Origin of the sequence: Pseudomonas sp. 10C3, assembly GCF_036346185.1 — a bacterium.
Taxonomy (GTDB): domain Bacteria; phylum Pseudomonadota; class Gammaproteobacteria; order Pseudomonadales; family Pseudomonadaceae; genus Aquipseudomonas.
In genome coordinates, this window is the sequence record NZ_JASJVE010000014.1 from 56,989 (window position 1) to 114,659 (window position 57,671).

Sequence of the window (57,671 nt, forward strand, 5' to 3'; positions counted from 1 at the left end):
ATGCGCGCTTGGCGCTCAGCTTGGCGAAAAACTGGATCGTCATATCTTGGCAAACAACCTCTGCCTGATCTGTGGGCACCGCTTCAACCTGTCGGCTTTAACCAACTCGTCCCCTATCTCATCCGCCCGGACAGTGCCACGCGAGGCGTAGCGCTTATGCCGGCTCGCACCCTAAGGATTCGTAATTATGGCTCATCAACTCGAACAAATGGCTTACGTCGGCACTACTCCGTGGCACGGTCTGGGTAGTCGTCTTACGCCCAAGGTATTACCCAAGGATATTTTCCAAATACGCCGACCGCTGATGTCAATCGGAGCCTGCGCCTGCTGCGTAACCTTGGCGGCAGCAGCCTCACAGAGGCCGAACCATAACGAATGGCCTGCAGGCAAAAAAAGCTGCTGCGGATGGATAATCCAAAAACTGACGAGATCAGGTATTTATTTTCAGACTCAAAACAGTCCGGTTCTGCTCCCAGCGCAACCTGGAAGTCTTTTTCAGATGGTATGGACGCCTCCCCCCGGCAGCGGGCCGACCGCCGCACTGTGCACGACAAGCGGATCTCGCGGCCCCGATATACAAGTGTCAAAGTAACGCGTGTGAACAGCAAGAACACCTTGAACAGGAGGATCCACCATGAAACAGAGTGTGATTGGTATGGACATCGCCAAGAAGGTTTTCCAACTGCATACCGTCGATCAGCGCTCCGGAAAAATCGAACGTTTCAAGCTGCGGCGTGAAGAGGTTTTGGCGTTTTTCGCCGAGCGTCAGCCCTACTTGGTAGCGATGGAGGCTTGTGGCAGTGCTCACTGGTGGGCGCGCCAGCTTCAGCAGTTGGGGCATGAGGTGCGCTTACTGGCTCCTCGCTCGGTACGCCCATTCGTACTCAGGAACAAGACCGATGCGGCTGACGCCCAAGCGATATGGACAGCAGTGCAGCAGCCCGACGCCCACCAAGTCGCAATCAAACAAGCTGATCAGCAGGCCATCCTCTCGCTGCACCGCATCCGCGCTCAACTGCTGAAATTTCGCATTATGCAAAGCAATGCATTGCGCGGCTTGTTCTATGAGTTCGGGATTGTGTTGCCGGAAGGCTACACCTCGCTGACCAAGGCGGTACCTAACGCCTTCGTCGATGCGGAAAACCAAGTACCCCATGTGCTGTTGGAAAGTCTGCGCGAGCAGTGGGCACGGGTAATCCGGCTGGACGAAGAAATCCAAGCGATTGAACTCCGTTTGAAACACTGCATGCGTGAGCGTCTCGATTGTCAAAAAATTGCAAAAATCCCCGGAGTAGGCTTGTTGACGGCCACAGCCGCAGTTGCCTCGCTGGGCGATGCCAAAACCTTTCGCTCCGGTCGGCAGTTTGCCGCTTGGGTGGGACTGGTTCCTCGACAGACAGGCACAGGTGGTCGAGTTCGGCAACTGGAGCTGAGCAAGCGCGGTGACACCTATCTGCGAACACTGTTTATGCATGGTGCCCCCTCAATCATTGCCAGGGGGCAGAAGTCTGAGTGGGTTGAGCGCTTGCTTGCCAGGCGACCGTATAACGTGGTGGTGGCCGCAGTTGCCAATAAACTCGCGAGAACCGTTTGGGCTGTGCTGGTCAAAGGCTCCCGATATCGCGCAGAACTCTTTACGGCATGCCCTGTAGGGCATTGAAAAAAGCTTATAGACAGAAGGCTTCACAAGGAGCGCACGTGGTAGATACGTGATGGCGAAATAGGTCAGACCGTGACGAGGTAAACTTGGTAGGGAATATGAGCTATGGGCACACCATCGGCTCGATTTTCAGATGAGGGCCTCGTCAGCGGATTCCATCAGGGCCAGTAGGCTTGTCGGCCTGCACAAACAGGCCGGATATAAGACTGCTCCTACCTATACGTCAGCATGACTACCCCATTGAGCTTCGGGAGGCGTCCATATAAGCGTTTCCCTAGAGCGCTATTCAGATGTTTTGTGGGGATCCGAACAGACTGATCAATGCCTGATCGCGAGCACTTTCTGCGCAAGCCCCGGAAACGCAAACTGCAATAAATTCAAAAGCCTAGCCCTGGTTGATAGCAAAACATCGCGCTTCTTGCGCCGTGTGGCGTCAAGAATCTTGCCTGCACACTGTTCGGCAGACATGACTTTCTCGTCGCCGTACGGAATCGGATCGGGATTGCCGCAAGCGTCCTGCATATTGGCACGCACAGCCGTGCGGACGGTGTCAGGGCTGACCAAAGTCAGGGTCACGCCCTCGGCCGTGACTTCCCTGCGCAGGGACTCGATGAATCCTCGCACCGCATGTTTCGAGGCGCAGTACGCGGAAAATTCCGGGAGCCCCACGTGACTGACGATGCCGCCGGTCACGGTGATGTGGCCTTGGGTGTGGATCAAGTACGGCAGTGTGTAAAACGCAAGATACACCACCGAGTCGTAATTGGTGCGCATGATGCCGGTGGACGGCAGTGGGCTGTTGGCACTAAGGAAGGCGCCTTTCATGGCGCGTCCGGCATTGCAGAACACCAGATCGATACGACCAAAGCAGCTCAGGCAACTCTCAACCAGTTGTCGGCAGGCCGCCTCATCCTGCACATCGAACTGGCCGGTGGCCAACTGGGTCACCGGCGCGTTTGTCAGCCCATACAAACTGTTCAGCCGCTCTGCATCTCGACCCACCGCAAAGACCTGGGCCCCTTCGGCAATCAATTGCACCACCAGTGCCTGGCCAATCCCGCTGCTGGCGCCGGTGACAATGGCGACTTTGTCGGCGTAATGGCTACTGCTTTCCCTGGATGTCGAACTCATTTTATTAACCTTCTCTATGCAGTGATTGTGTGTGCCGGTGACGTCAGGAGATGACGCAAGATTTTGCCCATGCCATTGCGTGGAATGGCATCGACGCGGTTGAGTGTGACCCTTCCCCCAAGGCCGAAGTGGGCATCGACTTGGGCCACAATCCCGTCGGTCGGTGCCGGTGCCCCAAGTGGCGGCACAAGATGAATCACCACGGAACCCAGGCCCCCGGCGTTATTGGCGTGGACTTTGACCGCGACATCGATCGGCAAAAAGGTCGAGGCAATGAACGACTCGATTTGCGAGGGAAAGATATACTCCCCGTCAGCCAGTACCGCGTCTTTCGCACGGTCACACACCACCAAATAACCATCTGGATCCAGATATCCAAGGTCGCCGGGGACAATGAAGCGGAGAGCCTCGTCGTCCGATGCGGGTGGCGCCCAAGACTCCATCGGCGCATGGGAGGCATAGCGCGACATCATGAACTCGCTGCGCCCGACTATTTTTCCAACGACATTGGCGGCGACTTCCCGCCCCACCTCGTCAATGATTCGCACGTCATAAATGGGCAAGGGTTTGCCCACGGTGTGCAGTTTTTGCGGGTCGGCCGAGCAATCCAGAAACGTGCCCACGCCGCCTTCAGTCACGCCGTAGATTTCGACGAAGCGCCCAGGCAGGGTTTGCACCACCGCCTGCTTCTCCCAGGCGTACAGCCTGGAGCTGGAACAGATATGCAAACGCAGACTGGCAAACTGCACCTGGTAGTCGACCTGCGCGCCCAGCAATTGGCGGTAATGGGGCGGACTCATCACTAAATGGGTTGCCTGGTGTCGAAGGGCCGCCTCGCCCAATGCCACGGGATCGAACGTGGCCAGCAGCACATTACAGGCGCCGTTCCAGAGTGCCGACAGCCAAGTGACCATCGACAGGTTGTTGTGCATCGCCAGCGACACAAGGTTGACCGCCTGGCGGTTCAACCCCAGCCCGGCGACCGCCTCGGCCACGACTTTGCGGGCGTTCGCACTGTGCACGATACCCTTCGGCAGGCCGGTCGTACCCGAGCTGAACACAATGCTCAGGTCGGCGGCGCCGCAGGGACTTAAATCCGGTATGACAACTGGCTTGCCATGCCCCAAGCCCTTGACTTGGGTACGGCAAAACCCGATGAACTTGATATCAAGGTCGCTCAACGCCTGGCTGCGCACCCTGTTTGCGTGATCCACCCCGACATGAGTCACCCCGCTTCTCTTGAGCAAAACAGCGAGCACCTCATCGGTGACATCGACGGGAAAGGTCTGCAACACCCTTCCCGTCGCGATCACCGCGCACGCCATGATCATGTGTTCGGCGTTATTGCCGGCGACAATCCCGACCGTCGCATGACGGTCCGTTGGCAACAACTCAATCGCCGCAAGCACGCAACGGCTGAAGTCGGCCCAGGTCAGTTGGACCGGACCATCAATGCAGGCGGTTACCTGGGGCGTCAACCTTGCCCATTGATTGATCGCAGAAACAAGGCTGTAATGGATCACGTTATGGATACCTGAACAGGGTTCATCGGCTTATGGGTTGAGCATCACGCTGGCAGCGCGTCCGTACGACGGGCTTTCTGCGCCTGGGCTTCAAGCAAACCAAACTGATAGTCGGCGTAGCGCTCCAGCCGCGCCAGCAACTCGACCGCCAACTGCCCGATCGCCGCATGGTCTGCAAGCGTCAGGGCCTGGCGCACGATGTACCAACTATCTTCAGAGTGGTCATCGTCGATCAAGTGGCCGTCATGGTCGGCGGTATGGATCGCGTGATAGCCCTGGCTGGTGTCCATGCCGGTGGCAATCGCTGTGCCGCGTGCCCAGCATTCAGTCCACGGGTTCAACGACGACTCCATGACAGCCAACAACGTCGCCAGGTACAGATGATCGTGCCGGTGCTGCTCAATCAGTTGCGCCACCGACTCGGACGCCGGGGAGGCAACATAGGCGGCCTGCTCAACCTCACTGATACCGATATCAGCCATCACCTTGAATAGCTGGTTCAAGTGGCCATTCTCTGGGGTTCCGCAGAAATGGCCGTCGAGATCACCCGGGACGAACCCGAGTTCATCCAGCGCATTGATTTGCAGCAGGAACCTCGACGCACTGGCGGCCTCCACACCGAGCAGGGGTTGAAGGGCCGCGCAGTTGAGCATCGCCTGGACCAGGTAATCAGTGAAGCGCCCGGAAATCGCGTGCACGGTGTCGGAGTAGAACGGCTTGAGCCAATCAAGCCTGATATCCCGGGTACTCATCGCCTCGATCAGCGGATGGGTGCAGAAACGATGCCCTTGGACCTGAGCACAGAGTGCCTTGGTAAACGCCTCGTTTTGTTCCCAAAGTTCGGTTGGCAACATTTGCCGAATGGCCTGACGAGCCTGTGTACGAGCATCTAAGAGTGGTTGAGTCATAGGATTACCCCTGTACCGAGCGTTGTTGTGTAGTGGTGGCCCCAATCCCTAACAGGGCGGCCAGGCGGAGAACAAAAATAGCCAGTAATATCGCCACGAAAATACCGAATACCGGAGACCACTCAATCGTACGGCGACCGTAGTCGAGCAAGTAAGCAATCCAAATCACCATCATTCCGTACTTCTGTAGTTTCCCCCAGGCATGAACACTTAGTGCCTGGCGAACGGTCTTGTTGGACGTCAACAACATCAGGAAGATCCACCCCAGTACGATCAGACCCAAGACCCGTTCAACCGGCGAGGAAATAGCTTCGATAATGTAAAAATAGTTAAACCAGATAAACCCGACACAGACCGCCGCCATTAACTGGCACACCGCAAACGTCGCGCCGGTGGTGGCCCGGTGACGCATCAGGAAGGCTGTCACCCGACTGCTGGACACCCGATATAGGGGCGCCGCGATATACGACATGGCGAAAAACATAAAGGCGAACTTGACGATGACCCTGATCGAATAAACAAAGGCTTTATCCGTGAAACCGACAATCGCCAACGCACTCAATATAACGGCCACGCAACTGACAAATGCGATGCCAGCAACCGTCCAGGCAATTGGATTAGGTTCGGTAATTCGTTTCATAACACAGGCTCCAGGTTCAAACGTTCAACGTGTGGATGAGTGAGTGACTCAAGGGCCGTTGCCGTGTCGGCCTGAACAACGTCAAGTAAGGTTTTTATATCAGCGGGTTCAATGAGCGTGCGATCAAAGTCCACCGCGAAGGTGATGAGGTCTGCGCCGCCGTAAATATTGATTTCCAGTGCGAACTCCGTGCAGCGACGCAGGCCATAGATCAGGCGCGGCGCCGTTTCGTTATTGTCCGGCAGTTCAACAGGCTCCCAATTGATACTGGCGAACACCGGGACTTGCAGTTGCGCAAGAGCCGGGTAAGCGGCATGAGCGGACAGACTGGTCAGCTGCGTGCTGACGTGCAGCGCTTCGCTGGCCAGGGTGCCCTCCTCGATCGGCAACAACGGCAACAAATTGGTCAACTGACAGAGGGTGGTTCGGGTATGTTGACTGCGGTTACCAAACGGCACCGCCAGCACCCCATAACCCGCCATCGGCGACTGGCACAAGGCACGGGCGAAGCCGGCCAGTACCCAGGCGAAAGGAGTCACTTTCTGCTGGCGCGCCAGCGTACTGACGGCCTGACGCGACAGGGTTGCCTCGTAACGCCCGCTCGCCTGCTGCCAATCACGCTCGAAAGGCCGGTAGGTCTGGCACTGCAACGTCGCGAGACGCGGCGTCCAGAATGCTTGATCGCTGGCAAATTGCGTGGAGGCGCGGTAGTCGCTCTCCAGTGTTTGTAACAACGGCAATTGACTGCTCAGGCGTTCGGCACGCTCGCCTTTGTGCAAGCGCATAACTTGCTCGCTGAGGACGGCCAGGGCGGCGCCGTCACAGGCCGCATGGTTGGCGGTCAAGCACAGCAGTAGGCCGTGGGATTTGATCGCGAAGACCGTCGCCCGCAGTTGCCGGTCGCCCTCAAGCGCGAATGCCATTTGCTGCTCGCTGGCCACCAGTTCATCCAGGTACGCCTGTGTCATCGTGTCGCCGTGAAAGGTCAGCTCAACCACTGGCACGCTGATTTCACCTTGCACCGGCCACCACAGTTGGTCATTGGCGTCCAGGCGCGCCAGCAGTGCAGCGGCCCCCTGCGTGGCCTTGCCCAACGCTTCGACCAACGCACGGCTGTCCGTCGCGCCGGGGAAAAAAATCCCTCCTCCTATGTTCACGCTCAATGCACGCTGGGGCGTCTGCCACAGTTTGATAAAGCGTTGCTCCCACACTGTCGGCACGCGCCCGACGGCGGTTTGCGTAACCGTTGACGGCAAGAACCCGTGTTGGACCAGCGGCTTGAGAGCCTCTTCCGTGGCCAGCAGGATGGCGTCGACATCGGCATCCGTATGGGCAGTGCTCAGGAAGCAGTTGCGCCCTTCCCAGACGAACACACCATTGAATAGCAAGTGGCTGAAAAACAGGTCCAGGTTGCGCTTCGAGACATAGCGAAACAGTGAGCCAAAGTGCTCCACCCGCATCTCGACGTCATAGCGCACAAACAAGGCATTGCTTCTGTCGACCAGGTTCTGGGTCAGGCGATTGAGGTCCCTGTACAGCGTCGAAGCATGCTGCTTGATGTGCTCCAGGGTTTGCACGGCCGCCGCCATGGCCAACGGGTGCTTGGAGAAGGTTCCGGCGAAAAAGATTGGCTCGGTTTGCGGCGCACTCTGGTCGCCGTACTGCCAGGTCCCGCCGTCGATACCGTCGAGGATCGCCGCGTCACCCGCCACCAGGCCAATAGGCATGCCTCCCCCGACGATTTTTCCATAGGCGGCGAGGTCAGCACGAATCCCGAAGTGCTCTTGGGCGCCACCAGCGGCGATGCGAAAACCGGTAATGACTTCGTCCCAGAGAAATACCACGCCCGTGTCACGGGTGATCTCCCGCAACTGCGCGAGGAACTCCTGGGGCTGCAACGCCGGATGACGGCTTTGCACCGGCTCGACAATCACCACTGCAATCTCGCTCGCACGCTCGCGAATGATCTGCAGTGACTTCGGATCGCCATACTCCAGCACCAAGGTGTCGTCGACGGACGATTGTTCAATCCCGCGCCCCACCGAGATCCCGCTGGCATCGTCACCCCTGGCCGAAGACGCCCGGGCCAGGAAGCCGTCGAATGTGCCGTGGTACGACTCGCTGAACAGGACAATTTTCGGCCGGCCAGTGTGTGCCCTGGCGAGCCGCACGGCGGTCATCGTCGCTTCCGTGCCGGAGTTGCAGAACACTACCCGTTGATGACCGGTCAACTCGCTGATCAGCGCTGCCACCCGGCCCGCGAGGGGCGATTGTGGCCCGATGGGTATCCCGGTCTGAACTTGCTCAAGCAGCTTTGACTTCACACACTCTGGCCCATGCCCCAGCAGGTGCACGCCAAAGCCCATGGTGATGTCGATGAAACGGTTTCCGTCGATGTCCCACAGTTGCGCGCCGTCAGTGCGGTCAGCGAGCAGGGGAAACAGGATCTCCTTGGTGCCCGCACGAAAACCGGCCGAGGCCCGGTTATCTGCCAGCACCGGGCGGTATTGGTCGGTCCCGGCCTTGGATGACGAGTGCTTTTGAGAGTAGGCCTCCATGTAGCGAGCCAGGTACTGCTGTTGCTGCGGGTCAGCGATCTTCTGCGTTTGCTTGCGCGCATTGAAGACGTTGAAGCGGTCTTCGCGCTCCACCGCCGGGGCTGCATCAGGCTGCTGAAGCGGCGCTCGCGCTGTAGGTCGAGGGTCCGGGTAATGGAGCGAGGCAATGACCGGAACAGCGGCCGGGACAGAAGCGCCGGCGCCCAACAGTTGCAAGTGCTTGCCCATCAACTCGATTTGCGACTGGACAATGGTGTGAATCAGCACCTCACGCCCGCCCGCCACAAGCGGCTCTGCGGGCCGGGTCAAAACGGCTGGCGCCACACGGGCGACACTCGGGGCGGCGGCACTCACAGGGGCTGGCGGCGCAATGCGCTCGCTGGGCAGTTGCCGTGCAATGGTGTCGATGATTTCGCCCACCGAACCGATCTCTTCATAGAGCTGCGCAGCCGTTAGCGAAACGCCATATCGATCATTAATAAAGTCGACACACTTAATCAAAATCAGCGAATCAGCGCCCATGTCGAGCAAGGAGTCTTCCAGTAAAAGTGTCTCGCCTTCCACAAGGCCTATTATCTTGGAGAGGCGCGGCACTACCTCAGAAGCAATCTGATCGAAGTTCATATAACTGACGTTCCGTGTGAAGGGTTTATTTGGAGAGTGACAACATCAAGTCAACGTGCTCATGCAACTCACTGAGTTGTTGATTCAGTAATCGATACACTTCATCCGTCGCCTTATAATCGGCAACATTGAAGTCAGGGTTATGCGCGGGGGTGAAACTCCCCGCGCGCTGCACCGAGCCGATGTGCACCGGCCAGTGGGTCTGCCGGTCGAAGGCGTAGCGCAAGTACCTTGTCGTTGGGCGCGCCCGGGCCAGGAGCTTGTCCAGCTTCAGGTTGAAACCACACAGAAACAGCGCCGCGACGGCGGCCATAGGTTGCAGGGCATCAATGACCGCCTCGCCCACCAGCAACACACCGCCCTGCTCCCGGTCAAGTCCGCTGTCGGACACGCTGGCGGTCACCCCCAGGGTTTTCCAGAACATTAACAACGCCGCATTAATTGCCTCCTGTATTAATGGCGTGATTGTTTCTTGCCCGTTCGCAAACAGGGCCGGTACATCGAGGCCCACTGTCGCGCCGTACACATCCAAGTGCTCTTTAAACAGTGCGTACGCGTTATATAACCCGGCGACTTTATCCAGGCTCTCAACAGTCACGTGCAACGGCAATAGAACCGCTGTCGGCCCGCTCGGTACTTTGACTGCGATGGCGCAGGACGCCGCGTGTCTGATCGCCGCCTGCAGCGCCAGTGAGTCATCCGCGCAAATCGCTTGCCGGTAGCGTGCCGGATCCTTCAGTAACAGGCTCTCTTCACAGGCGGCATAGAGCGCCTGTTCCGGCAGTTGCAGCGCTGCGTCGAACTGGTGCTTGAGTCCGTTGACCGAGTTCGCCGACAGCAGCAACAAGGCTTTGCGCCAAGGCTGGCAGGCTTGATCGACCGCCGGCGGGTTAATCCCTTCGGCAATCAGCATGTGGACGTTGGTACCACTAAACCCAAAGGAACTCAGGGCCGCGACGCGCTGGCGGTTAGCCTGTTGTGCCCAGCGAAGATTTTGCGTCGGCACCTCAATCGTCGAGCGCAAGCCATGGCAGCTTGGGTTGAGGGCGGTGTAGTGCCGGTTTGGCGGAATCGAGTCATGGGCCAGCGCTGCAATGATTTTGATCAACCCGACCACCCCCGATGCCGCTTCCAGGTGACCGACCGAGGATTTGACCGCGCCCACGATCAACGTCTTGCCGACACCGCCATACACGGCATCCAGCGCTTGCAGCTCAATGGGATCGCCCAGGCCGGTGCCGGTGCCATGGGTCTCGATCCAGTCGACTTCCTCCGGGCGCAGTTTGGCACTGGCCAGCGCCGCGCGGATGACCTCCTGTTGCGAAGCACCGTTGGGCGCTGTCAGGCTGGCGCTTCTACCGTCCTGGTTGATGGCCGAGCCTTGAATCACCCCTTGGACCTTATCATCGGCTATCAGTGCTTCATCCAAGCGCCTGAGCAGCAGCATACCGCCGCCCTCCGAGCGCACATAACCATCGGCGCTGGCGTCGAAGGTGGCACAACGCGAATGGGGCGAAAGCATCCTCGCCCGGGTCAGGGAGATGAACGTCTGCGCGCTCAGCAAGGTATTGACGCCACCCGCCAGAGCGAGGTCGCAATCGCCGCTGCGCAGCGCCTGCGCGGCCTGGTGAATCGCCACCAGCGACGACGAACATGCGGTGTCCACGGTGATCGCCGGGCCCTTCAAGCCAAACTGATAGGCGACCCTTCCGGCGATCACGTTCAGCGCATTGCCGGTCGCGAGATAGGGATAGCTGTCCGGGTCTTCCAGGCACAGCGCACGGTATTCATTTGCCCCGGCGCCGATATACACCCCGACCTTCTTCCCGGCCAGTTCGGACGGCTTATAGCCCGCCGACTCGAAACAGCGCCACGCCAGTTCCAGCGCCATCCGCTGCTGGGGGTCCATGTAGCAGGCTTCAGTGGCGGTGATGCCAAATAGCTGATGATCGAAGCCTTCAATGTCGCTCAAAAGACCCGCCTGCAAGGCCAACACATCTTCAGGCAATGTGTCGATATCCACGCCAAACATGCTGCGCTGCCAGCGTTTTATGAGCGGCGTCATGACATCCTGTTTCGCCGACAGTTGCTGCCAAAACGCTTCACTCGACTCCACATCGCCCGGCAGCCGGCAACCTACTCCGATAATTGCGATGCGGCCGTCATCGGCCAGCAAATCGGTTCCCTGCGGGGTGGCGTCCTCCTCAACGGCGGGCACAATCTGGCCACTGACGAACGCGGTAATCGCTGCGATGTTGGGGTAATCGAAAATCAACGTCGCCGGCAAAGCCAGGCCAAACTGTTTCTCCAACTGGTTTCTCAGTTGCACCGCCGCCAGGGAGTCCAGGCCTCGCTCGTGCAAGGAGTCACTGGCGTTGATGTCACCCGGGTCGACGCTGAGCAAAGTGGCGACCGCGTGCGCCGTGAATGCGCCAATCGAAGCCAAATCCCAGGTTTGGTTGGGGATCGATGTGGGCTGGGGCCGAGCAGCCGGCGCAGCCAGCAACTTCTCGAAAATGCGACCTGCCGAGCGCGCGGCGTACTGCGCGGCCAATCGCTCCCAGTTGGCATTACACACGACGTACTGGCCCGAGACACCGACATCGAGCAGGCCGAACAGGGCATCAAGCGCGGCATTGGGCAGCAGGCCCTGGATGCCGTTGCGCTCGAACGCGATCAACGATTCGGCGGAGGCCATGCTATCGCCGCCCCAAGGACCCCAATTGATATTGAGTACCTGCGGGCCAGGCAGCCCGGGCCGTGAAGCAAAAGCATCCTGGTAACGATTGGCACTGGCGTAGTGTGCCAGTTGCGGTACGCCCCAGAGTGAAGAAATCGAAGAGAACGTGATGAACCGCCCCGCCCCTAGCGTCTGTGCAGCGTTGAACAGCGCTAGCGTGCCTTCGGTTTTGCTGGCCTGCACCCGGAAAACCTCGTCGACCGTTAGCTGCTCGAAGGCCACTTGCGTGCTCATGCCCGCGGCATGGAACACCGCATCGATAGGCAACGTGTCACGCAAGGCTGTGGCGATCTGCGCCTGATCGGTGACATCGACCTGGACCAGCCGCACATTGCCGGTTTCCAGCAGCCATGTGAGACGCTCACTGCGTGAGCCTGTGTCGGCTAGGCCCCGGCTGAGCAAAATGACCTGCCCGGCCCCCTTTTCCACCAAGCGTAGGGCCAGGGATACGCCAATACTGCCAGTGCCGCCGCTGATCACATAAGCGCGATCCGCCAACACCGACGGCTGCCCCGCAGGAATCGTCTTCGGCACCAGGTGCACGCCACTGACCCCTGTCGCATCGAGGCGGTATTCAGCGCTGCCGTTGGCACGGCTCACGTCGATGATTTCCGGCAAACGGGCCACACACTGCTGTGGCGCGACGAATATCGACTTCAGTTCGGCATTGCGCAGTTCCAGGTGCACCGACTTCAACGCCCCGGCAATGGCGGCGTAAGACAGGTCCTCCAATGACTCTCCTGTGGGCAGGACGAAACTCAGGTTGATGGCGGCCTCTTTCCCACTTGCCCTGCACACCGCGTCGACCGTCGCCAGTGCTGCCTGGGTTAGCCGTGCGGTAAAAGAAGCGCACGCGAACCGCGCAGCCTGACGCGCCAGAAACTGCGGCAACACCACGATTACCGTTGCCTGTGTGGCGCCCAAAACCTGTGCCGCGCCGTCTTCGTCCCATTGCGTCGAAGAAACAAAGCGCCAGCCCTCTTGCTCTGCTGCAACGCCATCGTGCAGTACAATCACTGGCGCATCGACCCAGGTTGCAGCGGGCTCAAGGTCGAGTGCCGCAGACCATTGCACGCCATGCACGGTGTGCGGCGCAGGCGCATCGGTCCAGCGCCCGGGGTTCAGGTGTTTAAGGATCGGCTCCCGCGCCAACGGATGCCCCGGCACCGACACCGGTCGCTCATTGGCGTATAGCGGGGCCAGATCAACCGGGCCACCAAGGCAATAAAGTTTGCCTAATGACACGAGGAAGGTCTCGTCGATTTTGTCCCGCAAAGACAACGATGGCAGGTACAACCGGTCGTGCTCCAGCACCCCTCGGGACAAGCCCAGCAACGTGGAGCCAGGACCGATTTCAATCAGCACCTTGGCATCGGCCAGGTCCGGGTGCTGCAAGCAACCGAGAAAGTTCACTGGGTGGGTGATTTGATGCGCCCAGTACTGCGCCGTCAGGCCTGCCGCGCCGACACGCTGCGCGTTGACGTTTTCCAGCATGGCAATACGTGGCGAGGAGAACCGCGCCTGTGCGGCGGTGGCCAAAAACGCCTGGGAAGCCGCGCTCATATGGGGGCTATGGAAAGGCCGATTGCCCTTGAGCGCAAAGGCTGTGATGCCTTGCGCCTGCAAAAGCCCGCTCAGCGCCTGAATGTCGGGCGCGAGCCCGGCGACCACCGTGTCGCCGACGGTATTGATGGCCGCGACATGTAATCCGTCCGACACGCCCTTACAGATTGCCGAGACCTGCGCCCGAGCGCCTTTGACCGCCAGCATGTTGCCGTCCGGCCCCAGGCGCTCCATGCACTGTCCACGGGCGATAACGAGTTCAAGCCCCTCCTCGAAAGTGAACAGGCCACTGGTGAAGGCCGCGGCAAACTCACCAATGCTGTGCCCGAGCACCACGTTTGGAACAATGCCGAAGCTTTCCCACAGTTTAGCGATGGCCACCTCAAGGACATATAACACCGGCTGCGTGTAGGCGGTCCGGTTGAGGTCGAGGCTGGCGTCTGCCCACAGAATCGCTTGTGCCGTCACCCCAAGCCTGGCTTCGATCAACGCCGAGCCTTGTTCGACCCAATGCCGAACCACCGGATAGCGCTCATACAGCGCCCGCCCCATGGAAAAATACTGCGTGCCCTGCCCGGAAAACAGGAAGGCAATTTTCAGCCCTTCCCGTGCCCGCCCCGTCGTCACTGGCGCCAAGGCACGCAGTTGCTTGAGGCACTCCGCGTGGCTGGAGGCCGTGATCGCCACGCGGTAATCGAACGATTCACGACCGTTGATCGTGGTCGCGCAGATGTCCCGCAGCGGTGTCGACGGCTCGGCCTCGAGCTGGTCGATATATGCAGTCAGCAACGCTGGCAGGGCCTTTTCGCTTTTGCCCGACATCAACAGCAACTGGGTCTGCTCGTTGTCGTCTCGGGCCTTGCAAGCCGGGGCCCCGTTACTGGCGACGATCAGGTGGCAGTTGGTGCCGCCAAAGCTGAAAGCACTGACCGCCGCGATCCGGGTTTCCTGCTGCCAGGCAAGGTTCTCCCGAGGGATGGCCAGGCGGCTCGAATCCAGCTGAATCAACGGATTGAGCTTGCCGGTGGTGGGCTGCTGAAGGATGGTTGATTTATGCAGCTGCAGCACGGTCTTGATGAAACCGGCGACACCCGCCGCTGGCTCCAAATGACCAATGTTGGCTTTCACCGCGCCGACGTAGCAAGGTTGATGCACCTGGGCGTCAGCCGCATAGGCACTTTTCAGGGCATTGATTTCGATGGGGTCGCCCAACCGCGTGCCGGTGCCATGGGCCTCAACGTAACCCACCGCGGCGGCTTCCACGCCTGCGCGCTCCAAAGCCTGGGCGATTACCTGCTCCTGGGAGCGTCGGTTCGGTGCGGTCATGCCGTTGGTCAAGCCGTCCTGATTGACCGAAGAGCCTTTGATCACCGCGTAAATGCGGTCGCCGTCCTCGCGAGCCTTGCGCAGGCCCTTGAGAATCACCACGCCACAGCCTTCACCCCGCACATATCCATCGGCGTTGTCATCGAAGGTCTTGCACAAGCCTTGCGGCGACATCATCCCGGCCTGGGACACGGCAATGGTGCTGCCCGGAATCAGCATCAGGTGCACGCCGCCCGCCACTGCGCTGTCGCACAGGCCAGCCTCGATGTTCAGGCACGCTTCATGGATCGCCACCAGCGACGAAGAGCAGGCCGTGTTGATCGTCATGCAAGGACCGCGGAGGTCCATGGCATAGGAAATCCGCGCAGAAATAATGCTCGCGTTGGTGCCTGTACCCGAGTGCGCGGTCAGCGTGTCCTGGTGAGTGGTCTGCATGGCTTCAAAATCACTCGACGAGGCGCCAATGAAGACGCCCGCACGCGTCCCTGCCAGGCTTGAGGGGCGGATGTTAGCGTCTTCCAGGGCTCGCCAAGTGGTCTCCAGGGCCAGCAATTGTTGTGGATCGGTGCTCTGCGCCTCGACGCTCGACAACCCCAGGAACCCATAGTCATAACGGTCGAAGTGGTCGATCAGCCCGGCCGCTTGCGTCGCCAGTTTCCCCGGGGTGCCGGGCTTGGCATCGTAGAGCGCGGGGTTATTCCAGCGTTCCCGGGCCAAAGGGCTGATGGCGCGCCGGCCTTGTTCAAGCAACGTCCAGAACTCATTGAGATCCGTTGCGCCGGGAAAATGGCAGGCCATTCCAACGACAGCAATGTCCTGACTCTGATATCGATCCATGACGTGTTCCTTGGTTACTCGAAGCAAACGACCCATCAGCGGTGTGGGGTAGCCGGTGATTGAATCAATGGTTTCAAACAGCGCTGCCGGAAGGCAATCGCAGCTTGGCGACCTGACGTGAAACCGCGACCAGATTGCCTTCGCAATCCCAAAGTTCGCCGTCGACTTCGAGCAAACCACTGACCATGTGATCGGTGACGAAGCGCCCGTAAATCGGTCCCGGGCACGGGTGTACCTTCAAGTGCACGGTGTATTCAATGGTCGGAATCGACCCCCAAAACTCTGGCGCCAGCTTGCAAAACAACGTCGGCGGGAACGCATCGGCAAACAGGATCAAGCTGTACAGGTCGGGCTCTATGCCTTGGGCAAACGTCATCCAGCCTTCCACTTCGGCCTTGTTTCCCGGGTTGGGCCTGGCCAGGAAGTCGGGCTTGACCCGCAGGTCGAACTGCGCACTAAAGGCCGGAGGCAGCGGCATGAACGGTAACTGGTTGAGCGGTACAAACGTGCCAATCGATGGCAGCACCCGCCCCTTGCTGCTGGTCAGCGTTTCACCTTTGGTCTGGGAGAAATCGGTAAAAGTTGCCAGGTACATCCCCGTGGCCTGATCGTTCTGATTCAGGGTCATCAGGGTTCGCGACATGCTCTTTTTGTAGTCAATCAGGCGTGCATCGAAGCTGGCCGGCCCGGCGGTCGGGTGGCCAAGAAAGTGAGCGCTGATGGTCAGCGGGTCCTTGTGGTCGGTGGCCTGGGCCATGACCGATGCCGCCAGGGCAGCGAGATAGCCACCGTTCGGGTAGCCGATGATGTCCCAGCGATCAGAGATCGTCAGCGTATTGTCTTGGGCGCCTTGCGGACCGCCGTGCGCCTTGAGCAACTCTTCGAGAAATGTCATGACTGCTTCCTTTTATCCAGTTTCTGCCCGTGGATTTCTTCCACATAGGTGCAAAACAACTCAACCGTCGGGTAGTCGAAGATCACCGTTGGCTCAATCTCGATCCCCAGCCATTGGCCGACATCCAGCATCAACGCCACGCCTGTTGCGGAGTCGATCCCCAACTCGCTGAACGTGGTTTTGAGGCGAACCTGGCCAGGATCAATCGAATGCTCGCGGCTCAGGTAATCGCTCAACCAGGCCTTCACGCAATAGCTCTCAGATACGTTGGACACTCGCCTACTCCTGCGCCACAGCCACATCGAAAACATCCAGCGAGCGTGACTCATAATCGCGTCTGCAACTGACACGGCAGATCTTTCCGCTGGTGGTTTTAGGAATGCTGTTGTTCTTCACATAAATGATTTCCCTGACCGTCAGCGAGTGCTCGCGATAAATCGCCGAGCGTGCGCTGCGAGTGACATCGGTCAGGAGCTGGGGGTCGATATCGTCGGCAATGGATTTATCCAGCTCCTGGACGATCACGATTTCCTCACCGTTATGGCTGCTGATGCCAAACGCCGCCGCCCGGGACCCAAGGGCCGTATGGGAGGTAGAGCAGGTTTCTTCGATGTCTTGGGGGTAGTAGTTGTTGCCGTTGACGATGATCAGCTCCTTGATCCGCCCGCTGATGTACAGCTTGCCGCCCGCCAGGAAGCCCAAGTCGCCGGTGCGCAGGTAATGGCCCCGGGTTTCGTCGGCCAGGCAGGCGCCGAAAGCTTCAGCGGTGGCGGCCGGGTTATTCCAGTAGCCCAAGGCAATATGAGGCCCCGCGACCCAGACTTCGCCAGTTTCGTACTCAGCGCACGGTTGCCGGGTGTTCGGGTTAACGATGCGCAGTTCCTGGCCCGGGACGCTAGCCCCGCAGGAAACGGCGAGTTTGATACCTGGCGTGGGCTGGTTCAGGTCATTGAAATCAGGCAAGGCCAGGCTGGTGACAACATCCACCGCCATGGTCGCGTACCCATGGCCGATCTGCCCACCCGACACCATCAACGTTGCTTCGGCCAGGCCGTAACATGGGCTGAACACATCGGCACGCAGGGCGCTGGTTTGGTAAGCCTTGAGAAACATCTGCGTAACGGCCACCGATACCGGCTCCGAGCCGCAATAGGCCAACTTAAGACCGCTCAGGTCCAGCCCTTGCAAAGACTCGCTGACCCGTGGCGTGCAAAGCAGTTTGTAGGCGAAGTTCGGCCCGCCCATGATCGTACCGCCATATCGCTCAACGGCTTGGAGCCAGCGAGCCGGACGCTGCACAAAGGCAGCCGGGGTCATCAAGACACACTGCGCGCCCGAATAGACGGTCAACAACACCGAGCCCATCAGCCCCATGTCATGGAACATTGGCAGCCAGGAGACGATCACGTCATCGCTGCCCGCCTCCCAGGTCCGTGACAACATCGACTCATTGGCCAGCAAGTTGTCGTGGGACACCATGACGCCCTTGGGGTAGCCCGTGGAGCCCGAGGTGTATTGCAAAAACGCCAACTGCGCACCCGACGAGGAGCGGCCTGCAGTCCTCGTCGCCTGTTCGGGTGTCACCGAGGCGATCAACTCCTCGCTCTGTAAGAACAGCAAGGAACGCTCAGGGATGTGTATCCCGGCCATGCCCTGCGCGAGAAAAATGCCCTGGGGCTGGCAATCTTCGGCAATCCGGATCAACTTGGCCCTGGCGTCATTATTCAACGCCGGTTTTACCGGAACCGGAATCAGCCCGGCATACAGCGAGCCCAAAAAAACGCGAATAAAATCAATACCATCTGGCAGTGCAATAATCACTCGATCACCGCAATCGAGCTTTCCGGCCAATGCACTACCCAAGGCATGTGACTGCTGTTGAAGTTGTGCAAACGAAATGCGTTGCGCCTCAACCTCGCCATCTTTTAGATAAATAAAGGCCGGTTTATCAGGCCATAGATTTGCCTGTAACTCCAAACAGGAAAGTATATTTCTCACGTGCACCCCTGCCCCTCCGTCGTGGAGAAACTTTTCATTAAAGATCATCCCAAGGCGCTATCGAGCGGACTCTTCCTTCACGCAAAGCCGCCTCGATATCGCCTTTTTAACTTTATCTAATTACTTGGCGGGCACCGCATCCAACTGGGTGTTCCCTGGTGCTGGCTGGGAAATAACAACAAACAACCAAGTAGAAAGTGGCGTCAGCGCCAGCAGAACCCCGGCCAATATCACCGGCGCCGAAGGCGTCTGATACACCGTGCGCAAGTACCCGGCCAATACCATCAGTAGCGCCAGCCCGCCATAGACCCAGGTATACAAAATGCCGAACCCGACATCCCGGTTGGCCGGCGCAAGTACGGTGGCTGGCAACGTCATCAGCAATGCCGCCGGCATCCCGATAAACAAGCCCATGGCGAGAAAGAGCACGTCATGGGTTTGCCCCAAGGCCTGGTAGAACAGCACCGCTGCACAGAAAAACAGGGCTGCGCCAACCGTCAGGAAGCGGCTCTTTTTCGAGGCCAGGATGCCCCCCGACGCCACCCCGACAATAGAGATCAGAATGTGCCCGTTAACCAGCGACCCTGCCGCTAACGACCCGGCGCCATAGGCAATGAACAACCCCGGCACGAAACTCAGGATCATCACCACCGCTGCGTTATAGAGCGTTAGCCCAATGGCCGCGAAGCTGACCCGTATCACTTCGCTGCGAGAAATACGCGAGTCCCCCTTGACGGTGCTTTGCCCCGCGACCTGAGGGTTGCGATAGAACACCAGCATCGCCAGCAATACCGTCCCGGCAAACACGGCGTTGCCCCAGAACACACCGCGCCAGGTCAGCGCATCGGCAATCAGATGATGAGTTAAAAGGCCTGCGCCAATACCCATTGGCCAACCATTGATGATTACCGACATCGCCAAGCTCAGCTGCTTGCCGACAAACCAGTCCGCAACCATTTTGGTCAGCAGCACGAAGAGCACGATGGCCCCGATCCCGCACTGCAGACGGCCGATGGAAAGCACCAGAAAACTCGACGAAAGTGCCATGCAGACAGAGCCGCTGAACATCAGCAGCAAACCGGCAGACACCGCCCGTTTGTTACCGAAGCGCTTGCCCATAACCCCGGCAAACAGGGAGAACACCAACCCCGGAAAGGTGAACAAGCCGACCAGCGTGCCAATCGCCGTGTAGTCAACTTTGAATACGTCCATGAGATCAGGTGCAATCGAAACCACCGATTGAAACTGAAACCCTAATGCCATACGGCCTAAAAAAAGTATAAACAATGCCGCCCAAGGATTTATTCGCACGCCACACCTCCTTATGTAATAGCTTTTTGTTATTCTAGAAAATCACCACCACAAACCGGCAATAACTTCTTTTCGTACAAGCTGACAAACGCGACCAACACTACGAGACAAAACCGATTTTTAAAAAAGCATTATAATCAATATGAATACAGACAATTCACCCCAACCATCAAAGCAACAATAAGCCACGCGAATAGCATCTAATTACCCATAGGCTTTAGTTATGACCTCCTATACGCCATTTGCCGATACGACCACCGACGCCAGCTCAAAGATAAAACTGTTCTGCTTCCCGAATGCAGGTGGAACAACCGCGCGTTACATCACCTGGAATAAACGTCTACCCGCCGCCATCGAAGTCATCCCGGTTGCCTACCCAGGACGCGGTCCGAAAAGCGCAGCCCCTCTGTGCCAGAGCCTGGAAGCACTTTTGCAGGCACTGCTCGTTGAGATCGAATCCCAACTGACACCACCGTTCTATTTCTTCGGCCACAGCATGGGCGCAACCGTCGCATTCGAACTCGGGCGCATTTTACAGAGGCGGGGATATCCCCTGCCCAACACCCTGTTCATTTCCGGGCGACGAGCACCCTGCGTACAACCGCCAGAGCTGCTGCATCTACTGCCTGATCCGGAACTTGTCCGCGCACTGCAAACCTTCAATGGTATCCCTGCCCCCCTGCTGGAACGTCCTGATGTGCTGAAACACTTTCTGCCCATCATCAGGGCGGACCTCCAGGCACTGGAAACCTGGCAGCCCCCCTCCAGCGAAAAACTGGGCTGCGATTTTTGCATCTCGGGCGGCACCCACGACCCCCTAGCGCCTTTTACAGACCTGAGCGCCTGGCGGAATCACTCCTCGGGTGCAGCGAACATAAATTTGTTCCCTGGTGGGCATTTTTATCTGGATGAACAGACGAACGAGGTCATCGCGATGATAACCAGTACGCTTGGGTTTAAGGGTTGATTCAAATGTCCATCCGACAGCCGACTAACTGACTACAGTTCCTCCCAAAAATGTCGGTTGCGATGGCAGCTCGGACACAGAGCCTGAGCATTTTCTATCGTGTTATCACCGCCGTGTGCCAACTGTACGATGTGATGCACCGAGGTAACACGTAGCTGAAGCTGAATATCTCCTTCTAACCGCCCCCCTAACCATAAACCCAGGGTGGAACCACCACTTTGTCAACAATCCAAAAACCAGTTGTAGAAACGATAACCCGCAAGAATCGATACACCGCAGGTTAAAAGAGTAATTAACGACCATTGCCCTTCAACGCCCAGCCACCAATGTACTTTGAACAAAAACGCTCCCAACAACACACAGGCCAGAACGCCCAAAACCAAGCCAACCAACGCGAACAGTCGGAGCCCTAATCCTGGCTCCCCTCCGTGCCAGTTCTCACTCAAGCAAAAGGGACAGTGGTTCGATGAAGGCGAACATCCCCAAAAACCGCGGCTGTATATCGCTCTCGGAACCATCGCTCTGCCACAGTTGTAGCAGGTAACCATTGAATGCCCCATGTCGCACCTCAGTTCGTCCTAGATAAACTGATTGTGCGCTACCGCTGAAATAACCCAACTTAACGACCTCGGCAGCGAACCAACCTCGCGCCTGACTTGGGGCTCAAGGAACAGAAATGGTCAGGTAAACTCCATTTGACGACCCGTCGAATGTTGGCAGGGCCTACGCCCGTTAATAGAGACCTCCACGATAGAAAATTGGTGGCAATGGTTATTAAGGACGCCAGTTCAACTCCCAAAAACGCCGTTCGTCGAAAATAAACGGCGGGGGCACTTTAGGGGGCATAACGGCGAATACAATTAGAAAACCTTTAAATAACAAATAGTTACTAGCTATATTAGCCCCACCCCGGCTCCACCACTTCAACATCTAAGGACGTCCACGGACGTCCACGGACGTCTTTTTTTGTGCCTGAAATCCAGAAAATACAAGGGTTTAGGGTCCACAAGCGTCCGAGAGCGTCCACAACCATCCGCACGCTTGTGTATTCCAGGTGGTATTCCAAGCCCTCACCTGCTATTTTTTGGAATACATAAACAGCATTGGAATACACCATGGGGGCCCAAGCCACGCGCCTTTCAGACGTAAAAGTCAAAGCCGCAAAGCCAAAGGAAAAGGACTACATACTCACCGACGGCAACGGACTACAAATGCGAGTGAGAATCAATGGCTCTAAGCTATGGAATTTCAACTACATCCAACCCGTGACGAAAAAGCGAATCAACATGGGATTGGGCACCTTCCCTGAGGTGAGTCTGGCGCAAGCCCGAAAGAGAACCGTTGAGGCAAGAGAGCTCGTCGCCCAAGGACTGGACCCTAAAGAGAGTCGTGATGCAGAGCGGCATGCAAAAAAAGCTGCTACTGAACACACCCTTAAAAACATAGCCACAGCGTGGTTTGAACTCAAAAAAGACTCGGTCACCCCAGCGTACGCCGAGGACATCTGGCGCTCCCTTACGCTGCATGTTTTTCCGGATCTAGCCACGACACCAATCTCAGCGGTCACTGCGCCGAATGTCATCAACCTACTTCGACCTCTCGAGACTAAGGGCAGCCTCGAAACCGTTAAACGTTTAACCCAACGACTCAATGAGATCATGACCTATGGCGTCAATTCGGGATTGATCCACGCGAATCCGCTAAGCGGAATCCGCTCCGTTTTCAAGAGGCCAAAAAAGAAGAATATGGCGACACTATCGCCCGATGAGCTGAAAGAGCTCATGGTAGCGATCGCTAATGCCAGCATCAAAAGAACGACTCGTTGCTTGATCGAATGGCAGCTCCACACCATGACGCGGCCAGCAGAAGCAGCAACCACCCGCTGGACAGATATTGATTTCGACAAGCGAATTTGGACAATCCCAGCAGAGCGAATGAAGAAACGTCGCATCCACATCATCCCGCTCACGGATCAAGCTCTAGCGCTTCTGGAGGCAATAAAACCCTATAGCGGACACCGTGAGTACGTGTTCCCTGCTGATCGGGACCCACGTACCCACTGCAACAGCCAGACCGCCAACATGGCGCTGAAACGCATGGGTTTTGAAGGCCGCTTGGTTAGCCACGGTATGCGCTCAATAGCAAGCACCATTCTCAATGAGCACGGATGGAATCCTGAGTTGATTGAGGTAGCGCTTGCTCATGTCGACAATAATGGGGTTCGAAACGCTTACAATCATGCCGACTACATCGACCGCAGACGCCCGATGATGGCTTGGTGGAGCGAGCATATTCAAGGGGCTGCGACTGGGAGCCTCTCAGTGTCAGCCATTAAGGACAATAGGGATAGAAAAGTCGTTCCGATACGCTAACCAGGATTTTGTAAGACGCAAACTTTTCTATCCAAGATATATTTGGCGGGTCGGATGCAACCAGATCCGACACCAGCCCATTTCTAAATTATTTCCCTCGAATTTTATCGTACAACTTCCGCGCAATAGCGCTTACACGCCCCTCATTTCCATCATTTAGGGCCTTCACCAACTTGAGCACTTCAGTATTAAGACTCTCACTATCAACTAAGAAACCAAGGTGATCTTGAATCAGCGTTGAGAATTTCTTTATAGGTTTGTCGCTAAGCAACTTAGCCAAAATTATTTCATCGCTTGCAACAACCTTGTCGAAATAATATCTCCAGCGATCCTCTGGAATCTTTAAAAGCTCGGCCTTAGCAATCGGAAAGGCCGCATGTGAGATACCGTATGAATTCCCCAGATAAACACAGAGGTACGCTTGCACACACTCAATAAAGGCGGGAGCGGGAATTGAACTACCCAATTTAGAAAGGCTCGCCACAAGCGGAGCTTCCGTATAAAAATTGTTTATCGAAAAGTGTGCATCTATGAGCGATTTGGCAGCTTTTCTAAAAGTTGAAGAGCGTAAGTTTTCAGGAACATAATCAAAGCCCTTAACTTTAAGCAAGGCATTTTTCAGACCCTTCGCCGCAGATATATCTCCAGCTGCGGTGGCATCCCTATAGGCATTACCAATCTGCCATTTATCTTTTTCAGGAATATGATTCCAAATTGAATGAATAAGAACACCAAGATTTCCGACTGCGTGCTCCTGCGCGGCGCCTTGCTCGTTTTTGATTCCAGAAAGCAATACAGAAACCACCGTCTTAATGTAAAACGGCGGCGAATCAAGTAGCTGCTGTATCTGGGGGTCAGCTAAACTCAGAGTTTCCGAAAACAACCGATTCCTTAATTCAGAAAACTCAATAGCTATAGATATATCGGTCTCACCAAGTACATACCGGACACATGAGCCGACTAATGAAGCGGCATCGATTTTTGATAGCTCTTCATTATTTTTTTCAGCTTCGTCCGACAGGAAGTGACTGATGACTTCTAGTGCATGCCGCAGCTTCAAGGCACCGGTGCTGTTAATTGCACCAAGCTGCTCCGCAAGATTGATGGCACTGTAGTCATTCAAGACAATATCGATATTGCTGTACTCATCAATATCATCATCATTAAGCATTTCACCAATAAACCCCATCCCTAGAGTTTTCAGAGTCGACTTAAGCCTCACCATGGCTCGACGCCAGGTATATTCAGCCCCCATATCATAAGCACCGTGCTCGAATGCACGGGCTATATCCCTTTTCTGTTTGTCGTTTAGTCCATTGGCGTATTGGACTATATCTTGTGGATCGGAACAGCTTGCCGGCAAGGTTGTGCCCGAAGGACCGGTCCAAACTAATTCTTTACTGGGCATCGTCTATACTCCAGATCTTTTCATTCCCATCTTGGGATTTATAAAAGCAACATTCAAAACAACTACTGCTCTTCATAATCTCAAATGCTCTAGTGCGGGCCCCTCCCACAATATCCGCTTCTTCACCACCGTGAGGTTTTACGAATATGTGGTAGCCAAGAACTTTTCCAGAGGTAGTTAACACCGTCATACCATCATGGTTTAGCATTGAGCCTAGCAGAGAGCTAAACAACCTATTTGAAGTGCAAGCCTCCCTAGTTTTCTCTTCTTCAGACGCGACTAAAAGCTCATGCATATCGATGGGCTTACTAAAATATATTCCATCTCCATGCCTCTGCTTGAGGGCGAGAATATTTTCATCTGAATCCTTGACTACCCCGATTAAACTCCCGTGCCCAACAATTAACGTCGCACCTATGAGCTTTTCAAAATAAGACTGCGATACATCTTTATATTTTGGACTTATATCCTGTGAGATTGAAGCGCACAACCTATTAAGCGACTGACCATGAGCCACCCCCTTGCTATTTAGCGTAAGACAAATCAGCGCACTCGCCTCAGACCCTTGAAGTAATACTGTTTTATTTCCTACATTTTGGAGGTAGGCTATACAGTACTCATCGCCATTCTGGCTTAACTCACCAACAGCCTGAGTCCTAAATGTTGGACTTAACTCCGATATCTCCGAAGAAACCACCCCATAACTAATATGGCCCGCCTCTACATTTATATAGATTACCCAGCCATTCCTGGACAGCGGCGCACACAACTTAAGCGCATTTGAAAATTCTTTTACGCTCGCTGACTTCCGATCAATCTGCACATTCTTGCAAAATGGGATAGTTTCTAAAACAGACTTGATCTTGTTCGTTATAAATATCTCAGGATATAATTCCTCGCCCTCTTCACGATACGACGATGTCGAATCAATTAAATTTAGCATACCCTCTATCAAATATGGATAGCTAGGAAATTTCTCTTTATACAGAAAACTCCCTATTAGGTCCAAAACATGAGATCTAAGAGACCGCTCTTCCATTTCAGCCTTGCCCCCAACCAACACTAAGTTCGAACATATTAAAAACCTTTACCTGAGACTAGAAGATTTGATTTCGACTCCAACCGCAAATGTAGCGATTAATCAATCGCTACATTATGACCCGCAATCTATGCCAGCTCTGCGGTAACCGCTTCATTTTGCAGGCCCGATCAGGCCACAGACTCTCTTTCTATCCATCCAATCACTGGCTGGACACCTATACATCAGATTTCATCGTTGCGTACATCTTCTCGAGCAATGGCTCGATGATGCATTCCGCCTCAGCCCAATGATCCTCAAGGAGCATTGAGTACGGCACGTCTAAGTGGATCTCTTTGTCGAAAGGAAAGTCAGTCTCGGTCTCTAGTCCAACGATTAGCTGCATGTCATCTGGTAACTCCTTAGCGATGAACTGAAGCACTGCCGGTAGGTTGACGTCGTCCTGAGCCTGTTGGTTCGGCGAGTCGATCACCACCGGTACGTCGAAAGTACCCGTTACACCTTGGCACGTTCGCCACAGTGCAGCGTAGTAAGCCAAAATTGACCGAGGACCTCCGCTTCCGGATAGATCCGGGCGACCGGTAAGTTTCATCTTCGATGCGTCTACGGGGTGAAGCTTTAGAGCAACGCGCCCCGACACGTAATAGGATCTGAAATCCTCCAATATCGCTCGAGTTCTTTTCGGGGCACGAAGCCGCTTCATTTTTTCATCTAGAGCATTAACCACACCTAGCGCCTTGTCGATTGCCTCTTGCAGTAGTTTCCGCTCGACTTCGAAAGCAGCAAACGCGCTTTCCGCACCCATACTTTCAACGACATCCTGAAACTTGAGTTCTCCTTTACGCGTATCCAACACACTAGAAATTCGCTGATAGTTCTCGTTTAGGGTGCTGAGCCTGGCCAACGCCTTGCCGCATCGATGTCGCACTTCGGTCGCGTCGTCCCTGAGACGCCCTGCGAGCTCTCGGAGCACGCGCGCATCTTCAGCGAAATGGAGCAAATCAAGAAACGACTTAGTGTGCTCGGCGTTGCAGGTTGGGCAAATTAGGGGCTCCGAATCTCCAGTCCGTAGGTACTTTGCATCATGTCCATATGCCGCGAGAGCGTCATCGGCTAGTCGAATCTGTTGCTCCAGGCTGGAAAGCAAATCTTGCTCCCGGACAGCAGCACTGCGCAGCAGCTCCTGCTGTTGATTAAGCTCGGTGACGCCTTGGGTCAGCAGAGCAATCTCATTGGCAAAGTTCTCAGGATTGAGTTTGGGGCCGGATAAGGGCAGCGTTCGGCTAAACCGCTCTATAGTACGCTCTAGGAGTTTGTACTCTCGCCGATGTTCCTCAAGTGCTTTGGATTCTTGAACCCTCTCGGCTCTGGCCCGGTAGTACTCTGGCGGACATACGCCTGTGAAGTACTCCAAGATAGCGCTCCAGGGAGAGTTAAATCTTTTAAGGCCACTAAATGTGTTCCATTCAGATTGCCAACTGCCATCCTGATTTACATAGAACGGCAGGAAGAAGCATGCAGGATCCGCAGGCTGAATCGCCGACTCTTTCTTATCAGTAAACACTAGATTGAAATCAGTGACGTTGCAGAAGGCCTGAGACCACTCTCCGAATTTAGAGGTGGCGATAATCATCTCTTGATTGGCATTGAACAGTGCGCGCCGCCCGTTCTGGTGCAATGCGAAGAAGTGACATCCACCGACAGAGAACTCAAGAAGGGATGCGGTATTTTCATCCCACGACTCTAGCTTTCCCTGAGGCTTGGCGCCAAGCGTCTCAAAGATGCTCCGAATCAGACTCGTCTTGCCAGTATGGTTCCTTCCCCTCAAAAGGTTTTTTTGGGGGTGGAAGCTCACGTGCCTCGCCTTCTTGTCGCGGTGCGAGAGCAGCCATATGTTTTCGAATCGAAAGCTTTTCATAATTCTTAGTTCTCAAGCTACGAACGAGAAATCTCAGTTCAGGTCCACGCATTTTTTTATAGCCCTCATTGCAAAGCGCGCTAGTAACTCGGAATCCCGAAAGCTGCTGAAATCCTTTTTCAGCGCATCTAAACCCGCTTCGAAGTACGGTCGCAAATGCGGCCCGCGCGCATTAGCATCGAGCCAGATGTCACAAAAATCGTGAATAGCTTGGACGTCGGGAAGCGTTGCGCCTGCCAACTTCTCACGCACAACGCGCGCCGCTTGCGCACGCAATGCAGTAACCAACATGAATTCCATTCCTTCGGTTTGCAACTGCGTGAGCCAGATATTCAGATAGGCCGAATAGTCTGGAATTGTCTCAAGCGCACCCATGGCAGACATAAATTCCTGCCTCGCGAATCCACGCTGCTTTATGAGATCTTCAAAAGATGAGCAAGTATCAGTATGACGACCCAGAGGCGAGATTTTCGTAGCTAGGGATTCTACGAACGAAGAAGCCTGGCCCGCATGAGCAGGACTTCGTTCCGTCAATAGCTCCAGTGCTAGCTTGATGACGTAGCTACTAGGCTCATCGGGGTGGATAGGCACTCTTTTCAATTTGAGCTTCGTCAAGTCCGGAGCAGGCGAGCCATTCGCGCCAAGCGAACTCAAGGCTTGAGACAATAGTTGCGAATGTTGAAGAGCGAAGTCTGCGAATGAGCAAGGCATGGATGTCGCAGCATTTCCTCCTGCTGCGAGGGGAATATCACAGCCAGCGTTTGAGATGAAGTAGGCTTCAACAGGTAACTGGTCGAAGGCCGCAAGGCTGAGGTGAAGTTTACCCAGAGCGCTGTCGCCGACTTTGGCAAACGTGGGTGTCGCCGCATTCGATGAAGCTGACGAACTCTTCTTCGGAGGCGCCGTGGTCCCAGTGAGTACGGACCAGCTCCACTCTCCACGATCCTTCTTTTTTACCTGGTAAACACGAGCACGCGAGGGAGTGTCTGCCGAGTCCAGCTCCGTGACATCTTGCACTGTCTCGAAAAGCAGCAGGAAATCAAGTTCGTTCGCCTGCTCCAACTCCACCATTCGGAGCACGGCCCACCAGCGCTGAAAGTCCACACCCTTAGCACCGTGGCCACCTCCTGTCTCAGTGAGGCCTGGTTTGTTTGCGACGAGAAGCAACTCTGCAGCGCCAGCCGATATGGTCAAGGCATCCTCCCTATGCACTTTCGCCACTCAAGATGGCACGTTGTCATCATCAATCACATTGCGTTGGCTGTAAAGGTTCTAGGCTTCATGTGCTCCCAGGATGCAGAAGCCTGACTAGGCCATTTAGACAGATTGTTGATATGGGCAACCGGTACCAAAAAATCACATATCCGTCGATTCAAAAAAATCTCAGCGCTACATCACCTCCATGATAACCACACCATGGAGCGCCCCATGTCATTGCAATGTCCTCTCTGTAATTCCCCAAAAATCGCCTCACTCAGAACCGCCATGAAGATAGGTGCAGCCGTTGGTACCGTTGGCGGTGCAGCACGCGGCGCGAGCTCAGCACTGGCCGGCGGCCAGTTCGGTGCCGCTGTTGGCGCCATCGCCGGACCGCTAGGTATCACCCTTGGCGCAATATCAGGCGCAGTCCTGGGCGGCCTTGTCGGCGGCGTAGGCGGATGCGCGCTTGGCGCTCAGCTTGGCGAAAAACTGGATCGTCATATCTTGGCAAACAACCTCTGCCTGATCTGCGGGCATCGCTTCAATCTGCCTGCTTAAACCACCCTCTCATCTCTCTTTTAGTACGCCCGGACAGTGCCACGCGATGCGTGGCATTTATGCCGGTGTGCACCCTAAGGAATAGTAATCATGGCTCATCAAATCGAACAAATGGCTTACGTTGGCGCGACCCCGTGGCATGGCCTCGGCAGTCAACTGACTCAAAAACAACCTATTGAAATCTGGCAGCGTGAGGCTGGTATGGACTGGAAGATCCAGGAAAGCCCGGTTCACTTCAAAGCAGACGCTATTGCCCATTTAGGAAGTATTCACTCGTTCCCGGAACAAAAGGTGCTGTACCGCTCCGACACAAAAGCGCCGCTGTCAGTGGTTTCTAATCGCTATCAAATTGTTCAGCCGCGTGAGGTGATGGAGTTCTATCGAGATCTGACCGAGGTGTCCGGCTACGAGCTGGAAACCGCTGGAGTGCTGAAGGGCGGTCGTAAGTTCTGGGCGCTAGCTCGAACCGGTCAAAACACCGCACTGAAAGGCAACGATCAGGTCAACGGCTATTTGTTGCTGGCGACCTCTTGCGACGGCACGCTCGCCACCACCGCCACGCCGACCACCGTTCGCGTGGTCTGCAACAACACTTTGACCATCGCACTGGATGGCACCACACGCGCCATCAAGGTGCCGCACAGCACCCGCTTCGACCCTCAGGTCGTCAAAAAGCAATTGGGTGTGGCCGTCTCGCAATGGGACGAGTTCATGTATCGCATGCGCGTGCTAGCCGAGCGCAAAGTCCAGTGGCCGGAAGCGATGGGGTTCTTCATGAACTTGTTGTGTGACGTAACGCCCAATAGCAAATTACCTGAAGTCCTCCCCAACGAACGCGCCCTGCGCAAAGTACAAAGCCTGTACGAAGGACGAGGCCGTGGCGCAACCCTTGAGTCGGCGCAAGGCACTGCCTGGGGCCTCCTAAACGCCGTGACCGAGTATGTAGACCACGAGCGCAGAGCTCGCAGCAACGAGTACCGCATGGACTCCGCCTGGTTCGGTCAGGGCGCACAGATAAAGCAACGTGCGTTGGATGCAGCCCTGCAACTCGTAGCCTGAAATGCCTCCCACCCCTCAACCATAACGTCCGTTCAGCACCGAGCTTAACGGGCGCTTTTGTGTCCGCAAGGTAACCCCTATGAAAGCGATTCCCCTAAATCAAAATACCTCCAAGAGCCGCCCTGCCCTTCGTCTGATCGGCACTAAGGAACTACCCCGTGAAGATTGGCTCGCCGTGCGTAAACAAGGCATCGGCAGCTCAGACGCAGGCGCAGCGGTTGGCCTCAATCCCTACAAATCGCAGTTGGAGTTGTGGCTAGAAAAGACTGGCCGGGATGCCACGTTACCGAAAATAGATCCTCAGGATGAGGAAAGCCCAGCCTACTGGGGCAATGTTCTGGAGCCCATCGTGGCCTGGCATTATAGCCAGCGCAGCGGCAATCGGGTTCGCCGGATCAATGCGGTACTGCAGCATCCGGATCCAAAACTGCCCTGGATGCTGGCCAATATCGACCGCGAGGTTATCGGCGCAGACGATGTACAAATCCTCGAATGCAAGACTGCCGGCATAAATGGAGCACGCCTCTGGAAAGAGGGCGTGCCCGAGTATGTGCAGTTGCAAGTCATGCACCAGCTCGCCGTCACCGGCAAGCAGGCGGCTGATGTGGCGGTCCTACTCGGTGGTCAGCACCTGGAGATCCATCGCATCGAACGCGACGAGTCACTGATTGCTCGGCTGATCGACCTGGAGAGGATGTTCTGGGATTACGTCGTCAGTGATACCCCGCCGCCGGCCGACGGCTCTGACTCGGCGGAGCAGGCATTGCGGTGTCTGTATCCACAGGACAGTGGGCAAAGCCTGGACTTTAGCCAGGACACTCTGCTCTGTACGACCTTTACCGAACTGCAGAGCGTACGCGAGTCGATTGCTCTGCAGCAGAAGCAGGAAGCTCAGCTCAAGCAAACGTTGCAACAGGCCATGGGCGATGCCAGTCGGGCGGCCTTCGCAACCGGCTGTATCACCTGGAAGAAAGCCAATGACAGCATGGCCCTGGACATCCCACGTCTGCTGAAAGAAAAACCCTATCTACAAGTGCGTTACTCGACCACCAAAACCGGCAGTCGGCGTTTTCTGCTGGCCTGAACGCTCGTTCGCTCTTCCCTGATTCCCATGCCCTTTTCTCCAATGCCACCCTGGCCGTTTGCGCGGTCTCGGTGGCGTTTTTATTTCAGATACAGGAGAACTCCCATGCTCAAAGGTTTAGCCATCACACCCCCGATTTTGGGCCGAATTTCCATCGGCAAGGTCGTCGAAAAGAACGGCAAGCGTCTGCCGGAAAAAGATGATCAGTTCACCATTACTTCGCAGGTTCAGAGCCGCGACGGCTGGCTGCTGCATCCACTCAATGAGGAGCTGCGCAACGGCCAGGACGGTAAGCTGCGCAGCATTCCGATCCGTTTACTGTTCAACGAGCCAGACCTCAACTTTCGGGCGGACTACAGCCTCTTTGACCGTAACACCGGCCGGCCGCAGTGCGTCGGCAATGGTGAGACCTGCAAGCGTTTGACTAAGGACGGCATCCAGTCGTTGCCCTGCCCTTCACCGGATGGCTGCTCACTGGCTCAAGGCAATGCCTGCAAGCCTTACGGCCGGCTGAACGTGGTCATTGGCGATGACGATCCGCTGGGCAGCTTTGTCTTTCGCACTACGGGTTACAACAGCATCCGCACCCTGGCAGCACGCCTGCATTACCTGCAAGCCATCTCCGGCAATCGACTGGCCTGTCTGCCGCTGGAGTTGCGTCTGCGCGGCAAGTCCACCCGCCAGAGCCATGGCACTCCGATCTTCTATGTGGACATCACGGTACGCAGCAGACTGGGCCTAGAAGACGCCTTACTGGAAGCCAAGCAACTGGAGGAAGCCGGCAAGTCTCAGGCTTTGACCAGAGCGCCTTGGATCGCGCGGCCCGGCAGGGTTTTAACAATGGGGCTTTTGAAGACAGCGAGGAGGACAGCGGTGCCATCGTCGAAGAGTTCTTCTCTGCCATTGAGAATCAGCCCAGCCCTTTAGAGCCCAAAGGCCAACAGACAGCGCCTGCCAAATCCTCACTCGCGCAAAAATTGGAGTCGCAAGTCTCGCGGCACAACAGCAAACCCACCGTCCAATAGCCGCGTTTCTCAATCCCCCTCCGCTCTCACGCATTCGTGAAGGAATACCCGAATGAAATATCACAAGCTCACAGCCGGTGAAACGACCGGCACCTATGTCATTGAATCGTCCGTCACCGAAGCTGACATCTTGCAGATGGCACAACAACTGGCGATGAGTCGTCTGTCTAAAGGCCGGGCATTGACTGAGCCCAAGCAAGTCTTCAGCCTCCTGCAAACACTGCTGCAATACCATGACTACGAAGTCTTTGCTTTGCTAATGCTGGACAGCAAACATCGGGTTATCGGGTTCAGGGAACTGTTCAGAGGCACGCGGGATGGGGCCAGCGTGTACCCCCGAGAAGTGGTCAAGATCGCCCTTGAGCACAAAGCTGCGTCCGTAATTCTGGTGAATAACCATCCCTTTGGAGATCCCGAACCCAGCCAAGCTGATCGCACCCTGACCACCACGCTAAAGAACGCCCTCAACATGATTGGCACCCAGACGCTGGATCATATCGTTGTGGGCAGCGAAGGCTGTATATCAATGGCTGAACGGGGATATCTGTAGCCACTTCCCTTCCACTTGCTATACATCCGATGGTCTACACCTGACCTCGGTCGGAGTAGCCATCGGAAAGAGTTGCCCATGTAGCAGTTAATGCCCGCCGCCTTTTCAGTCGTTTTCTTTTTTTGCTATTCACCTTTTTCGGCGTTCTGGTCAGCTGTGCTGCTACCGTACTTATAGCCCTGCTTCAATTAGCAAATCTGAGGGCCTGCAATGCAAAGCAGTAGCAATCCGGAGGATATTTAGAAAGGTAACGTTCCTCTCCCCTCGCTCTATTTTCCCCATGTGAGAACGGTCGATCCCGGCAGCATCCGCCAAGGCTTCTTGCGACAGCGTATGCCCTAGCCGTCGTGCGCGTACTGCCGCACCAAGCTGTATCAGGTAGCCGTCTTTATCGTGAGTCGCGGAGATTCTTGCCATGGCTGAAATCGTCGCGTTATGATGCTTTAACAGCCACGGCATTTACGACCCTTTTGTAGCGATCCATGCTTGCCCGCTAACCCAGGATAGTGCCTCCTTTACACTCAACTTAGAGAAGTTAAAACATGCCTTTCAAGACAGTTAATGGATTAAATGAAATCGAAATAGACCTTCTTCTTCAAGCCAAAGCATCTTTCGTAATTGTGGGGTTACGAGGTCAGTTCACGAAGAGCGTACTTAAAGTCGAAAAACAAATAGAAAACTTAGGCCTGAAATGTCGCGTCGTTAGTGATTTAAAAGGAGCAGCAGCGAAAGCTGGCGCTCTCGGCGTCCTTGCATCAGTCGTTTCGTTATCAGCGCTACCTCTCCTAGTGTGCTGTTTTCGAAATATCTTACCCCTCCATCTGCGCGTCCATCACATCGCGTGCTCGCCGGATCTTGCTCAAAATCTCCTCTCCCTTTGCGTTCCAAATGTACCGGGTCGGTTGCGCGTTTCGTAATGCCAGGAAGGTGGTAATCGAGCTTTCCAGCTCACGTACCGAGCAGAAACTACCGTCGCGCAAGAACACAGTAATGTCCCTGAAAAACCGCTCGACCATGTTCATCCAGGAGCTTGAGGTCGGAGTGAAGTGCACATGGAAACGCGAATGTTTTGCCAGCCAAGCCTTCACTTTTGCATGTTTGTGCGTCGCGTAGTTATCCACGATCAGATGCAGCTGGAGGTGTTTAGGCGTTTCCTTGTTGATTTTCTTGAGGAACGCCAACCACTCCTGATGGCGGTGCTGGCGCTCGATGCTACTAATCAGTTTGCCCTGGAGATAATCCAGCGCCGCGAACAGCGTGACCGTGCCGTGGCGAGTGTAGTCATGGGATTTTGTTTGGATATGACCGATCCCCAACGGCAGCCCAGGCTGGGTGCGCTCCAAGGCTTGAACCTGACTTTTTTCGTCGCAGCAGAGCACCAACGCCTTGTCTGGCGGGGCCAGATACAGCCCGATGACATCCCAGAATTTCTCCTCGAACTGCGGGTCGTTGGACACCTTGAAGGTACGTGTCAGATGAGGCTTCAAGTCATTGGCAGCCCATAGCTTGTGGACGGTGGTCGCCGATATGCCGGCGGCACGGGCCATGCTTCGGCAGCTCCAGCGGGGTTCGCCAATACGGGGCTTGGTGACCTGTTCGAGTACGCGACGGACCGTGTCGGGAGGAAGGGAGGATTTGCGTCCGCGGCCAGGCTTGTCGAGCAGGCCTTCTAGACGCAGCGTCTGAAAACGCTGGCACCAACAGGTGATCGTGGGGAGTGAGAAACCGGTGAAGCGAGCGATGTCCACCCTTGAACAACCTTGGGCTGCCAGCAGGATCACTCGGGCGCGACGGCCGTCGCGCTGACTGATGGTGGCTGAGCGTACACGACGGTTCAGTTCGGTCTGTTCTTCTGGACTAAGGACAATCTCTTGGGCGTTCACTTGCGTTCCCCCGAGTGCTGAATGACAGGGAAAGTGTAGCCAAAGATGCAAAAAAGTTATTTCGAAAACAGCACACTAGCCATATCCGCCGTTGCTTTCACAGGTCACAAACTCGCCACCTACAACCCTGACTATGAAATAGTAAAAGATTATGTAAACAAAAGAATAGTTGTAAATTACAAAAACAAACAAGACGACAAAAAATAAACCTCCATACAGCAGGAAGCTCACATGAAGTTACTTATCTTTACTCTTTTCACTCTCATTACTAGAAGTGCATTTGCAGTCGACAACTACAACAATAACGGAGCAATCTTCCCGGATGAGCAATCCGCAAACGGGCTACCATATGCTATCCCGTGCACAAACAACGACCACGGAAATTCAAACTTTATCGTTTGCACCTGGCTCGAATGGCCACGAGACATTATTGCCTACGACCCGACACAAAGTCGAAATATCATTTACAGCAACCATCTAAAAGGTCGCTGCATCAAGGGTCGGTGCCTGCTCAACGATGGTAGTGCAAAACTTGGAAATTGGGATCGAGATACAGCCTTTACTGTTTCACTGTGGTACTACATTGGTGAGAGCTCAGACGGAAAACCGGTAGCATACCGAAACGATGGGGGCCCATATGTCAATAAAGGCAAAGCCGTCAGCTATGTCGAAGCAGGCCAGTTACTTTGGCAGTTCTACCAAGGTGCTGGGGTTAGCGAAAAACTGTTCAACAATACATTTGAGCAACGTTATGACGGGGGCGTCAAGCGGTTCCAGCAGGATCAGGCCAAAATATCTGAGAAGACCTCGGAAACCAACCCAGTGAAAGTGACCGAAGCCTCGTGTAATCCGCAGATGGACGACGATTGCCACGTCAATGGAAAGAAAGTGCCTAAGGTCGCTCTAGGTCAATATCTACCGACCGTCAAAGTAGATGATGTAGAAAGCGCTGGTGGATACTGCGAATATCCAGTTTGTTATGACAGCAGCGACAAGCCTATCGGCATTCGATAGTTTCAGATTGATGAGGCGTGCGGGACCTACCCACACGCTGCGCACAAGAAAAAACCGGCTCAACTCTATAATAAGCTAAAATAATGTTATCTAATTATTCGGCCAGAAACTCTGCTATCAGTCGGGTGTGCGTAATTGCATTTATTTGACCACTCATTTGCATTCGACTTGACCAGCCATTTGCATAGCTGTTGACCAGCATTCCTGCTCGTAGACATTCAACAGTCGGTTTACTTAAATATAGGAATGTCGGCAAGTTGAGAATGCTTTGTCCTTGACTGGCCAAGACGCGTGCGGTGTAGATTTTCCGATAGCTCCGAAACAGAGCTATCGCCAAGCCAATAAAGTAATCCTGACCCGGTGCCAATAAGTGCGATCGTTGGAACGAAAGCATTCAGATTCATACCCAAATACCTGAGCCGCTAAGTGCATGGGCACAACAGGAGCCCGAATGCTTTCCAGCCGCATTCAGCGCACAGATGCATCATGCCCTGCGTAAAAAACACGGCTCCCCACATGCTCCTCTATTCTCAGAAACTAATTGAATTTCTCGACGCACTCACCCCGGCAAGGAGCACCGGTCTTTAGATGCCCTGTAGCCATTGCGACGGCCAAGTCTGCGATGAAGCTATCGACGGTCTCTCCGCTGCGATGAGAAACCATTGCGCCCCATTTAGCGATGTAGGCTATTTTGGTCGCGGTAGGAATGGCAGTCACCTGCCACCCCCCGCACATACATGGACGCCCCCGGGTTGCCAAGCTTTCAATCTGTGACGGCTCGATGGTAGAGATTGCACTCATACATCCGGACTTTCGATGCGGCGTTGCCGCTGTCCCTGATGGAATCCGCTGGCCGAGTTCTCAATAGATCCGCGTGCTCATGGCACGCTGTGCGGGTCAGATTTTCTTGGCCACGGTCTTACCAGTTTTGCCATCAATTCATGATCACCTGAGCAATCAATAGAGTTGGTCTACTACAGGGTTGAGTTGACGTCTTCAAGCCACTCCGATTACGCGACGACGGTCGTGTAATCGGAGCGGAACTCGCGGTCACAGGCCAACAAGGCCCATATAATTCGGGCGTTTTTATTCGCCAGTGCAACGGCTGCCACATTGGCGTTACGCCGCTTAAGTAGCCGGCCAAGCCAGCTGTCAGAGATATCTTTTCGTTGTGCTGCGTAGATCATCGACCGTGACCCCTGGATCAGTAGCGTCAGTAGATAGGAGTCCCCCCGCTTACTCATCCCCAACAGCACCGTCTTACCCCCAGTGGAGTTCTGCTTCGGCACCAGCCCAAGCCAAGCACTCACCTGTCGGCCATTCTTGAAACTCTTGGCATCGCCAAGAGAGGCTACCATCGCACTGGCCGTGATTGGCCCGATGCCTGGAATCTTGGCCAGCTTGCGGCTGTTTTCGTTCACGCGATGCCAGGCGACAATTTGACTCTCGATCTCACGAACCTGATGATCGAACCCCTTCAACTGTTCCAGTAGACGCTGCACAAGCAGACGAAACAAGCCCGGCAACTCGTTGTGCTCATCCTCAATAAGCTCCGGCACACGCTTGGCGATATGTGCGATGCCCTGTGGGATTACAAGACCAAATTCGGCCAGCAGCCCACGGATCTGATTAGCCTGCGCTGTCCGAGCCTTCACGAATCCCTGACGAACCCGATGCAGCGACAGCACAGCCTGTTGCTCTATGTCCTTAATCGGCACAAAACGCATGTTTGGCCGACCTACCGCTTCGCAGATAGCCTCAGCATCAGCTACATCGTTTTTGTTCGTTTTCACATATGGCTTTACGAATTGCGGGGCCATCAGCCTCACATCATGACCAAAGCTGCGCAGCTTGCGAGCCCAATGGTGGGCGCTTCCACAGGCCTCCATACCGATCAGGCACTGCGGCATGATGGCAAAAAAGGTGGCGACCTGGTCGCGCTTGAGTTGCTTCCTCAGAACGGTCTTGCCATGTTCATTAACACCGTGCACCTGAAATACATTTTTCGCCAAGTCGATACCAACGGTCATAATTTTCATGCCAGATGCTCCTCTTGGTTTGTGGTTTCTGAAGCACTTCTACTATTGCACGTTGAAGCCACTGGTTTGTGGATGGGGGCGTCCATACCAATAGATCCGTACGTGCAGAATTACCGCATACGGCTCCTGCCTTGGGTTTTGACGCCGAAGCGGGTTATGGGATACGGATGCATAATAGTTAGCTCGCGTGGATAGGGTATGAACAACCGGGCCAGCGCAATCATGCGCTCCCAATTCAACCGGTGCCGCTGACTTCGTCGTTTAAGAGAATGCCTCCACGCCCTGATAATTTCACGGCGAAAAGCATCCAGCCGTCGCGTATTACCGAGGATATGGTGATAATTGCAATACCCTCTAAACAACCGACTCAACCACTGGCCAATCACTGGGACGGGCTCGTGCCTGCGTTTGTGAAGTTGCACTCGGATTTCCTTGAGCGTTGCCCTCATACGTTTGCCGATAGTTACGCGTCCAACCTCGAACTTCCCGTTCTTGGCCTGACTACAGAAATGCGTGAACCCAAGGAAATCGAATGTTTCGGGTTTTCCTTCCCCACGCTTCTTACGATCCTCCACCGCGAACCGGCCAAACCGCAGCAAACGTGTTTTCTCTGGGTGTAGGGTCAGGTTGAATTGAGCGAGTCGTACTTCCAACGCATGGCGAAAACTCCATGCATCTTCAGGCTTTTCAAACCCAAGTACACTGTCGTCTGCGTACCGCACGGCAATCATTTCGCCTTGTGCCGTACGCCTACGCCATTGTCTTACCCATAAATACATCACGTAGTGCAGGTAAATATTGGCTAGCAGTGGTGAAATGGGCGCACCTTGTGGTGTGCCTTGCTTCGCAGGAATTCGCTTTCCGTTTTCGAGAACACCTGTACGTAACCATCGAGCTATTAGCGCTAACACACGCCTATCCGCGATTCGGTGTTGCAGGAAGCACATCATCCACTCGTGGTCGATGGTGTCAAAGAACGCACGTATATCCACGTCCAATATCCACCGTACCAGTGTTTTCTGTATTCCCACCGACAGAGCGTCCAATGCATCGTGTTGCCCTCGACCAGAGCAAAACCCATACGAAAGTCCAAGAAAGTTCTGCTCATAAATCGCATTGAGCACTTGCACGACCGCAGCCTGGACGATCTTGTCTTCCAAGGCGGTAACGCCCAGCAGTCGCTCGCTACCGTCTGCCTTTGGGATGTATACCCGCCGAACAGGTTTGGCTCGATAGCGACCGCTGTGCACTTTGTCGTGCAGGGCTTTCAGCTTCATGAGCAGGCCTTGCTCGTACTCTCGCCACGATAGGCCATCCACACCACTGGCCGCATCTCGCTTGAGGTTGTAGAAACTCTCGCGCAATAGCTCGACCGTTACGTGGTGCAGCAGGCTCGTGAACTTGGCCCGGCGATCCCGCCGGGCTGCTTGACGTACAGCGAGCAACCCTGACAACACACTTGTCCGGCTCTGAGTCCGGGATGCGGAAGGCTGTTCACTGTTCCCCTTGGCTAACTCCCTTTCCTCCATTACCTCCGCTGAGCAAAGCTCATTGTTCGGCAACTTCTCAGGTACTACGGAGTTATCCGACTTCTCATGCGCGTAGACGGCAGACATTTGGCTTGTGGCCTCTTCTGCCCCGTCTGGCGTGTCACGACCAGACACGAATGAGATCTCCCAGCTTCCGTACAGTTGACTTCCCAGCATGCTCAGGGTCTACGACCGCGCAGGGCGTGATACATGACTTGCGATTATCGTCATGCACACCGTGGCCTTCCGCTTCGCATAACAGCGTCGGCGCCCCAAACTGATGATTTCGCGGCTCAATGGCTGGCCTGCTGGCTTCCCCTGCCAACGCTTCGCCATACACCTCACGGTGCATAACGCATGACTCGGGGTCGAGGTGTTCCGCCATAACTTCTCTCGTAGGGACTTTCACCCTTTATCAACTGCCAGCTTTGCTGGCGCACTAAGGGATCCATAAACCCCACATTCAAAGCCACACTCTGATCGCTGATGCTGTGCTCCCGATCTCTCTCTGGAGCCAGCACCGTCATGATGCGACCCGACGCCAAAGTTGAAAATCTATGGTCACCCCCTTTTTTGCAATGCTGATCAGTGATGGTTAGTTGGCTTGCCTAAATCTATTCGGCGTCTGGTTGGAGCACGCTCCGCGCCACAATGAGAGTCGCGCCTGGCAATCCTTAAAAGTGTACCGGCTTCAAAAGCCGATTTTCGACACAGGTTCTTTGCCAGGCCGGTGGGCCGTTCACGTCATCGATTGTTCAGTCATCGCAAAACCTAGGTGGGTGATTCTTAGCACAGCACAACATCAGCTTCAGGCAGCTAAAGCCTCTGGCCCGGTTTCAAATTGCGTATGGTGAGCCGCTATCGCCCATGCGATTCGTGCCAGCTTGTTGGCCAAAGCGCAGGCCACGACGTTCGAGTGGCGACGACAGAGCATTGAGCGCACCCAATCGGCCAGAGCGCCGTGCTGATATTTCAGCCTAAGCATGTAAACCCTGGCGCACTGCACCAACAATCTTCTGAGGTTCTTATCGCCTCGTTTGCTGATTCCCAGCAGAGTCGCCTTGCCGCCCGTGCTGTGCTGCCTGGGCACCAGCCCTACGGACGCGGCAAAATCACGGCTACATCCGTATTGTTTGCCATCCCCCATTTCGGCAGCCAGCAGGCTGGCGGTGATCGGGCCGACACACGGTATGCTCAGCAAGCGACTGCCAAGATCATCGTCGGCAAGTTGGCCGATAAGCTCTTTATCCATTTCCTTGATCTGCTCATCCAGATAACTGAAGTGCTTATGCAATCGCTGTAGCAACACCGTCAGTCGAATCGGCAGTTCATGCTCGCTCAGAATACTCGCCAAACGCTTCATCATTGTTGGGCCTTTCGGCAGGCTAATCCCGAATTCAAGCAGAAAGCCATGCATCTGATTGACCACTTTAGTGCGATCGTGCACCAGAGATTCCCGCATGCGATGCATCATTGAAAGCAGTTGCTGAACCTCTGTCTTGGGTGTGACGAAACGCATTGTCGGACGTGCGGCACGCCTCGCAGATCGCCTCAGCATCTACAAAGTCGTTCTTGTTGCTTTTGACAAATGGACGGACGAACTGCGGCGAAATCAGCTTGGCCTTATGCCCCATCGCCATCAGCTCTCTAGCCACAAAATGCGAGCCAGCGCAAGCCTCCATAACTACGGTGCATGCTGTGAGATTGCAAAAAAACTTCATCATCTGCTGGCGAGAAAGTTTCTTGTGAAACAGCTCTCGCCCTGGCTTGTCCTGACCGTGCAGGTGGAATGTATTTTTGCCGAGATCGATACCGACTAATGCTAACTCGCTCATGATTAAGGTCTCCGAAATAAAACACCCTGTGAAAGCGTAGCCCTCACAAGGTGCCGGGGGTGACCATCTCATTAGTGTACCTCTACCCCAAGCCGGTGGACTTTCGAAAGTCAATCGACGGCCTGGCCGCCCTGGTCGAGCTGGATATCAAAGTCGCCGTATTCGACCCCGTGCTTTTCGTCTTCCTGAATCGCCCCCGTAATCGAGTGAAAATACTCTACTGGGAGCGCAACGGTTTTTGCCTTTGGCTCAAGCGCCTGGAGTCCGAAAGTTTCAAAACATCACCCGACATCACTGACGAGGCCATCGTGTTTAGCGTCCAGGAATTGAACTGGTTACTCAACGGTTTTGATCTGTGGCGTAACCGCCCCCATCAGGTTTTGACTCCAAGATTTGTCGCCTAAAGGTTATAATCCGCGGCATGATTTCCATGCCTGACAACCTCCCTGATGACCCCGTGCTTCTCAAGCAGATGCTGCTTGAGACGTACGAAGCGCGTGCACGTGATCAGGAAGTCAAAGAGGCTTACCAGACCCATATCGTTGATCTGAAAGAGCAGATCAAGTTGCTGCGTGACCGTATATTTGGCCGTAAGTCCGAACAATCGGTCGAGCCCAACACACCGCAATTGGCGCTGTTCAACGAGCCCGAAAGTGAACCGATGCCCGTCGTCGAGGATGCCGATGAAGACGTCGTTGCTCCAGCTCCACGCCGTGGCAAACGCAAGCCACTGTCTGCTGATCTGCCGCGTATCGCAGTCATCCACGAATTGCCTGAGCACGAACTGACCTGTGCCTGCGGTTGCCGCAAGCATGTGATCAGCGAAGAAACCAGCGAACAGCTGGAGATCGTGCCGATGCAGATCCGCGTCATCAAACACATCCGCAAAGTTTACGGTTGCCGTGGCTGTGAAACTGCCCCAGTTACTGCCGACAATCCGGCGCAGTTGATTGAAAAGAGCATGGCCAGCCCCAGTGTCCTCGCGATGCTGCTGACCACCAAGTATGTCGACGGTCTTCCGTTACATCGCTTCGAGACGGTGCTGAGTCGGCACGGCGTTGATATCCCGCGACAGACGTTGGCGCGTTGGGTTATTCAATGCGGCGACCACTTGCAGCCTTTGCTCAATTTGATGCGGGATCGGTTGCTGGAAAGTCCCGTTATCCACTGCGATGAAACGCAAGTGCAAGTACTCAAGGAACTGGGTCGAGACCCAACCAGCCAATCCTGGATGTGGGTGCAGGCGAGCGGGCCGCTGGATCGAAAAGTGGTGTTGTTTGACTACACGACCAGCCGTGCGCAGGAGGTGCCTTTACGCCTGCTCGAAGGTTATCGCGGCTACGTGATGACGGACGATTACGCAGGCTATAACGCCTTGGGTGCGCAACCGGGCGTTACGCGACTGGCTTGTCTGGCACACGTTCGACGCAAGTTCGTCGAAGCGCAAAAAGTTCAGCCCAAAGGCAAAACTGGCCGTGCCGATATAGCCCTGACGATGATCAACAAGCTGTACGGTATCGAGCGTGAGCTGAAAGACGTGAGCGATGAACACTGCTTTGTCGGTCGGCAGGAAAAGAGTTTGCCGGTTCTGGCGCAACTGAAAAGCTGGCTGGAGAAAACGCATCCGCAGATTACGCCGCAGAGCGTACTCGGCCGAGCGGTCAGTTATCTGGCCAGCAACTGGAGCCGATTGGAGCGCTACGTAGAAGCCGGCTTTTTACCCATCGACAACAACGTCGCCGAAAGAGCAGTAAAGCCGTTTGTGACGACACGTTCATTGTGCACCTCCTTCTGAAGCCCCTCTAAATAGGGGAAGTTGGCCTTCTGCGTTGACGCGACACGGGCGATGTTTACGGGCGATAGCCGCTGCGACCTCTTCGCTTTGCAGATCTCTCATTCGAATTTGGTAGGGAGCATCCGGTACGACTTGTTCTGCGGCTAGAGTCTGATCTTTGATGAGACGGCGGATCACATGATTGGTTACGCCCAATTGCGTGGCCGCTTCGGTCATGGTTACCCACTCGCCATTCTTCTGCGCCGAACGATATGCACGTATTCCATGCACTCTGCGAAGTGAACTGACGCGGTTCGCGTTCCACGTTTTCCCTTGCCCTTAGCGCATTCCCATACGGTTCAACGACGCAGCAATGTCTTGATCTGACCATCGGCCTGCCATACTGCCGATCACCGCGAGCGCCTCATCTGGCGTGCGACAGCCATGCTCGCCTGATTTTGGCTTGCGTACTCGCAACTGTGAGTGCTGACCTCCCTGCCAATGAATGGTCAAAATGACTTCGCGATTCTCTTCGTCAATATCGGCAACAATATTGGCTATCAAAGTGCGCGTCAGTTGCTGACGTGCGCGCATGGTAACGCCCGGTGCGTTCCATGCTGCCTGGAGGTCTTTGGCTAGTCCGACAAAGTCAGGAGTGTCGGCGCCTGACATCGGTGTGTTTATGCTCTCTAATCGCACCTCGCAGTCTTGCACCCGCCGCAGTGCCGCTTCCCAACTCTTCTCGAGCTGTGCCGCAATCAGGCGGTTATCAGGGTCGCAAGCCGCGTAGCGCCGCTCGGCGAGCGTGGCTTCATATCGGGTCTGTTGCAGTTCCAACTCCACAACACGCCGCCGTTCATTCAAAGTGTCCATGTGCATTCGCTCCGCTTACAGAGCTGCTTCGATCGCCATCGGTTCGACCGCGCGCACAAGCTCCCCGGCAATGGCAGCATCGACACGAGCACCGCCGAAGCTCATGCAGCGGGAGGCCTCTGGCATCTGGTTGGGAATATTGCAGCGGTAGACAGACTGTCTTGGAGCGCGCCCGGAATACGCTACCGACATACGGCGTCCGCAACGGGCGCATGAAAGCAAGCCTGCCAGCAGTGCGCGTCCGCCACGCCCCGATTTCACTTCGCCGACCTTGCCATAAGCATTGGCAGCGAGTTGCTTCTGATTACGTTCGAACTCTGCCCAGTCAATATAGCCTTCGTGATGATCCTTGAGCAGAACCTCCCACTCTTCAAGCGGCTTAGTATGACCGTAGCTCTTACGCGCACGCCCCTCAATGATCTCTGTGTGTTTCTCGCTTCTGCCGTAGCCATAAGCCCCAGCGTAGAACGGATTCTTGAGAACCGAAATCACGTTGCGATAGCGGATAAGCGTCCAATCAAAGGCCACCAACGTCTTGCCATCGGAGGGGCGCGGAAAGTGAATCTGCTCGGCTCGCAACGACAACAGTACTTGCCGGGCGCTGCCTATTTGACGAAACCGAGAAAAAATCAGCTGTATCACTTCCTGTAGCCGAAGATTTGGGTCAATACCCAGACCGGCCTCACGATGCCAGATATAACCGATAGGTACGCTAATGCGCAGCTCACCACGGCGCGCCTTGGTGCGTGCCGCGTCTCGCATCCGCGCCCGTAAAACACTAAGCTCGAACTCGTTGATGCTGCCCTTCATACCCAGTAGCAGCCGATCATTAGGGCTGCACGGGTCATAGACCCCATCCATATCTATCACGCGAGCATCGACCAGGCCGCAGAGCTCAAGCAGGTGATGCCAGTCACGGCCATTACGCGCGAGTCGGGACGCATCAAGGCACAGAACCGCGCCCACTTCTCCGGCACAAAGCCACGCAAGAAGTCGCTCAAAGCCTGGCCTAGCTACCGTTCCGCTGGCTGAGCGACCAAGGTCGTCATCAATCACTTCAACTTGGCTGAATCCTTGACGCCGTGCCACCTCAACCAGTTCGTACTGGCGACGTTGGCTTTCGAGATTCGTTTGGACCTGGGCCTGAGTTGACTGCCGGACATACACCACTGCTTTGCGTTTAAGCACCGTGGTGGGTAAACGATCAGTATTCATCATCGCCCCCCTTTGTAACGCCGGTGGCGGCCAGCATCAGCAGATTGGTCAGATGAGCCAGTATTTTCGTGCGCTGCGCTTGGCTTATCCCGCGAAGCTCTACTGCCTCGAACGCTATGCTGATCTGGCGTTGCGGGGTCGACGGCAACCTTGCTCGAACTCTCCTTGATGAAGTCTTCATCGCGCTTCTCCCGGACAATATCGGAATTGTCTGGCGAGTTTCTCCGTAAACCGTGCTCGATGAGAAGTTGGTGCAGAGCGCGCAACGCTGTCACAGTGACTATCGGCTCACCGAGCGTCATGTTTATGCAGGTGACGGGATCCAGCATCCACGCGGCGATTATTATGACTACGCCGGAGCTTTCCTCAACATAGGCAAGTAAACGCCAGGAGATCAAACACGAACATCTGCTCGCGCTCTTCCTTGCGCTTCACAATCGGTGACTCATGGTTGCCGGCGAACAAGCCACGGCCCTTATCGGTCAACTCTATTCGTCCATCAGGGCGCGTTTTAAGCTCTCCCGTCTGTAAAAAAGGTGTGATTGCAAAACTCAGCTCTTGAGCCGTGAACCCAAAATAATTGGCGATTTCAGCTGGCAGCAACGCAGAAATCTTGAGCAGTCTTAGTAGAAATTCCGGTACGACTGGCAGGCCCCCTTTGTCCACAAGGGTGTACTCGATACGGAACTGTTGCGCAGGGACCACGACGTCCAGCTCGAATAGAACAACTGGGTTAAGCTCCATCAGACAACCCTCCTGGCCGGTGTCACTGGTTTGATGCAGTAGTTGATCGTGTCCTGTTTCGTCTGGATAAAGCTTGCTACCTGACCCAATGGAAGCCTTGCGTTCCTGCCGCTCCACATCCTTAAATTGCCTACGATGACCAACCGCTCCATCGCACGTGACACCGCGACGTTGATACGATTCGGGGTCGCCAAAAAGCCAGGTGATTGATCCGCTTTGGCGCGAGTTAGGGAAACGATGATGATGTTGTTTTCCTTACCTTGATAACTGTCGACGGTCTCGATCTTTACTAGCTTGCGGAACTCCTCCGACCAGTTTTTCTCGGCAAACCTCTTTCTCACCAGTTTTCTCTGGTCGAGATACATGCAGATGACGCCGATTGGAGGCTCTTGCGATTCGGCCATCTCCTTGAGCATGCCCGCGCAAAATTCAGTGTCCTCTGCGATTTCTTCCAGCAGCCGGATGATCGCATCCGCTTCAACATTGTTGGACAGGCTCAGCGTGCCGCTGTCGTAGGCTTTTTTGCCTAACTCGCTGGTGTCGACCCAAGTGACCACATGGGACAGACACTCAGGCACCTTTTGCGAAAAATAGGCAGGACTGGGTCGATAGACTGGAGCCATCGACTTGTACCTTTTCTCAGTCTGGTAGCGCGCGATTCTTGGTGTCCTTCTTCGCTGCAGCAAAAACGAAAGAGGGTGTTGCGAGACATATCATCAGAGCCAAGGCTAAGCGGCTGGTACGCATTTCAAATCTCTTTGTATAGATCGTGTGATGGGGCGACGCCTACCCGCTTCGGGAATGGACGAAATCCATGCTCGAACCTAGCAATTTGGTTGGATGCCGTTATCCTCCTGGCCTTCGGAATTCACCCATTGGTTGGACATGTCCAAGTATCGCGGAAATCAGTATCGCTACCAGATATACAGGTCTGAAGCCCGCAAGCATGCTCAAGAGCTTGCGCAGGGAAACCAGAATTTCATTGCCAGAGGTATCGACACGGCAAAAATCCGTTATGAGCCAATCACTCAGGCGGCCATTGAGGCGTCTGATATGTGGGGTGAGAATGAAACCCTGTATCCTTGGGATAGTGTTGTTCATGAGTGGAAGCAGGAAGACACTCGCGGATTCGACATATCCCTTTGGTTCGACCAGGAACTGTGTGGCCTGTGCTACGCATCCCCGCGTAAGAGCAAACTTTGCATCAAAATTGTGATTCTTGAGGGCAAGCCCGACTCATCACATCCGCTTCGCGGCGCCGTTGCGGCCTTGGCGTTAACAGCGATTGAAAACTACGCTGTACTCATCGGATGCACTGAAATCGAGGTTCAGGAGCCGGCTATAGGCGCCATACCGGTGTATGAGAGCCTCGGATTCGCCTTCGATTCGTCCGGCCGACTTGTCACCGCCGTTGAGCAGTAATACTATCTATCCAACTTTAAAGACCCGAGAGGTGTCTATGCACAAGCCTAAGCACGAACCAAAGCCATTGATGACCGCTCGCTTCCAAGCTGAAGCCCGTCAGTTGATGGCCAAACGGTCTAACACGCAGAGCCGGTTTCTGGACGTTGCGCTGTCAAAAGGCCGCGACTTTGAGCCAGTTGGTCGCCTGGCAGGCTGATGCAGCCGAACACCCAAGAAAGCTGCCTTTGAGGCAGTTTTTTTTTGCCTGTCAGAAAGCGGCAGCACCTGCTGGCGGTGTCACTCGCTCCGTGCCGAACCTTCCAAACTACGACTGGCTTCTGGCACTTCCAGTGCCTTGCATAATGGACGCAACAAATACCAGATCGCCATTGAGCGGGTTTTGGAAGCACTAGGGCACCCACTTCATTCAATCCCTTTCCAGGTATGCCAATGTCAACAGTCCTCTATCACGAAACGCCTCCTTCCGATCAGGTGAGGCACCAGATACTTGAAATGGTGGTCGCCTATGCAAGGTGACTTTGGCAGACGCTTACGGTGTATCAGCTAAAGCGAAGCGGCTAGCGCCACTTGGCGCAAGCCGGGAATGAAATTAGGGATCACAATGGCGCTTGCGCTAAGTGAGCCTGTTTTCAGGACTACTGGATCAGTGCTACATCAGTGTGGTATGACCAAGAGTGACTACTTCGCAAATTTTCTCGCTCCAGCAACGCAAAGGATAACGGCAACGGTTACCCCAAGCATGCCAATGCTGACCTGCTCGTGAAGCAATGTGGCCGCCAGCGCCAATCCAAAGAAAGGCTGTAGTAGCTGAAGCTGACCGACGGCGGCAATACCCCCTTGGGCAAGCCCGCGATACCAGAATACAAAACCGATAAGCATGCTGAAGATCGATACGTAAGCCAGGCTGACCCACGCGGATGCAGTAATTGCTGAGAACGAAGGCGGTGCCAAGAACCAAGTCAGCGGGGCCATAACGGGCAGCGACAGAACTAATGCCCAAGAGATCACCTGCCAGCCTCCAAGTGTCCTTGAAAGCTTCGCACCTTCTGCATAGCCAAGTCCGCAGGCGAGGATTGCCAGCAACATTAGAATGTCCCCCGCTGGAGAAGCCGTCAGGCCTTGGGAGACAGCAAACCCCACAACCAGCGCGCTTCCCAAGACTGAGAAGAACCAGAAAACCGGCCGGGGACGCTCGCCACCGCGCAAAACACCGAACGCAGCTGTGGCGAGTGGCAACATGCCAACGAAGACGATGGAATGCGCAGACGTCACATACTGTAGAGCCAGCGCAGTCAGCAGAGGAAACCCTAATACAACGCCCATTGCCACTATAGCCAAGGGTAGAAGCTGACTCTTGGCAGGACGCTTTTCTTTAAAGAGTACAAGAATGCAAAGTGCCAGGACTCCCGCAATGGTTGCTCGGGCAACCGTCAGGAAGACCGGGTCAAATTCTAGAACGGCCACCCGTGTTGCTGGCAGCGAGCCGCTGAATATGAGTACGCCGATGAACCCATTGAGCCATCCGCTCGCTGTCTTTTCCGTCGTTTGGTTTTGCAGGTTCGATGTACGTTCCATTTAGGGTCACACTCAATACTGTTTGCTTATGGTTGACCGCACTATTCGTGTAGCGGTCGACAAGGTAATCGTCAATGCAAGTGCATCCTGAAACCTAGTCCTTAGAACGTCGCTAATGCTCTCAGCATGTCGACCGCTGAGCTCATATGGTTCAGAGCGCCATCGCTCTCAGGTTGCACGAGATGCATCGTATGATCGAAGATCAATACAATCAAAATATTGTCATGGATACATCTCGGCATGCCTCGCTCACGATACAAGTCATTAGTGGATGCTTTTGCGGCTGATATCAGGTCAGGACGATTGTTGCCGGGCACGCGCTTGCCGACGCATCGCCAGCTGGCGGCTACAGAAGGGCTGGCCCTGGTGACTGCAACTCGGGTTTATGCAGAGCTCGAAGCCATGGGCCTGGTCAGTGGGGAGACTGGTCGAGGCACTTTTGTGAGGGAGACTTCGTTACCTCCTGGCCTGGGTATCGACCAGAAAGACGTTGCAACTGGAATGACGGATCTCAACTTCAACTATCCATCGCTTCCAGGACAGGCAGAACTGTTGCGAAGTGCCTTGCGCCAGCTCGCGTTGGCCGGTGACCTGGAGTCCCTATTACGCTACCAGCCACACGCAGGGCGTCTGCATGAGCGCGCCTCTGTGGCGCGCCATTTGCGCGCCCGAGGGCTGACGGTTGATGCTCAGCAAGTGTTAATGGTCAGTGGTGCTCAGCATGGGTTGGCCGTGACGATGATGGCGCTGCTGCAACCCGGTGATGTAGTTGTAGCTGATGCGTTGACCTATTCAGGATTCAAGGTGCTGGCCAAAGCACTGCACCTTGAAGTCGTGCCAATTCCCGCGGCCGATCATGGACCTGATCTGAATGCGCTGGACAACCTGTGCCGGAGTAGACGCGTCCGGGCTGTGTATACGATGCCGACGCTGCACAATCCGCTAGGATGGGTGATGAGTGCCGATCAACGCGAGTACTTCGTGACGATTGCGCGCAGGCATGGGCTGCTCATCATTGAGGACGCAGCTTACGCCTTCCTCGCTGAGGAACCACCTGCACCGTTAGCGGAACTCGCACCAGAGAGGACTGTTTACGTCTCAGGGCTATCCAAGAGTGTGGCCACCGGATTGCGCGTAGGCTTCGTCGCAGCTCCCGCCCAAAAAGTGCCCGCGTTGGAGCGAACGATCAGGGCGACCACATGGAATACCCCGGGAGTGTTGACTGCGATCGCGAGCGCGTGGCTCGACGATGGTACTGTTATGCAGTTGGAAGCTGAAAAGCGCCGGGATGCGCAGGCTAGGCAAGCCATGGCCGGTGAAGTGCTGGCGGGGCTCCAATACGTTCGCCATCCTTCTTCCTACTTTCTTTGGCTGCCCTTGTCGGAAGATGCAAGAGCTGACCAGATCGCCATGGCGTTGATGCGTGAAAAAGTTTCAGTTTCAACCGCCGAGCCTTTTGCTACCTCTGCCCATGTACCGCATGCGATCCGATTAGCGCTGGGGTCTGCGGATATGGACTCGCTTCGAGAAGCGCTCGTGAAAGTGAAGCGGGTTGTTGGTGCTTACTCATAGCGTAGGTCTGCGATGGCCACCATGGATCTACCTACAAACTCAGCTCGTAACGTCCGCTAATGGCCGATTCTGTTGAAAACAGTCGATTTTTTAGAACTGCCGAAAGATTGGCCGGAAAAGCCGCCTTTCAGCACGCTTCTACGTGAAATCTCAGCCTGAAAACCTCTGCCAATATTAAGGATTTCAATCTACGACGCGTACTTTTCTTCCGTAAAAACCGAGGCCGACTTTTTCAACAGAATCGGCCGATTTCTACCGGTCGCCACCGGCAGAAAGCGACCGAGGCTGTGTAAAAATGCAAACACCGCTTTGAAGTCTGCGTTGCTACGTAAAATCTGCCAGCGTTTGGTTGGTCAGCAGCTCTAAAATTTGCATAGGATCGCGTTTCTCGTTGCGATCCTGACTGTCAAACTCGCTCAAAAACGTTTTTACACAGCCTCGACCCAAAGCAGACGTTTTACATTGAGATTCCTTACGGAACCCGGAGTCAAAGTCCTAACGGGCTGGGCTTGTTTATACCCAATACTTGGGATAGCTACCCCGACTACGTATGTTGTTCAGACACCAGGCTACCGCGACGATCACAATTGAACCCGTCAAAACCGGTGTGACCAGAAAGCTAACAGGGGCACTTGCGGCTAGCACAACCAACGGATTAGCCCCTGCTGGGGCATGTAAAGTGCGTGTTTGTTGCATAGCTGCCAATGCCAGTCCCACGGCCAATGCACCTGCCCACCATGAGTTCCCAAGGGTACCCAGAACCAGAAGCCCGACCAGGGTTGACACCACGTGTCCGCCGATAATGCTGCGCGGCTGGGCCAGCGGCGACTCAGGCACCCCGAAAGCAAGTACGCAACTAGCACCAAAGGAGGCCATTAGCCAAGGCACTCCAGAAATATAACTGAGCCAACCGGTTACCCCGATTGTGATGACTGCTCCGATGAATGACATCAACGTGAAACGCAGAGAAGGTGCTGGTGGTGCATTGGATCTGAGCAGGGGAGCGATTGGCACAGTAGTAACTCCGAGAGAGTGGGGTCGTACATCAGAAGATACCGATCGGTATACCTTCATGTCAACCGATCGGTATACACTCCTTACATATCTGCATGAGGCCCAAGGAAATGAGTACATCCGACACCATCACTGAGTCCGCTCTACGATTATTTTACCGCCAGGGTTATCACGCCTCCGGGGTGGAACAGCTAAGCCAAGAAGCTGGGGTAACCAAAAAGACGCTGTATCGCCATTTCTCCAGCAAAGAACATCTTGTCGAGGCAGCCTTACAGCTTCGAGATACCGAGTTCATGAGGAAAATAAGAGAGGTGGTGGAAACGGTTTCCGATCCGCTACGGCCACTGGCATACATCGAATTCATTGGTGCATGGGTCCAAGAACCAGACTTTCATGGTTGTGCCTTTATCAATGCTTCAGCCGAGTACAGCGGAAAGACCGATCAGCCGCACATTTTGGCGAAGCGGCATAAGCAACAGGTTCTCGCTTATCTGGAAGATATCTGTACCGATGCAAAGCTTAAGCAGCCATTCTTAGCCGCGAGGCAGTTGTTCTTAATCGGCGAAGGGTTGATCGTTACGTGCCAGGTTAATGGCCCCTCGGAGGATGTCCTTAATTCGGCTCGAGACATGGTGTTGATGCTGACACGCAGGGAATTCGAAAAGTAGCCTGTAAATGGACGAAACGAGCCCACCTAGGATGACCGCTTTTGGCCGATTGTGTTGAAAAAGTCGGTTTTCTCAAACGGCCGAAAAATTGATCGGTGAAAGCGCCTTTTAGCACGCCGCTACGTGAAATATCAGTCCGAATGCCTCTGCGAGAATTCTGGATTTCAATCTCAGACGCTTACTTTTTTGCCAAGGAAACTAAGGCCGACTTTTTCAACAGAATCGGCCGTTCTCTGCCGGTCGTCACTACCGAGTGTGCTGGTCAAGTCGAATGCAATTGACTGGTCAGTGGCAATGCAAATGGGTGGTCAATTCCATGCAATTACGCAGCATGCCCTCCATACCGTCCATTTTCATGCCCGACATGTCCTCTGCCAGGGCAGAAAGAGACAGCGTAAATACGGTGCTAGCAACTGCAATCAGGGTCAGTTTCATATGACTTTTCCTTGAGGGGTGGAAGGCTCAATAGGGAGGTGCCGACGGCGCATCAAACGATAGGCTGCCGGAATAACAAACAGTGAAAGTAAGGGGGCTGTAACCATGCCGCCGACCATGGGTGCAGCAATACGGCTCATCACCTCGCTGCCGGTTCCGCTGCCCAACAAGATGGGTAACAGCCCTGCAATGATGACGGCCACGGTCATGGCTTTGGGTCGAACTCGCTGCACAGCGCCGTCACGAATCGCTGCAACCAGCCCGCGCTCAGTGCTGTCGCCGAGGTCTTCACGTTCGGCCCAAGCGTTTTTCAGATAGAGCAGCATGATCACGCCAAACTCGGCAGAGACACCGGCCAACGCGATAAAGCCGACACCCGTGGCGACCGACAGATTGAATCCCAACAGATAGAGGAACCATGCTCCGCCAGTGAGTGCGAATGGCAGAGTGGCCATGATCAGCAAGGCCTCATCCAAGCGGGAAAAAGTCAGGTAGAGCAACACGGAAATGATCAGCAGCGTGGCAGGCACCACCAATTTGAGTCGTGCGTTAGCCCTCTCAAGAAATTCGAACTGTCCCGAGTAGCTAAGGCTCATGCCAGGCTGCAACTTGACCTGTTCATTGACGACCCGGCGCAGATCGGCGACCACCGAGGCAATGTCCCTGCCACGCACATCGATGTACACCCAGCCTGAAGGCCTTGCGTTCTCGCTTTTGAGCATCGGCGGGCCGTCGCTGACCTTGACCTTCGCCACAGTGCCAAGGGTAATCTGGCTACCTAACGGGGTGTAGATCGGTAACTGCTCCAAGGCGCCGAGCGAGTCACGCCACTCCCGTGGATAGCGCACGTTAATCGGGAAGCGTGCGAGCCCCTCAATGGTTTCCCCGACGTTTTCACCGCCGATAGCGCCGGCCACGATGGACTGCACATCGGCGATATTCAGTCCGTAGCGGGCGGCGGCTTTGCGGTCGATATCCACATCGATATAGCGGCCACCGGTCAGTCGCTCGGCCAGAGCCGAACTGACACCGGGTACGTCCTTGGCCACTCGCTCGACCGCCTGGGTGACAGCATCAATTTCCGTCAGATTAGTGCCGGCAACCTTCACCCCTATGGGGCTCTTGATACCCGTCGCCAGCATATCGATGCGGTTACGAATCGGCGGTATCCAAATGTTGGTTAAGCCGGGGACACGTACCACGCGATCCAGCTCTTCCACGAGCTTTTCCTGGGTCATTCCTGGACGCCATTGCTCATGTGGTTTGAACTGAATAGTGGTTTCGAACATTTCCAGCGGCGCCGGGTCGGTGGCGGTTTCGGCACGTCCTGCTTTACCGAAAACGTGTTCGACTTCGGGCACCGTCTTGATCAGGCGGTCGGTCTGCTGTAACAGCTGCGCCGCCTTCTGTGCTGACAACCCCGGCAGAGCAGAAGGCATGTAGAGCAAATCACCCTCGTCCAGCGGTGGAAGGAACTCGCCACCCAAGCGAGACATTGGCCATAGCGCACTGACAAAAACCAATAGCGCTACCAGTAGCGTGACTTTGGGACGACGCAGCACCACGTCCAAGGCTGGCTGATAGATCCTAATCAACCAACGGTTCAATGGGTTCTGTTGTTCACTGGGAATTCGTCCTCGAATCCAGTAGCCCATCAGCACTGGCACCAAGGTCACTGACAATCCAGCCGCTGCGGCCATGGCGTAGGTTTTGGTGAAAGCCAATGGGCCGAACAGCCGTCCCTCTTGTGCTTCCAAGGTAAAAACCGGAATGAACGACAGGGTGATGATCAACAAACAGAAGAACAGTACGGGTCCTACTTCAGCCGCCGCTTCGGTAATCACGTGCCAATGACGCTCCCCCTTCAGTTCCCCCCCAGGATTGGCCACGTGCCAGGCCTCAACCTTCTTGTGGGCGTTCTCAATCATTACCACGGCAGCGTCGACCATCGCGCCGATGGCGATAGCGATCCCGCCCAGGGACATGATATTGGCGTTGATCCCTTGGTGGCGCATGACAATGAAGGCAATAAGCACCCCCACCGGCAGCGAAATGATCGCCACAAGGGATGAACGTAAGTGCCAAAGAAAGATCCCGCAGACCAACGCAACGACGATGAACTCTTCAATCAACTTGTGGCTGAGATTTTCCACAGCGCGGTCGATCAGCTTGCTGCGGTCGTAGGTGGTGACGATTTCTACCCCGGCTGGCAGGCTGCTTTTCAGCTCGTCGAGCTTGGTCTTGACCGCAGCAATGGTCTCGCGAGCGTTCTTGCCGCTACGCAAAATCACTACGCCGCCGACGGTCTCGCCTTCGCCATCGAGTTCAGTGATGCCACGCCGCATTTCCGGACCCAACTGGATCGTGGCGACATCGCCAAGTGTCACCGGGACACCGCCCGAACCCAACTTTAGTGGGATCGCCCGAAAGTCATTGAGCGTCTTCAGGTAGCCGGAAGCCCGCACGATGAACTCGGTTTCTGCCATCTCCAGCACGGCGCCACCGGTTTCCTGATTGGCCTTGCCGATAGCTTCAGTTACCTCAGCCTGAGTGATACCGAGGTTGGCCAGCTTGAGCGGATCAAGCTGCACTTGGTACTGCTTGACCATGCCACCCACCGTAGCCACTTCCGCAACGTTTGGCAGGGTCTTGAGTTCGAACTTGAGGAACCAGTCCTGAAGAGCACGAAGCTGCGCCAGATCGTGTCCGCCACTGCGATCCACCAGTGCGTACTGATAGATCCAGCCCACTCCCGTCGCATCCGGCCCCAACGCCGGCTTGGCGCTGGCCGGCAACCGACTTTGTATTTGGCTCAGGTACTCCAACACCCGCGAGCGGGCCCAGTACAAGTCAGTGCCGTCTTCAAACAGCACGTAAACGAAGCTGTCGCCGAAGAAGGAATAACCACGCACCGTCTTTGCTCCCGGCACCGAGAGCATGGTGGTGGCCAACGGGTAGGTGACCTGATTCTCGACAATTTGCGGCGCTTGTCCTGGATAAGGAGTCCGGATAATCACCTGCACATCGGACAAGTCTGGCAGCGCATCAATGGGCGTGTTCTGCACCGACAAGATGCCCCAAGCCGTGATGAACAGCGTCGCCAGTAGCACCAGGATTCGGTTGGCCACGGACCAACGGATGAGGGCCGCGATCATGGCTGGCTCCCCGATTTGCTCAGGCGCTCAACACGCAAACCATCATCGGTCTGACTCACCGCGACCCGAACCTTGTCGCCCGTTTTGAGGCCCTGCATCAGAGCCGGATTGGCGAGTGGGAAAGTCATCGTCATACCAGGCATGCCCAATGTCTTGAAGGGGCCATGGGCGAGCGTGACTTCTTTGTCGTTGATCTCAACGATCTGCCCGCCCGCTTCATGAAAGCTAGACGCTGCTACGCTGGGCGGCGATACTTCCTCCATGCTTGCGACGATGCCCTTAAGACTGGCCTCAGAGTCGAGCAGGAACTGGCCAGACGTAACCACCTTCTGGCCTTCTTCCAGACCTTTCACTATCGCCGTCTTGCCATCGCTTTCCTGCCCGAGTTGCACCTCCACGGGACGGTAGCGGCCCGCGTCTTCGGCGAGCATCACCAGGACACGACGGCCAGTGCGAATGACTGTCTCGCTTGGCACCCACAACACACTTTGCCCAGTGGACCGGTTCAGGCGTACCTGAGCCGTCAAACCCGGTCTGAGGCGGTCATCCGGATTGGGTAGTTCCACCCGCACGCGAAGGGTGCGGCTGTCCGGATTGGTTTCGGGCAAAATCGCGCTGACCTTGCCATTGAGCATTGTCCCTGGGAAGGCTGGCAGGCGAGCTTCGACCCCCTGCCCCACAGTGATTGATCCAGTCTCTGATTCGGGAACGGCCACGGCTAACCAGACACTACTTAAGCCATTGACGCGTGCCAGTGTTTCGCCCGCCGCCACGGTCATACCCGCACGGACGTTCAACTCTTGCAGCACACCGGCAATGGGGCTGGTGAACGTCAAGTAGGGCTGGACCTTACCGACACGCTCTACCTGAGTTATCAGCGTTGCCGGCATTCCTGTGAGCCTTAGTCGCTGGCGAGCCGCAACCATCAGGTCAGCATCACCGTTGCGCTTCAGTGCAAGGAACTCTGTCTGAGCAGCGGCCCACTCGGGTACCAGGATATCCGCCAACGCCGCATTGGCTTTGAGCACATCGCCTGGAGCATGGGCATAGACCCGCTCCACAAATCCGCTGGTGCGGGCCTGAATCACAGCGACATCACGTTCGTTGAACGCCAAGACACCCGTCACATCGATGCTGGTGTCAAAGACCCCGCGAGTGACTGTCGCAAAACGCAGACCGAGATTCTGGGTCAGGCTAGGATCGATACTGACTGTCGCACGATCCCCTGCGCCACCCGCGTACTGAGGGACCAGTTGCATGTCCATGAAAGGAGACTTACCCGGCTTATCGAACTTTTGCTGCGGGTACATTGGGTCATACCAATACAGTGCCTTGCGTTCGTCCGATGAGTTGAGCCTCTGCTCAGGGAAGGTAGCCGGCACTCCGCTCATGCGCTGGTGAGAGAACCAGTAACCACCGGCAACACCCAATGCCAAAGAGATGCCTACCAGCAATGCTCCGTTCCATTTTTTAAGGATCATTGGCTGGACTCCCCATAAGCAAAGTACAGACGCGCACTAGTCAGCGCTCGCTGCTCTTCCACGTCGATCTGTTTGAGGCGGGCCTCGATGAATTCACGTCGGGCGGCAACAACTGAGTTCAAGTCGCCTTTGCCGGCGCGGTAACTGGCAATGCTGAGTTCGACCTTTTCCTTGGCCAGCGGCAACAGGCTTTCCTGGTTTCGGCGCACGGCACGATTCAGGCGCTCATAGTCAGCCAGTTCGTTTTCCAGTTGCTGAGTGTGCTCGCGTGACAGGGCTTCGCGCTCGGCCTCAAGCTGGCTGAGTTCAGCCTGTTTGGCTGCGATTTTGGGGTTTTGGCGAGAGCCAGGGAATAACAGCAGGTCCCATGAAAGTTGCACGCTGACCATATCGCCGAACTGTCGGCCACGATGTTGATAGTCAAGCTCCCAACTCCAGTCCGACTGCTTCTCCGCCTCGGCTTCACGAACCTTGGCTTGCGCTTCGCGGGTCATCGGTGCAAACGCTGCCAACTCTGGGTGGTGTTGCAGCTTATGGGAGTAGCCA

General features: G+C 55.4%; 43 protein-coding genes and 4 pseudogenes (2 of these 47 only partly in view). 15 read left to right on the top strand and 32 right to left on the bottom strand.

Features of this window, described 5'->3' with window-relative positions; genetic code table 11:
- Nucleotides 1-151 carry the end of a hypothetical protein gene (locus QN399_RS15080; protein WP_330201105.1) on the top strand. It extends 230 nt beyond the left edge of the window, so 151 of the gene's 381 nt are visible here — the last part of the coding sequence; the start codon falls outside the window, past its left edge; it ends in the stop codon at nt 149-151.
- 483 nt (nt 152-634) lie between these two features.
- The gene (locus QN399_RS15085; RefSeq protein ID WP_330201106.1) at nt 635-1,660 is read left to right on the top strand and encodes an IS110 family transposase; all 1,026 of its coding nucleotides are present in this window, start codon (nt 635-637) and stop codon (nt 1,658-1,660) included.
- Nucleotides 1,661-1,978: 318 nt separating this feature from the next.
- Here QN399_RS15085 and QN399_RS15090 read toward each other — a convergent pair whose 3' ends face one another.
- The 10 genes from QN399_RS15090 to QN399_RS15135 form a co-directional block, all read right to left on the bottom strand.
- Entirely contained in the window at nt 1,979-2,791 is an 813-nt protein-coding gene (locus QN399_RS15090; RefSeq protein WP_330201107.1) for an SDR family NAD(P)-dependent oxidoreductase, read from the bottom strand.
- 14 nt (nt 2,792-2,805) lie between these two features.
- Nucleotides 2,806-4,314: a class I adenylate-forming enzyme family protein gene (locus tag QN399_RS15095; RefSeq protein ID WP_330201108.1), complete on the bottom strand. Its 1,509-nt coding sequence runs from the start codon at nt 4,312-4,314 to the stop codon at nt 2,806-2,808.
- 44 nt (nt 4,315-4,358) lie between these two features.
- On the bottom strand, nt 4,359-5,222 hold the full coding sequence (locus QN399_RS15100; protein WP_330201109.1) for a hypothetical protein: 864 nt from the start codon (nt 5,220-5,222) through the stop codon (nt 4,359-4,361).
- 4 nt (nt 5,223-5,226) lie between these two features.
- Nucleotides 5,227-5,862: a hypothetical protein gene (locus QN399_RS15105; RefSeq protein WP_330201110.1), complete on the bottom strand. Its 636-nt coding sequence runs from the start codon at nt 5,860-5,862 to the stop codon at nt 5,227-5,229.
- On the bottom strand, nt 5,859-9,044 hold the full coding sequence (locus tag QN399_RS15110; protein WP_330201111.1) for an aminotransferase class III-fold pyridoxal phosphate-dependent enzyme: 3,186 nt from the start codon (nt 9,042-9,044) through the stop codon (nt 5,859-5,861). Before QN399_RS15110 ends, QN399_RS15105 begins: the two co-directional genes overlap by 4 nt.
- A 25-nt stretch (nt 9,045-9,069) precedes the next feature.
- Nucleotides 9,070-15,510 carry an SDR family NAD(P)-dependent oxidoreductase gene (locus tag QN399_RS15115; protein WP_330201112.1) on the bottom strand — a complete coding sequence of 2,147 codons (6,441 nt, stop codon included), beginning with the start codon at nt 15,508-15,510 and terminating at the stop codon, nt 9,070-9,072.
- A 73-nt stretch (nt 15,511-15,583) separates the two neighbouring features.
- Nucleotides 15,584-16,405 (bottom strand): thioesterase family protein, encoded by an 822-nt coding sequence (locus tag QN399_RS15120; RefSeq protein ID WP_330201113.1) that lies wholly within the window; start codon nt 16,403-16,405, stop codon nt 15,584-15,586.
- A complete protein-coding gene (locus tag QN399_RS15125; protein ID WP_330201114.1) occupies nt 16,402-16,680 on the bottom strand; it encodes an acyl carrier protein in 279 nt (92 codons plus the stop codon). Before QN399_RS15125 ends, QN399_RS15120 begins: the two co-directional genes overlap by 4 nt.
- A 4-nt stretch (nt 16,681-16,684) precedes the next feature.
- Nucleotides 16,685-18,451, bottom strand: a complete 1,767-nt coding sequence (locus QN399_RS15130) for a fatty acyl-AMP ligase (RefSeq protein ID WP_330201115.1) — start codon at nt 18,449-18,451, stop codon at nt 16,685-16,687.
- A gap of 72 nt (nt 18,452-18,523) precedes the next feature.
- The gene (locus QN399_RS15135) at nt 18,524-19,714 is read right to left on the bottom strand and encodes an MFS transporter (RefSeq protein WP_330201116.1); all 1,191 of its coding nucleotides are present in this window, start codon (nt 19,712-19,714) and stop codon (nt 18,524-18,526) included.
- A 223-nt stretch (nt 19,715-19,937) separates the two neighbouring features.
- Between QN399_RS15135 and QN399_RS15140 the strand changes: the two genes are divergently transcribed.
- The gene (locus QN399_RS15140; protein WP_330201117.1) at nt 19,938-20,681 is read left to right on the top strand and encodes an alpha/beta fold hydrolase; all 744 of its coding nucleotides are present in this window, start codon (nt 19,938-19,940) and stop codon (nt 20,679-20,681) included.
- Between the two features lie 32 nt (nt 20,682-20,713).
- Here QN399_RS15140 and QN399_RS26835 read toward each other — a convergent pair whose 3' ends face one another.
- The gene (locus QN399_RS26835; protein WP_369125133.1) at nt 20,714-20,821 is read right to left on the bottom strand and encodes an HNH endonuclease; all 108 of its coding nucleotides are present in this window, start codon (nt 20,819-20,821) and stop codon (nt 20,714-20,716) included.
- A gap of 975 nt (nt 20,822-21,796) precedes the next feature.
- On the opposite strand from QN399_RS26835, the gene QN399_RS15145 reads away from it, so the two are divergent.
- The gene (locus tag QN399_RS15145) at nt 21,797-23,053 is read left to right on the top strand and encodes an integrase domain-containing protein (RefSeq protein WP_330201118.1); all 1,257 of its coding nucleotides are present in this window, start codon (nt 21,797-21,799) and stop codon (nt 23,051-23,053) included.
- A gap of 88 nt (nt 23,054-23,141) precedes the next feature.
- On the opposite strand, the gene QN399_RS15150 is transcribed toward QN399_RS15145, so the two are convergent.
- The 4 genes from QN399_RS15150 to QN399_RS15165 form a co-directional block, all read right to left on the bottom strand.
- On the bottom strand, nt 23,142-24,461 hold the full coding sequence (locus QN399_RS15150; RefSeq protein WP_330201119.1) for a hypothetical protein: 1,320 nt from the start codon (nt 24,459-24,461) through the stop codon (nt 23,142-23,144).
- Entirely contained in the window at nt 24,451-25,404 is a 954-nt protein-coding gene (locus tag QN399_RS15155; protein WP_330201120.1) for a hypothetical protein, read from the bottom strand. Before QN399_RS15155 ends, QN399_RS15150 begins: the two co-directional genes overlap by 11 nt.
- A gap of 313 nt (nt 25,405-25,717) precedes the next feature.
- A complete protein-coding gene (locus tag QN399_RS15160) occupies nt 25,718-27,355 on the bottom strand; it encodes a hypothetical protein (RefSeq protein ID WP_330201121.1) in 1,638 nt (545 codons plus the stop codon).
- 96 nt (nt 27,356-27,451) lie between these two features.
- Nucleotides 27,452-28,612: a dsDNA nuclease domain-containing protein gene (locus QN399_RS15165; RefSeq protein ID WP_330201122.1), complete on the bottom strand. Its 1,161-nt coding sequence runs from the start codon at nt 28,610-28,612 to the stop codon at nt 27,452-27,454.
- A gap of 291 nt (nt 28,613-28,903) precedes the next feature.
- Here QN399_RS15165 and QN399_RS15170 point away from each other — a divergent pair, with 291 nt between their 5' ends.
- The 5 genes and pseudogenes from QN399_RS15170 to QN399_RS15190 all read left to right on the top strand — a co-directional run bounded on the left by QN399_RS15170 (nt 28,904) and on the right by QN399_RS15190 (nt 32,894).
- Nucleotides 28,904-29,176 carry a hypothetical protein gene (locus tag QN399_RS15170; protein ID WP_330201123.1) on the top strand — a complete coding sequence of 91 codons (273 nt, stop codon included), beginning with the start codon at nt 28,904-28,906 and terminating at the stop codon, nt 29,174-29,176.
- A 90-nt stretch (nt 29,177-29,266) separates the two neighbouring features.
- On the top strand, nt 29,267-30,235 hold the full coding sequence (locus QN399_RS15175) for a DUF932 domain-containing protein (RefSeq protein ID WP_330201124.1): 969 nt from the start codon (nt 29,267-29,269) through the stop codon (nt 30,233-30,235).
- Between the two features lie 79 nt (nt 30,236-30,314).
- Nucleotides 30,315-31,319 carry a lambda-exonuclease family protein gene (locus QN399_RS15180; RefSeq protein WP_330201125.1) on the top strand — a complete coding sequence of 335 codons (1,005 nt, stop codon included), beginning with the start codon at nt 30,315-30,317 and terminating at the stop codon, nt 31,317-31,319.
- A gap of 105 nt (nt 31,320-31,424) precedes the next feature.
- Nucleotides 31,425-32,344 (top strand): annotated as a pseudogene (locus QN399_RS15185) (hydrolase or metal-binding protein).
- Nucleotides 32,345-32,396: 52 nt separating this feature from the next.
- Complete coding sequence (locus QN399_RS15190) at nt 32,397-32,894, top strand: JAB domain-containing protein (RefSeq protein WP_330201126.1); 498 nt, start codon at nt 32,397-32,399, stop codon at nt 32,892-32,894.
- 171 nt (nt 32,895-33,065) lie between these two features.
- Here the strand turns inward: QN399_RS15190 and QN399_RS15195 are convergent, their stop codons facing one another.
- Entirely contained in the window at nt 33,066-33,311 is a 246-nt protein-coding gene (locus tag QN399_RS15195) for a helix-turn-helix transcriptional regulator (protein ID WP_330201176.1), read from the bottom strand.
- A gap of 392 nt (nt 33,312-33,703) precedes the next feature.
- The gene (locus tag QN399_RS15200) at nt 33,704-34,777 is read right to left on the bottom strand and encodes an IS630 family transposase (RefSeq protein WP_330201127.1); all 1,074 of its coding nucleotides are present in this window, start codon (nt 34,775-34,777) and stop codon (nt 33,704-33,706) included.
- A 231-nt stretch (nt 34,778-35,008) separates the two neighbouring features.
- Between QN399_RS15200 and QN399_RS15205 the strand changes: the two genes are divergently transcribed.
- Nucleotides 35,009-35,791, top strand: a complete 783-nt coding sequence (locus QN399_RS15205; RefSeq protein WP_330201128.1) for a hypothetical protein — start codon at nt 35,009-35,011, stop codon at nt 35,789-35,791.
- Nucleotides 35,792-36,259: 468 nt separating this feature from the next.
- On the opposite strand, the pseudogene QN399_RS15210 reads toward QN399_RS15205, so the two are convergent.
- From QN399_RS15210 to QN399_RS15225, 4 genes and pseudogenes are all read right to left on the bottom strand, one after another.
- Nucleotides 36,260-36,589: pseudogene (locus QN399_RS15210) on the bottom strand (hypothetical protein); the annotation flags it as partial.
- Nucleotides 36,590-36,801: 212 nt separating this feature from the next.
- A complete protein-coding gene (locus QN399_RS15215) occupies nt 36,802-37,830 on the bottom strand; it encodes an IS110 family transposase (RefSeq protein ID WP_330201130.1) in 1,029 nt (342 codons plus the stop codon).
- Between the two features lie 110 nt (nt 37,831-37,940).
- Nucleotides 37,941-39,446 carry a group II intron reverse transcriptase/maturase gene (gene ltrA / locus QN399_RS15220; RefSeq protein ID WP_369125134.1) on the bottom strand — a complete coding sequence of 502 codons (1,506 nt, stop codon included), beginning with the start codon at nt 39,444-39,446 and terminating at the stop codon, nt 37,941-37,943.
- A gap of 721 nt (nt 39,447-40,167) precedes the next feature.
- Nucleotides 40,168-41,194: pseudogene (locus QN399_RS15225) on the bottom strand (IS110 family transposase).
- Between the two features lie 59 nt (nt 41,195-41,253).
- Here QN399_RS15225 and tnpB point away from each other — a divergent pair.
- Nucleotides 41,254-41,598, top strand: a complete 345-nt coding sequence (gene tnpB, locus QN399_RS15230) for an IS66 family insertion sequence element accessory protein TnpB (RefSeq protein ID WP_330201131.1) — start codon at nt 41,254-41,256, stop codon at nt 41,596-41,598.
- 68 nt (nt 41,599-41,666) lie between these two features.
- Complete coding sequence (locus QN399_RS15235) at nt 41,667-42,989, top strand: IS66 family transposase (protein WP_330201177.1); 1,323 nt, start codon at nt 41,667-41,669, stop codon at nt 42,987-42,989.
- A gap of 318 nt (nt 42,990-43,307) precedes the next feature.
- On the opposite strand, the gene QN399_RS15240 is transcribed toward QN399_RS15235, so the two are convergent.
- The 5 genes from QN399_RS15240 to QN399_RS15260 form a co-directional block, all read right to left on the bottom strand.
- Nucleotides 43,308-43,841, bottom strand: a complete 534-nt coding sequence (locus QN399_RS15240; protein WP_330201132.1) for a hypothetical protein — start codon at nt 43,839-43,841, stop codon at nt 43,308-43,310.
- A 15-nt stretch (nt 43,842-43,856) separates the two neighbouring features.
- Complete coding sequence (locus QN399_RS15245) at nt 43,857-45,056, bottom strand: recombinase family protein (protein ID WP_330201133.1); 1,200 nt, start codon at nt 45,054-45,056, stop codon at nt 43,857-43,859.
- Nucleotides 45,046-45,237: a hypothetical protein gene (locus QN399_RS15250; RefSeq protein ID WP_330201134.1), complete on the bottom strand. Its 192-nt coding sequence runs from the start codon at nt 45,235-45,237 to the stop codon at nt 45,046-45,048. Before QN399_RS15250 ends, QN399_RS15245 begins: the two co-directional genes overlap by 11 nt.
- Before the next feature lie 185 nt (nt 45,238-45,422).
- Nucleotides 45,423-45,800, bottom strand: coding sequence for a hypothetical protein (locus QN399_RS15255; protein ID WP_330201135.1), 378 nt, complete (start codon nt 45,798-45,800; stop codon nt 45,423-45,425).
- On the bottom strand, nt 45,800-46,486 hold the full coding sequence (locus QN399_RS15260; protein WP_330201136.1) for a C-terminal helicase domain-containing protein: 687 nt from the start codon (nt 46,484-46,486) through the stop codon (nt 45,800-45,802). The genes QN399_RS15255 and QN399_RS15260 overlap by 1 nt, the downstream gene beginning before the upstream one ends.
- A gap of 199 nt (nt 46,487-46,685) precedes the next feature.
- Between QN399_RS15260 and QN399_RS15265 the strand changes: the two genes are divergently transcribed.
- On the top strand, nt 46,686-47,222 hold the full coding sequence (locus QN399_RS15265) for an N-acetyltransferase (RefSeq protein ID WP_330201137.1): 537 nt from the start codon (nt 46,686-46,688) through the stop codon (nt 47,220-47,222).
- Nucleotides 47,223-47,903: 681 nt separating this feature from the next.
- Here QN399_RS15265 and QN399_RS15270 read toward each other — a convergent pair.
- Nucleotides 47,904-48,800, bottom strand: coding sequence for a DMT family transporter (locus QN399_RS15270; protein ID WP_330201138.1), 897 nt, complete (start codon nt 48,798-48,800; stop codon nt 47,904-47,906).
- Between the two features lie 240 nt (nt 48,801-49,040).
- Here QN399_RS15270 and QN399_RS15275 point away from each other — a divergent pair, with 240 nt between their 5' ends.
- Nucleotides 49,041-50,372, top strand: coding sequence for a PLP-dependent aminotransferase family protein (locus QN399_RS15275; RefSeq protein WP_330201139.1), 1,332 nt, complete (start codon nt 49,041-49,043; stop codon nt 50,370-50,372).
- A 513-nt stretch (nt 50,373-50,885) separates the two neighbouring features.
- On the opposite strand, the gene QN399_RS15280 is transcribed toward QN399_RS15275, so the two are convergent.
- Nucleotides 50,886-51,506: an HPP family protein gene (locus QN399_RS15280; RefSeq protein ID WP_330201140.1), complete on the bottom strand. Its 621-nt coding sequence runs from the start codon at nt 51,504-51,506 to the stop codon at nt 50,886-50,888.
- Here QN399_RS15280 and QN399_RS15285 point away from each other — a divergent pair.
- Nucleotides 51,497-52,054, top strand: coding sequence for a helix-turn-helix domain-containing protein (locus QN399_RS15285; RefSeq protein WP_330201141.1), 558 nt, complete (start codon nt 51,497-51,499; stop codon nt 52,052-52,054). The two genes, QN399_RS15280 and QN399_RS15285, sit on opposite strands and share 10 nt — an antisense overlap.
- Nucleotides 52,055-52,384: 330 nt before the next feature.
- Here the strand turns inward: QN399_RS15285 and QN399_RS15290 are convergent.
- The 4 genes and pseudogenes from QN399_RS15290 to QN399_RS15305 form a co-directional block, all read right to left on the bottom strand.
- Nucleotides 52,385-52,489, bottom strand: a pseudogene (locus tag QN399_RS15290) (heat-shock protein HtpX); the annotation flags it as partial.
- Nucleotides 52,486-55,644, bottom strand: coding sequence for an efflux RND transporter permease subunit (locus QN399_RS15295; RefSeq protein ID WP_330201142.1), 3,159 nt, complete (start codon nt 55,642-55,644; stop codon nt 52,486-52,488). The gene QN399_RS15295 and the pseudogene QN399_RS15290, both read right to left, overlap by 4 nt.
- A complete protein-coding gene (locus tag QN399_RS15300; protein WP_330201143.1) occupies nt 55,641-57,125 on the bottom strand; it encodes an efflux RND transporter periplasmic adaptor subunit in 1,485 nt (494 codons plus the stop codon). The genes QN399_RS15295 and QN399_RS15300 overlap by 4 nt, the downstream gene beginning before the upstream one ends.
- On the bottom strand, nt 57,122-57,671 hold the 3' end of the coding sequence (locus QN399_RS15305; protein WP_330201144.1) for a TolC family protein. 707 nt of this gene lie beyond the right edge of the window; only the last 550 of its 1,257 coding nucleotides appear in the window; its start codon lies beyond the right edge, outside the window; the stop codon is at nt 57,122-57,124. The genes QN399_RS15300 and QN399_RS15305 overlap by 4 nt, the downstream gene beginning before the upstream one ends.

Excerpts from the sequence above, each read along its gene's own strand:
- QN399_RS15085 (WP_330201106.1), top strand. The coding sequence starts at position 635 with ATGAAACAGAGTGTGATTGGTATGGACATCGCCAAGAAGGTTTTCCAA.
- QN399_RS15090 (WP_330201107.1), bottom strand. The coding sequence starts at position 2,791 with ATGAGTTCGACATCCAGGGAAAGCAGTAGCCATTACGCCGACAAAGTC.
- QN399_RS15100 (WP_330201109.1), bottom strand. The coding sequence starts at position 5,222 with ATGACTCAACCACTCTTAGATGCTCGTACACAGGCTCGTCAGGCCATT.
- QN399_RS15105 (WP_330201110.1), bottom strand. The coding sequence starts at position 5,862 with ATGAAACGAATTACCGAACCTAATCCAATTGCCTGGACGGTTGCTGGC.
- QN399_RS15110 (WP_330201111.1), bottom strand. The coding sequence starts at position 9,044 with ATGAACTTCGATCAGATTGCTTCTGAGGTAGTGCCGCGCCTCTCCAAG.
- QN399_RS15115 (WP_330201112.1), bottom strand. The coding sequence starts at position 15,510 with ATGGATCGATATCAGAGTCAGGACATTGCTGTCGTTGGAATGGCCTGC.
- QN399_RS15120 (WP_330201113.1), bottom strand. The coding sequence starts at position 16,405 with ATGACATTTCTCGAAGAGTTGCTCAAGGCGCACGGCGGTCCGCAAGGC.
- QN399_RS15130 (WP_330201115.1), bottom strand. The coding sequence starts at position 18,451 with ATGATCTTTAATGAAAAGTTTCTCCACGACGGAGGGGCAGGGGTGCAC.
- QN399_RS15140 (WP_330201117.1), top strand. The coding sequence starts at position 19,938 with ATGACCTCCTATACGCCATTTGCCGATACGACCACCGACGCCAGCTCA.
- QN399_RS15145 (WP_330201118.1), top strand. The coding sequence starts at position 21,797 with ATGGGGGCCCAAGCCACGCGCCTTTCAGACGTAAAAGTCAAAGCCGCA.
- QN399_RS15150 (WP_330201119.1), bottom strand. The coding sequence starts at position 24,461 with ATGCCCAGTAAAGAATTAGTTTGGACCGGTCCTTCGGGCACAACCTTG.
- QN399_RS15155 (WP_330201120.1), bottom strand. The coding sequence starts at position 25,404 with ATGCTAAATTTAATTGATTCGACATCGTCGTATCGTGAAGAGGGCGAG.
- QN399_RS15170 (WP_330201123.1), top strand. The coding sequence starts at position 28,904 with ATGAAGATAGGTGCAGCCGTTGGTACCGTTGGCGGTGCAGCACGCGGC.
- QN399_RS15175 (WP_330201124.1), top strand. The coding sequence starts at position 29,267 with ATGGCTCATCAAATCGAACAAATGGCTTACGTTGGCGCGACCCCGTGG.
- QN399_RS15180 (WP_330201125.1), top strand. The coding sequence starts at position 30,315 with ATGAAAGCGATTCCCCTAAATCAAAATACCTCCAAGAGCCGCCCTGCC.
- QN399_RS15190 (WP_330201126.1), top strand. The coding sequence starts at position 32,397 with ATGAAATATCACAAGCTCACAGCCGGTGAAACGACCGGCACCTATGTC.
- QN399_RS15195 (WP_330201176.1), bottom strand. The coding sequence starts at position 33,311 with ATGGCAAGAATCTCCGCGACTCACGATAAAGACGGCTACCTGATACAG.
- QN399_RS15205 (WP_330201128.1), top strand. The coding sequence starts at position 35,009 with ATGAAGTTACTTATCTTTACTCTTTTCACTCTCATTACTAGAAGTGCA.
- QN399_RS15215 (WP_330201130.1), bottom strand. The coding sequence starts at position 37,830 with ATGAAAATTATGACCGTTGGTATCGACTTGGCGAAAAATGTATTTCAG.
- ltrA (WP_369125134.1), bottom strand. The coding sequence starts at position 39,446 with ATGTCTGCCGTCTACGCGCATGAGAAGTCGGATAACTCCGTAGTACCT.
- QN399_RS15235 (WP_330201177.1), top strand. The coding sequence starts at position 41,667 with ATGCTGCTTGAGACGTACGAAGCGCGTGCACGTGATCAGGAAGTCAAA.
- QN399_RS15240 (WP_330201132.1), bottom strand. The coding sequence starts at position 43,841 with ATGGACACTTTGAATGAACGGCGGCGTGTTGTGGAGTTGGAACTGCAA.
- QN399_RS15245 (WP_330201133.1), bottom strand. The coding sequence starts at position 45,056 with ATGAATACTGATCGTTTACCCACCACGGTGCTTAAACGCAAAGCAGTG.
- QN399_RS15250 (WP_330201134.1), bottom strand. The coding sequence starts at position 45,237 with ATGAAGACTTCATCAAGGAGAGTTCGAGCAAGGTTGCCGTCGACCCCG.
- QN399_RS15255 (WP_330201135.1), bottom strand. The coding sequence starts at position 45,800 with ATGGAGCTTAACCCAGTTGTTCTATTCGAGCTGGACGTCGTGGTCCCT.
- QN399_RS15265 (WP_330201137.1), top strand. The coding sequence starts at position 46,686 with ATGTCCAAGTATCGCGGAAATCAGTATCGCTACCAGATATACAGGTCT.
- QN399_RS15270 (WP_330201138.1), bottom strand. The coding sequence starts at position 48,800 with ATGGAACGTACATCGAACCTGCAAAACCAAACGACGGAAAAGACAGCG.
- QN399_RS15275 (WP_330201139.1), top strand. The coding sequence starts at position 49,041 with ATGCCTCGCTCACGATACAAGTCATTAGTGGATGCTTTTGCGGCTGAT.
- QN399_RS15285 (WP_330201141.1), top strand. The coding sequence starts at position 51,497 with ATGAGTACATCCGACACCATCACTGAGTCCGCTCTACGATTATTTTAC.
- QN399_RS15280 (WP_330201140.1), bottom strand. The coding sequence starts at position 51,506 with ATGTACTCATTTCCTTGGGCCTCATGCAGATATGTAAGGAGTGTATAC.
- QN399_RS15295 (WP_330201142.1), bottom strand. The coding sequence starts at position 55,644 with ATGATCGCGGCCCTCATCCGTTGGTCCGTGGCCAACCGAATCCTGGTG.
- QN399_RS15300 (WP_330201143.1), bottom strand. The coding sequence starts at position 57,125 with ATGATCCTTAAAAAATGGAACGGAGCATTGCTGGTAGGCATCTCTTTG.